Origin of the sequence: Amycolatopsis mediterranei, assembly GCF_026017845.1 — a bacterium.
Lineage (GTDB): Bacteria > Actinomycetota > Actinomycetes > Mycobacteriales > Pseudonocardiaceae > Amycolatopsis > Amycolatopsis mediterranei.
Genome location: NZ_CP100416.1, coordinates 3,313,635 through 3,368,408, shown reverse-complemented (window position 1 = coordinate 3,368,408; position 54,774 = coordinate 3,313,635). Strand labels below are relative to the sequence as shown.

Annotated in this window: 60 protein-coding genes and 1 pseudogene (2 of these 61 running past the window's edge); 38 read left to right on the top strand and 23 right to left on the bottom strand. The window is 72.0% G+C overall.

The annotated features are described in order from the left end of the window. A protein-coding gene (locus ISP_RS16110; protein WP_014466915.1) for an arabinan endo-1,5-alpha-L-arabinosidase crosses the window boundary here: on the bottom strand, window positions 1-2 show a 2-nt sliver of it. 172 nt of this gene lie to the left of the window's left edge; a 2-nt sliver of its 174-nt coding sequence is all that appears in the window; its start codon straddles the left edge of the window (only 2 of its three bases are visible, at window positions 1-2); its stop codon lies beyond the left edge, outside the window. A 364-nt stretch (window positions 3-366) separates the two neighbouring features. Next, window positions 367-1,923: an alpha-L-arabinofuranosidase B gene (locus ISP_RS16105; protein WP_013224931.1), complete on the bottom strand. Its 1,557-nt coding sequence runs from the start codon at window positions 1,921-1,923 to the stop codon at window positions 367-369. A 308-nt stretch (window positions 1,924-2,231) separates the two neighbouring features. Here ISP_RS16105 and ISP_RS16100 point away from each other — a divergent pair, with 308 nt between their 5' ends. Further along, window positions 2,232-2,834 carry a hypothetical protein gene (locus ISP_RS16100; RefSeq protein WP_013224930.1) on the top strand — a complete coding sequence of 201 codons (603 nt, stop codon included), beginning with the start codon at window positions 2,232-2,234 and terminating at the stop codon, window positions 2,832-2,834. Window positions 2,835-2,841: 7 nt separating this feature from the next. Here the strand turns inward: ISP_RS16100 and ISP_RS16095 are convergent, their stop codons facing one another. Further along, window positions 2,842-3,234 (bottom strand): winged helix-turn-helix transcriptional regulator, encoded by a 393-nt coding sequence (locus ISP_RS16095; RefSeq protein WP_013224929.1) that lies wholly within the window; start codon window positions 3,232-3,234, stop codon window positions 2,842-2,844. Between the two features lie 144 nt (window positions 3,235-3,378). Between ISP_RS16095 and ISP_RS16090 the strand changes: the two genes are divergently transcribed. Beyond that, a complete protein-coding gene (locus tag ISP_RS16090) occupies window positions 3,379-4,236 on the top strand; it encodes an SDR family oxidoreductase (RefSeq protein WP_013224928.1) in 858 nt (285 codons plus the stop codon). Window positions 4,237-4,281: 45 nt separating this feature from the next. Here ISP_RS16090 and ISP_RS16085 read toward each other — a convergent pair whose 3' ends face one another. Then, on the bottom strand, window positions 4,282-4,503 hold the full coding sequence (locus ISP_RS16085; protein ID WP_230468794.1) for a hypothetical protein: 222 nt from the start codon (window positions 4,501-4,503) through the stop codon (window positions 4,282-4,284). Window positions 4,504-4,720: 217 nt separating this feature from the next. On the opposite strand from ISP_RS16085, the gene ISP_RS16080 reads away from it, so the two are divergent. The 3 genes from ISP_RS16080 to ctaD all read left to right on the top strand — a co-directional run bounded on the left by ISP_RS16080 (window position 4,721) and on the right by ctaD (window position 9,838). Further along, on the top strand, window positions 4,721-5,587 hold the full coding sequence (locus ISP_RS16080) for a manganese catalase (RefSeq protein WP_013224926.1): 867 nt from the start codon (window positions 4,721-4,723) through the stop codon (window positions 5,585-5,587). 144 nt (window positions 5,588-5,731) lie between these two features. Next, the gene (gene glgX, locus ISP_RS16075; protein ID WP_013224925.1) at window positions 5,732-7,915 is read left to right on the top strand and encodes a glycogen debranching protein GlgX; all 2,184 of its coding nucleotides are present in this window, start codon (window positions 5,732-5,734) and stop codon (window positions 7,913-7,915) included. A 150-nt stretch (window positions 7,916-8,065) separates the two neighbouring features. Further along, a complete protein-coding gene (gene ctaD, locus ISP_RS16070; RefSeq protein ID WP_013224924.1) occupies window positions 8,066-9,838 on the top strand; it encodes an aa3-type cytochrome oxidase subunit I in 1,773 nt (590 codons plus the stop codon). A 108-nt stretch (window positions 9,839-9,946) separates the two neighbouring features. Here ctaD and ISP_RS16065 read toward each other — a convergent pair whose 3' ends face one another. Continuing rightward, window positions 9,947-10,789, bottom strand: coding sequence for an SDR family oxidoreductase (locus ISP_RS16065; protein WP_013224923.1), 843 nt, complete (start codon window positions 10,787-10,789; stop codon window positions 9,947-9,949). A 166-nt stretch (window positions 10,790-10,955) separates the two neighbouring features. Between ISP_RS16065 and ISP_RS16060 the strand changes: the two genes are divergently transcribed. Beyond that, the gene (locus tag ISP_RS16060) at window positions 10,956-11,393 is read left to right on the top strand and encodes an Hsp20/alpha crystallin family protein (protein ID WP_013224922.1); all 438 of its coding nucleotides are present in this window, start codon (window positions 10,956-10,958) and stop codon (window positions 11,391-11,393) included. A 10-nt stretch (window positions 11,394-11,403) separates the two neighbouring features. Next, on the top strand, window positions 11,404-11,694 hold the full coding sequence (locus ISP_RS16055; protein WP_013224921.1) for a hypothetical protein: 291 nt from the start codon (window positions 11,404-11,406) through the stop codon (window positions 11,692-11,694). Window positions 11,695-11,707: 13 nt separating this feature from the next. Here the strand turns inward: ISP_RS16055 and ISP_RS16050 are convergent, their stop codons facing one another. Further along, on the bottom strand, window positions 11,708-12,925 hold the full coding sequence (locus ISP_RS16050) for a PP2C family protein-serine/threonine phosphatase (RefSeq protein WP_013224920.1): 1,218 nt from the start codon (window positions 12,923-12,925) through the stop codon (window positions 11,708-11,710). A gap of 185 nt (window positions 12,926-13,110) precedes the next feature. Here ISP_RS16050 and ISP_RS16045 point away from each other — a divergent pair, with 185 nt between their 5' ends. The 8 genes from ISP_RS16045 (at window position 13,111) to ISP_RS16010 (ending at window position 19,305) form a co-directional block, all read left to right on the top strand. Next, window positions 13,111-13,536 (top strand): MarR family transcriptional regulator, encoded by a 426-nt coding sequence (locus ISP_RS16045; protein WP_013224919.1) that lies wholly within the window; start codon window positions 13,111-13,113, stop codon window positions 13,534-13,536. Between the two features lie 74 nt (window positions 13,537-13,610). After that, on the top strand, window positions 13,611-14,474 hold the full coding sequence (locus ISP_RS16040; protein ID WP_013224918.1) for an STAS domain-containing protein: 864 nt from the start codon (window positions 13,611-13,613) through the stop codon (window positions 14,472-14,474). Next, window positions 14,471-14,854: an STAS domain-containing protein gene (locus ISP_RS16035; RefSeq protein ID WP_013224917.1), complete on the top strand. Its 384-nt coding sequence runs from the start codon at window positions 14,471-14,473 to the stop codon at window positions 14,852-14,854. The genes ISP_RS16040 and ISP_RS16035 overlap by 4 nt, the downstream gene beginning before the upstream one ends. After that, entirely contained in the window at window positions 14,844-15,266 is a 423-nt protein-coding gene (locus tag ISP_RS16030; RefSeq protein WP_013224916.1) for an ATP-binding protein, read from the top strand. The genes ISP_RS16035 and ISP_RS16030 overlap by 11 nt, the downstream gene beginning before the upstream one ends. Then, complete coding sequence (locus ISP_RS16025) at window positions 15,263-16,318, top strand: SpoIIE family protein phosphatase (RefSeq protein ID WP_013224915.1); 1,056 nt, start codon at window positions 15,263-15,265, stop codon at window positions 16,316-16,318. The genes ISP_RS16030 and ISP_RS16025 overlap by 4 nt, the downstream gene beginning before the upstream one ends. After that, window positions 16,318-17,508: a PP2C family protein-serine/threonine phosphatase gene (locus ISP_RS16020; RefSeq protein ID WP_013224914.1), complete on the top strand. Its 1,191-nt coding sequence runs from the start codon at window positions 16,318-16,320 to the stop codon at window positions 17,506-17,508. Before ISP_RS16025 ends, ISP_RS16020 begins: the two co-directional genes overlap by 1 nt. 68 nt (window positions 17,509-17,576) lie before the next feature. Next, entirely contained in the window at window positions 17,577-18,716 is a 1,140-nt protein-coding gene (locus ISP_RS16015; RefSeq protein ID WP_230468934.1) for a zinc-dependent alcohol dehydrogenase, read from the top strand. Between the two features lie 13 nt (window positions 18,717-18,729). Next, the gene (locus ISP_RS16010) at window positions 18,730-19,305 is read left to right on the top strand and encodes a hypothetical protein (RefSeq protein WP_013224912.1); all 576 of its coding nucleotides are present in this window, start codon (window positions 18,730-18,732) and stop codon (window positions 19,303-19,305) included. Between the two features lie 60 nt (window positions 19,306-19,365). On the opposite strand, the gene ISP_RS16005 is transcribed toward ISP_RS16010, so the two are convergent. After that, the gene (locus ISP_RS16005) at window positions 19,366-20,142 is read right to left on the bottom strand and encodes a GntR family transcriptional regulator (protein ID WP_013224911.1); all 777 of its coding nucleotides are present in this window, start codon (window positions 20,140-20,142) and stop codon (window positions 19,366-19,368) included. A 137-nt stretch (window positions 20,143-20,279) separates the two neighbouring features. Between ISP_RS16005 and ISP_RS16000 the strand changes: the two genes are divergently transcribed. The 3 genes from ISP_RS16000 (at window position 20,280) to ISP_RS15990 (ending at window position 23,323) form a co-directional block, all read left to right on the top strand. Beyond that, window positions 20,280-21,149: a Cgl0159 family (beta/alpha)8-fold protein gene (locus tag ISP_RS16000; protein WP_013224910.1), complete on the top strand. Its 870-nt coding sequence runs from the start codon at window positions 20,280-20,282 to the stop codon at window positions 21,147-21,149. A 41-nt stretch (window positions 21,150-21,190) separates the two neighbouring features. Further along, complete coding sequence (locus ISP_RS15995; protein WP_013224909.1) at window positions 21,191-22,675, top strand: CoA-acylating methylmalonate-semialdehyde dehydrogenase; 1,485 nt, start codon at window positions 21,191-21,193, stop codon at window positions 22,673-22,675. A 288-nt stretch (window positions 22,676-22,963) separates the two neighbouring features. Beyond that, window positions 22,964-23,323 carry a hypothetical protein gene (locus ISP_RS15990; protein WP_013224908.1) on the top strand — a complete coding sequence of 120 codons (360 nt, stop codon included), beginning with the start codon at window positions 22,964-22,966 and terminating at the stop codon, window positions 23,321-23,323. Here the strand turns inward: ISP_RS15990 and ISP_RS15985 are convergent. After that, window positions 23,320-23,895: a TetR/AcrR family transcriptional regulator gene (locus tag ISP_RS15985; RefSeq protein WP_013224907.1), complete on the bottom strand. Its 576-nt coding sequence runs from the start codon at window positions 23,893-23,895 to the stop codon at window positions 23,320-23,322. The genes ISP_RS15990 and ISP_RS15985 overlap by 4 nt on opposite strands. A gap of 195 nt (window positions 23,896-24,090) precedes the next feature. Here ISP_RS15985 and ISP_RS15980 point away from each other — a divergent pair, with 195 nt between their 5' ends. The 5 genes from ISP_RS15980 (at window position 24,091) to ISP_RS15960 (ending at window position 30,700) form a co-directional block, all read left to right on the top strand. Then, window positions 24,091-24,543, top strand: a complete 453-nt coding sequence (locus tag ISP_RS15980) for a (2Fe-2S)-binding protein (protein WP_013224906.1) — start codon at window positions 24,091-24,093, stop codon at window positions 24,541-24,543. After that, window positions 24,530-25,492 carry an FAD binding domain-containing protein gene (locus ISP_RS15975; RefSeq protein WP_013224905.1) on the top strand — a complete coding sequence of 321 codons (963 nt, stop codon included), beginning with the start codon at window positions 24,530-24,532 and terminating at the stop codon, window positions 25,490-25,492. Before ISP_RS15980 ends, ISP_RS15975 begins: the two co-directional genes overlap by 14 nt. After that, window positions 25,489-27,663 carry a xanthine dehydrogenase family protein molybdopterin-binding subunit gene (locus tag ISP_RS15970; protein ID WP_013224904.1) on the top strand — a complete coding sequence of 725 codons (2,175 nt, stop codon included), beginning with the start codon at window positions 25,489-25,491 and terminating at the stop codon, window positions 27,661-27,663. The genes ISP_RS15975 and ISP_RS15970 overlap by 4 nt, the downstream gene beginning before the upstream one ends. A 199-nt stretch (window positions 27,664-27,862) precedes the next feature. After that, window positions 27,863-29,293 carry a carboxylesterase/lipase family protein gene (locus tag ISP_RS15965; protein WP_013224903.1) on the top strand — a complete coding sequence of 477 codons (1,431 nt, stop codon included), beginning with the start codon at window positions 27,863-27,865 and terminating at the stop codon, window positions 29,291-29,293. A 129-nt stretch (window positions 29,294-29,422) separates the two neighbouring features. Further along, window positions 29,423-30,700, top strand: a complete 1,278-nt coding sequence (locus tag ISP_RS15960; RefSeq protein ID WP_013224902.1) for a sensor histidine kinase — start codon at window positions 29,423-29,425, stop codon at window positions 30,698-30,700. 153 nt (window positions 30,701-30,853) lie between these two features. Here ISP_RS15960 and ISP_RS15955 read toward each other — a convergent pair whose 3' ends face one another. Further along, the gene (locus ISP_RS15955) at window positions 30,854-31,543 is read right to left on the bottom strand and encodes a GNAT family N-acetyltransferase (RefSeq protein ID WP_014466913.1); all 690 of its coding nucleotides are present in this window, start codon (window positions 31,541-31,543) and stop codon (window positions 30,854-30,856) included. Window positions 31,544-31,609: 66 nt separating this feature from the next. On the opposite strand from ISP_RS15955, the gene ISP_RS15950 reads away from it, so the two are divergent. After that, complete coding sequence (locus ISP_RS15950; RefSeq protein WP_161790930.1) at window positions 31,610-32,239, top strand: hypothetical protein; 630 nt, start codon at window positions 31,610-31,612, stop codon at window positions 32,237-32,239. Here the strand turns inward: ISP_RS15950 and ISP_RS15945 are convergent. The 4 genes from ISP_RS15945 to ISP_RS15930 all read right to left on the bottom strand — a co-directional run bounded on the left by ISP_RS15945 (window position 32,158) and on the right by ISP_RS15930 (window position 35,115). After that, window positions 32,158-32,787, bottom strand: coding sequence for a hypothetical protein (locus ISP_RS15945; protein ID WP_063606959.1), 630 nt, complete (start codon window positions 32,785-32,787; stop codon window positions 32,158-32,160). The two genes, ISP_RS15950 and ISP_RS15945, sit on opposite strands and share 82 nt — an antisense overlap. An 81-nt stretch (window positions 32,788-32,868) precedes the next feature. After that, on the bottom strand, window positions 32,869-33,276 hold the full coding sequence (locus tag ISP_RS15940) for a VOC family protein (RefSeq protein ID WP_013224900.1): 408 nt from the start codon (window positions 33,274-33,276) through the stop codon (window positions 32,869-32,871). Between the two features lie 74 nt (window positions 33,277-33,350). Then, window positions 33,351-33,905: a PspA-associated protein PspAB gene (gene pspAB / locus ISP_RS15935; RefSeq protein ID WP_013224899.1), complete on the bottom strand. Its 555-nt coding sequence runs from the start codon at window positions 33,903-33,905 to the stop codon at window positions 33,351-33,353. Window positions 33,906-34,125: 220 nt separating this feature from the next. After that, window positions 34,126-35,115 (bottom strand): zinc-dependent alcohol dehydrogenase family protein, encoded by a 990-nt coding sequence (locus ISP_RS15930; protein WP_013224898.1) that lies wholly within the window; start codon window positions 35,113-35,115, stop codon window positions 34,126-34,128. An 82-nt stretch (window positions 35,116-35,197) separates the two neighbouring features. Between ISP_RS15930 and ISP_RS15925 the strand changes: the two genes are divergently transcribed. The 5 genes and pseudogenes from ISP_RS15925 (at window position 35,198) to ISP_RS15900 (ending at window position 39,767) form a co-directional block, all read left to right on the top strand. Continuing rightward, window positions 35,198-35,521 carry an ArsR/SmtB family transcription factor gene (locus tag ISP_RS15925; RefSeq protein WP_013224897.1) on the top strand — a complete coding sequence of 108 codons (324 nt, stop codon included), beginning with the start codon at window positions 35,198-35,200 and terminating at the stop codon, window positions 35,519-35,521. Between the two features lie 71 nt (window positions 35,522-35,592). Next, window positions 35,593-36,033 (top strand): MarR family winged helix-turn-helix transcriptional regulator, encoded by a 441-nt coding sequence (locus tag ISP_RS15920; protein ID WP_013224896.1) that lies wholly within the window; start codon window positions 35,593-35,595, stop codon window positions 36,031-36,033. Further along, window positions 36,030-36,835 (top strand): annotated as a pseudogene (locus tag ISP_RS15910) (ABC transporter ATP-binding protein). The gene ISP_RS15920 and the pseudogene ISP_RS15910 overlap by 4 nt, the downstream one beginning before the upstream one ends. Then, window positions 36,795-37,616, top strand: coding sequence for an ABC transporter permease (locus tag ISP_RS15905; RefSeq protein ID WP_013224893.1), 822 nt, complete (start codon window positions 36,795-36,797; stop codon window positions 37,614-37,616). Before ISP_RS15910 ends, ISP_RS15905 begins: the two are co-directional and overlap by 41 nt. Before the next feature lie 36 nt (window positions 37,617-37,652). Beyond that, window positions 37,653-39,767: a transglycosylase domain-containing protein gene (locus ISP_RS15900; protein WP_049878122.1), complete on the top strand. Its 2,115-nt coding sequence runs from the start codon at window positions 37,653-37,655 to the stop codon at window positions 39,765-39,767. 1 nt (window position 39,768) lies between these two features. Here the strand turns inward: ISP_RS15900 and ISP_RS15895 are convergent, their stop codons facing one another. After that, a complete protein-coding gene (locus ISP_RS15895) occupies window positions 39,769-40,194 on the bottom strand; it encodes a nitroreductase/quinone reductase family protein (protein WP_013224891.1) in 426 nt (141 codons plus the stop codon). 167 nt (window positions 40,195-40,361) lie between these two features. Here ISP_RS15895 and ISP_RS15890 point away from each other — a divergent pair, with 167 nt between their 5' ends. Continuing rightward, complete coding sequence (locus ISP_RS15890; RefSeq protein ID WP_013224890.1) at window positions 40,362-40,754, top strand: zinc-ribbon domain-containing protein; 393 nt, start codon at window positions 40,362-40,364, stop codon at window positions 40,752-40,754. 317 nt (window positions 40,755-41,071) lie between these two features. On the opposite strand, the gene ISP_RS15885 is transcribed toward ISP_RS15890, so the two are convergent. Both ISP_RS15885 and ISP_RS15880 read right to left on the bottom strand, forming a co-directional pair. After that, on the bottom strand, window positions 41,072-41,362 hold the full coding sequence (locus ISP_RS15885; RefSeq protein WP_013224889.1) for a hypothetical protein: 291 nt from the start codon (window positions 41,360-41,362) through the stop codon (window positions 41,072-41,074). A 171-nt stretch (window positions 41,363-41,533) separates the two neighbouring features. Further along, window positions 41,534-41,968, bottom strand: a complete 435-nt coding sequence (locus ISP_RS15880; RefSeq protein WP_013224888.1) for a single-stranded DNA-binding protein — start codon at window positions 41,966-41,968, stop codon at window positions 41,534-41,536. Window positions 41,969-42,093: 125 nt separating this feature from the next. Between ISP_RS15880 and ISP_RS15875 the strand changes: the two genes are divergently transcribed. Together ISP_RS15875 and ISP_RS15870 are read left to right on the top strand one after the other, a co-directional pair. Next, entirely contained in the window at window positions 42,094-42,705 is a 612-nt protein-coding gene (locus ISP_RS15875) for a PhoU domain-containing protein (protein WP_014466909.1), read from the top strand. A gap of 350 nt (window positions 42,706-43,055) precedes the next feature. Further along, on the top strand, window positions 43,056-44,060 hold the full coding sequence (locus tag ISP_RS15870) for a pirin family protein (RefSeq protein ID WP_013224886.1): 1,005 nt from the start codon (window positions 43,056-43,058) through the stop codon (window positions 44,058-44,060). Here the strand turns inward: ISP_RS15870 and ISP_RS15865 are convergent. After that, window positions 44,034-44,879, bottom strand: coding sequence for an alpha/beta fold hydrolase (locus ISP_RS15865; protein ID WP_013224885.1), 846 nt, complete (start codon window positions 44,877-44,879; stop codon window positions 44,034-44,036). The two genes, ISP_RS15870 and ISP_RS15865, sit on opposite strands and share 27 nt — an antisense overlap. A gap of 39 nt (window positions 44,880-44,918) precedes the next feature. Beyond that, window positions 44,919-45,593, bottom strand: coding sequence for a GntR family transcriptional regulator (locus tag ISP_RS15860; RefSeq protein WP_013224884.1), 675 nt, complete (start codon window positions 45,591-45,593; stop codon window positions 44,919-44,921). A gap of 33 nt (window positions 45,594-45,626) precedes the next feature. Here ISP_RS15860 and ISP_RS15855 point away from each other — a divergent pair, with 33 nt between their 5' ends. Beyond that, window positions 45,627-47,252 carry a thiamine pyrophosphate-dependent enzyme gene (locus ISP_RS15855; protein WP_230468793.1) on the top strand — a complete coding sequence of 542 codons (1,626 nt, stop codon included), beginning with the start codon at window positions 45,627-45,629 and terminating at the stop codon, window positions 47,250-47,252. Window positions 47,253-47,299: 47 nt separating this feature from the next. Continuing rightward, entirely contained in the window at window positions 47,300-47,686 is a 387-nt protein-coding gene (locus tag ISP_RS15850; RefSeq protein WP_013224882.1) for a hypothetical protein, read from the top strand. Here ISP_RS15850 and ISP_RS15845 read toward each other — a convergent pair. Together ISP_RS15845 and ISP_RS15840 are read right to left on the bottom strand one after the other, a co-directional pair. Further along, window positions 47,673-49,061: a pyridoxal phosphate-dependent decarboxylase family protein gene (locus ISP_RS15845; RefSeq protein ID WP_013224881.1), complete on the bottom strand. Its 1,389-nt coding sequence runs from the start codon at window positions 49,059-49,061 to the stop codon at window positions 47,673-47,675. The genes ISP_RS15850 and ISP_RS15845 overlap by 14 nt on opposite strands. A 114-nt stretch (window positions 49,062-49,175) precedes the next feature. Further along, window positions 49,176-50,093, bottom strand: coding sequence for a phosphatase PAP2 family protein (locus tag ISP_RS15840; RefSeq protein WP_013224880.1), 918 nt, complete (start codon window positions 50,091-50,093; stop codon window positions 49,176-49,178). 116 nt (window positions 50,094-50,209) lie between these two features. Here ISP_RS15840 and ISP_RS15835 point away from each other — a divergent pair, with 116 nt between their 5' ends. From ISP_RS15835 to ISP_RS15825, 3 genes are read left to right on the top strand one after another with little or no spacing between them, the layout of a single operon-like run. Continuing rightward, window positions 50,210-50,899, top strand: coding sequence for a response regulator transcription factor (locus ISP_RS15835; protein WP_013224879.1), 690 nt, complete (start codon window positions 50,210-50,212; stop codon window positions 50,897-50,899). Beyond that, window positions 50,896-52,305: a sensor histidine kinase gene (locus tag ISP_RS15830; protein ID WP_013224878.1), complete on the top strand. Its 1,410-nt coding sequence runs from the start codon at window positions 50,896-50,898 to the stop codon at window positions 52,303-52,305. Before ISP_RS15835 ends, ISP_RS15830 begins: the two co-directional genes overlap by 4 nt. Further along, entirely contained in the window at window positions 52,302-52,787 is a 486-nt protein-coding gene (locus tag ISP_RS15825) for a hypothetical protein (RefSeq protein ID WP_230468792.1), read from the top strand. The genes ISP_RS15830 and ISP_RS15825 overlap by 4 nt, the downstream gene beginning before the upstream one ends. A gap of 28 nt (window positions 52,788-52,815) precedes the next feature. Here the strand turns inward: ISP_RS15825 and ISP_RS15820 are convergent, their stop codons facing one another. After that, window positions 52,816-53,406, bottom strand: coding sequence for an NADPH-dependent FMN reductase (locus tag ISP_RS15820; protein ID WP_013224876.1), 591 nt, complete (start codon window positions 53,404-53,406; stop codon window positions 52,816-52,818). Between the two features lie 98 nt (window positions 53,407-53,504). On the opposite strand from ISP_RS15820, the gene soxR reads away from it, so the two are divergent. Continuing rightward, entirely contained in the window at window positions 53,505-53,984 is a 480-nt protein-coding gene (gene soxR / locus ISP_RS15815) for a redox-sensitive transcriptional activator SoxR (RefSeq protein ID WP_165476095.1), read from the top strand. On the opposite strand, the gene ISP_RS15810 is transcribed toward soxR, so the two are convergent. Together ISP_RS15810 and ISP_RS15805 are read right to left on the bottom strand one after the other, a co-directional pair. Then, window positions 53,972-54,487 carry a mycothiol transferase gene (locus tag ISP_RS15810; RefSeq protein WP_013224874.1) on the bottom strand — a complete coding sequence of 172 codons (516 nt, stop codon included), beginning with the start codon at window positions 54,485-54,487 and terminating at the stop codon, window positions 53,972-53,974. The genes soxR and ISP_RS15810 overlap by 13 nt on opposite strands. 74 nt (window positions 54,488-54,561) lie before the next feature. Then, window positions 54,562-54,774: the 3' portion of a hypothetical protein gene (locus ISP_RS15805; protein WP_013224873.1), read on the bottom strand. 453 nt of this gene lie beyond the right edge of the window; 213 of the gene's 666 nt are visible here — the last part of the coding sequence; the start codon falls outside the window, past its right edge; the stop codon is at window positions 54,562-54,564.

Below are 54,774 nucleotides of genomic sequence, written 5' to 3'. Positions count from 1 at the left end.
ATAACCCGGTGTCCTGGCGCAGCCCGGTCGCCGGGTTCAGCCGGATCAGCTTGATCCCCGACCAGAACGACCCGAAGTCCAGCCACCACCGACCCTGGCGGCGATCGCCGCCGGTGTAGGCGGTGGTCCAGGGCGCGCCGCCGGGGAACGCCGAACCGGCGCCCGAGAAGGCGATGCGGTCGGTGGAGGTCTAAAAGACGCTCGAGCGGACGACATGCTGCCTCCAACCGGGTCATGCCCAGGACAACACTTTCCGCTGGAGCGCTCTCCACCGAGCGTAACGCAGCATTCCCGGTCCCGGCAAGACAATCGGGAAAGCGCTATCACGCGCCCGGCGGTCGGCCGGGCGCGTGATAGGGGTTCGGGTCAGGAAGCCCACGGTGAGCTGACGAGCCAGCTCACGTCGTCACTGTAGGCGTTGGCGTTGTCGAAGGTGTTCGGACCGCCGTCGGCGGCGATGTAGACGATGTTGTCGTAGTGGCGGACGTACCGGTCGGCGAAGTTGAGCGATCTGAGCGAGGCACCTTGGCCGTTGTGGCCGGCCTCCGGGCAGAAGGTCGCGTCCTGGGCGAACAGCGAGCTCCCGTCGTTGGCCTGCAGGTACAGCCGGTAGTTCTGGTGCCGCAGGTACTGCCCGGCCACGTTCTTCGACTCGAACGACACGCACGAGCCGCTGCCGAGCCCGGTCCGGACGGTCCAGGACGCGTTGCCCTTTTCGGTGGCCGAGCTGCCGCTGCCGATCACCGCGGTGTCCACAGTGGATCCCGTGTGGTGGATGTAGCGGTCGGTGCAGCAGGCGGTGGTGGCCCGCAGCGAGACGGACGTGCCCGGCGTCAGCCCGGTGCCTACGGAACTCGTGGCGTAGCCGGCCGCGGTGATGTTGGCCTGCACCGCGTTTTCGGTGGCTTCCGACGGGTAACCGGACGTCATCACGCCTTCGTAGAAGGTGCCGCGGGCGCCGACGCTGTTGTCGCCGCCGATGCCCAGGATGATGGCCCCTTCCTTCTTCATCGGGTTGTAGCCCGACACGTTCGGGCGCACGCCGTCGTAGAAGGTCGACACGCCGCCGGACTGGGCGTTGCCACCGCGGATGGCCCACCGGTTCTGGCCACCCTTGATGATCGCCGTCAGGAAGCGGTGGCTGATGCTCGGGTCGTTGGCGTTGTAGTGCTGGTTGACCCCGGAGAACAGGCCGTTCTCCAGATCGGCCATGATCCACGGGCCGTTGCCGGCGCCGTAGCCCCAGACCTTGATGTTGCCGAAGTAGATGGCCTCCATCGTGCCGTTGCCGTTGTCCCGGCTGTTGCGCTCGGCGTTGCCGTAGTCGAAGCAGCAACCGCCGTTGTAGTGCGTACCGTCGAAGATCGCGTACATGCCCTCCGGCTGATCACCGGTCGCGATACCGTTGGTGTTGTTGTTGCGGTAGCCGGTTCCCGGGGCCACGTAGACGCCGTAGGCCTTGTGGCCGCCCACGGTGATCGGTGCCGCGGTGGCGTTGGCGAGGTTGTCGTACCCGCCCGCGGCCGGACCCTGGAACCCACCCGGCGGCGCCTGCGTGAGGCGGTTGTTCCGGCCGGACTGGTCGTAGATGACGGTGATCAGGCAGGTGGTTCCGGCACAGAACGAATCCTGCGTCGCGGCGTTGGCGACGCCGCCCGCGGCCAAGGGGGCGATGTCGCGCGTGGCGCTGTCCGACGCGCGCCTGACCTGGTACAGCGGACCGGTGTAGGCGCCGTACAGTGCCCGGGTCGTGGAATGCGCGGCGACGCAGGGCGTGCCGCCTGCGGCGTAGATGTCGCACGGCCCCTGGGTGGCCGCCTGGGACGTACCGCCACCGGCGAGCAGGCCGGTGACGAGCGTGCCGGCGACGATCAGGGCCTGCGCGACGGGGTGCTTACGGACATATCTCGGCTGTCGTGCCATGAATGATCTCCCGCTGGAGTACGGAAATCGTCGAATCGACAGATGCGCGGGCCGGCGTCATTGCCAACCTCCTCCTCGATCACCGACACGCAGGAACGGCACAAGCGGAGCGATTGTGAGCGCTAACATAACGCTCGCGCCGATGGAGTGCAATGGCCGGTTTCTCGCCGCGGACGGAACCAGAGACCACCGGATCCGTTGGCGCTCTTGCCCTCCGCGCCGGTCGTCGCCGCAACTCGTGCCCGCCGGGCGGTGCGGTAAGAGTTCGGTAATCGCCGGGCGGACCGGATCACCGCTACCGTCAGCCGATGCTTCGCTCTCGATGGTCGCGCGCCGCGGGCTACGCCGCGCCCGGGCTCGTGCTGGCCGGATTCGGCTTGGCGCACCCGCTCGCACTGAGCCCGGCGAGTGCCCCGTGGTGGACCTCGCTGCACGTCGTCCTGCTGCCGGTGTTCCCCCTGCTCGCGGTGGCGCAGTGGCTGCTGCTCTCCTCCGCACCGGCGGCACTCCGCCGCCCGGGCCGGCTCGCGGCGTTCGGGTTCGCGGCCTTTTACGGCGGGCTCGACGCCGTGGCGGGCATCGCGGCCGGAACCGTGGTCCACGCCGAGCACGCGGTCACCCCGGTGACCGGAGCGGTGTTCGGCATCGGCGACAGTCTCGGCCACACCGGCGCACTGTGCTTTCTCGCGGCCAACGTCCTGATCGTCGCGGAGGTCGCGCGGGAAGCGGCGTGGCGGGCGGCACCGGGGGCCGCGCTGCTGCTGGCCGCAAGCGTTTCCTTCTACGACAGCCACATCTTCTGGCCGCGGGGCGTGCTGACGATGCTCGCGGTCGCGGCGGGGATGTTCCTGCTCGCCGCGGTCCGGGAACCGTTGCCCGCACGGACATCCGGCTTGCCGGACCGCTCTTAGGCCGGCGTCACGCGCCCGCCGCCTTGGCCGCGTCGTAGCGGGCCTGAGCCGCCATCACGTCGGGCACGCTCGCCTCGAGGACCTCGATCAGTCCCATCAGCCGCCGCGCGACCTCCTGCCCGGCGGGGGTCAGGCTGTACTCGACGTGCGGCGGGATCGTCGGACGCGCCTCCCGGTGCACGAAGCCGTCGCGCTCGAGGGCCTGCAGCGTCTGGGCGAGCATCTTCTCGCTGACCCCCTCCACCCGGCGGCGCAGGGCGTTGAACCGGAACACCCCGTCGTGGAGCGCGACGAGGGCCAGCGCGCCCCACCGGCCCGTGACGTGGTCCAGCACCGCCCGGGACGCACACGCGGCACTGAACACGTCGGCCACCAGCGCCTCGTGCTCGGCGTCGGTCACGCCGTCACCTTGTCGTCCATCCACACCTCGATACTACCCAAGAGTTAGCACGATGGATGTGACAGCACTAACAATGAGTTGGTACTTTCTAAAAGTTAGTACATGCTCCAGGAGACCAGGTACTTGAACCTTCAAGGAGTCCTCATGATCGTCGTCACCGGTGCCACCGGCCACCTCGGCCGCCTCGTCGTCGAAGGCCTGCTCGAGAAGGTGCCCGCCGACCAGGTCGTCGCCGCGGTCCGCACCCCGGAGAAGGCCGCCGACCTGGCCGAACGCGGCGTCGACGTCCGTCACGCGGACTACACCGACCCCGAAAGCCTGGTCACCGCGTTCAAGGACGCCGACAAGGTGCTGCTGGTCTCCAGCAGCGAGGTCGGCCAACGCGTCGCGCAGCACCAGGCGGTCATCGAAGCGGCGAAGCAGGCCGGTGTCCGCCACCTCGTCTACACCAGCGCATCCCGGGCGACGACGTCGAAGCTCGCGGTGGCCCCGGAGCACAAGGTGACCGAGGAACTCATCGAGGCCTCCGGCCTGACCGCCACGATCCTGCGCAACAACTGGTACAACGAGAACTACGCCGACACGATCAAGCAGGCTGCCCGGACCGGCAGCTTCGTGGGCAGTGCCGGTGACGGCCGCGTCGCCAGCGCCACCCGGGCCGACTACGCCGCCGCCGCGGTCGCGGTGCTGACCGGCGAGGGCCACGAGGGCAAGATCTACGAGCTCGCCGGCGACGTCACCTGGACGAACGCGGACCTCGCCGCCGAGATCGGCAAGGCCGCCGGCCGGGAGGTCACCTACACCGACCTGCCGGCCGACGAGCACGCCAAGGTCCTCACCCAGGCCGGCCTGCCGGAGCCGCTCGTCGGCTTCATCGTGGCGATCGACGGCGACATCAAGGACGGCTTGCTCGCCGAGACCACGACCGACCTGCGCACTCTGACCGGCCGCCCCAGCACGCCGATCGGCGTGACCGTGGCCGAGGTCGTCGGCACGCTCTGAACCACGCCGCGGTGGGGAGCCTCCTGGCGAGGCTCCCCACCGGCGTCACCCGGGCCGGCCGGGCTTCCGCTGCGAAACGCTGTTCTCCCGCAACGGCGGCTGCCACACCCGGGGTGCCGGGGACTCGCCGTCGTCGCCCGGCTGGTCGAGCGGGTCGGTCCCGTTCTGCCAGCGAGCCCAGTGAGCCGCGCACATCCTCCGCCAGAGGGCCGGCTCGTCGCACTGGTACCGCCGGCAGGCCGGCACCCGCTCCTGGTGATCGCTCACGTATCGCTCCACTCGCCATCGAACGTTCCGCGTTCAACTACCACAGCGGCGGTGGCGTTGTCGATCCTCACCGGGCCTCGGTGGCCGCGCCGGTGATCGCCGCGGCAAGCCCGATCAGGCGGTCCACGATCACCGCGGTTAACCCTCCGCTAACCGGGAAAGCCCCCGGGACCGCCGGCCCCTGCCGGTGCCACCCCGGACGACGGAGGGAATTCTCGTGTTCCGTCACACGAAGCTGCTGCAGTTCGAAGCCAAGCCCGAAAAGCCGGATGCCGTCTACGCCCACAAGCTCCAGGAGCTCATCGGCGGCGCGTTCGGTGAGATGACCGTGACGATGCAGTACCTGTTCCAGGGCTGGAACTGCCGCATCGAGGGCAAGTACAAAGACCTGATCATGGACACCGCCACCGAAGAAATCGGCCACGTCGAAATGCTCGCCACCATGGTCGCCCGGTTGCTGGAAGGCGCCCCCGCCACGGCCACCGCCGAAGCGGTCAAGGACCCGGTGATGGCCGCGATGATCGGCGGGATGGACGTCCAGCAGGCCATCGTCGCCGGTGGTGGGGCGTTGCCCGCCGACAGCAACGGCTACCCCTGGAACGGCCGGTACATCGTCGCCTCCGGCAACCTGCTCGCCGACTTCCGCGCCAACGCCGCCGCCGAAGCCCAGGGCCGGCTGCAGACCGCGCGGCTGTACAACATGACCGACGACCCCGGCGTCAAGGCCATGCTCAAGTTCAACCTCGCCCGCGACACCGTCCACCAGAAGCAGTGGCTGGCCGCCATCGAAGAACTCAAGGCCGACGGGCTGGAAGGCGACATCGTCCCGGACGCCCTGCTCGACGAAGAGGACCAGACCCACAACCACACCATCTGGCACCTCTCCGACGGTCCCGACGGCGCGAAGGGCGCCAGCTGGACGACCGACGCCGGCATCGAATACCTCATGGACCCCGAACCGCTCGGCGGCCCGGGCACCGCACCGAAGCCCGACCCGGCGCTCTTCGGCACGTACGCGCCCTTGCAGGACGCCAAGGGCACGGCCAAGGGCAAGGCCAAGTCAGTCAAGAACAAGCTGACCTGACCCCGGCGAACCGGCACGGGACCGCGGTGCGCACCGCGGTCCCGCGCCGGGTGGTGCGTCCGGGTGAGGAGGGCGACGTCACGGTGTCCGTGGCCGCCCGGCTGGGTATTCCTGCGGGAGATCACTCGCACCTGTGGAGGCCCAGTGCAGCCTTGGCCCGGTTCCCCCTACCCGCTCGGAGCCGATTACGACGGCGTCGGCACCAACTTCGCGCTCTTCTCCGAGGTCGCCGACCGCGTCGACCTGTGCCTGTTCGCCCCGGACGGAACCGAGACCCGGATCCGGCTGCCGGAGGTCGACGGCTTCGTCCACCACGGCTACCTGACCGGCGTCGGCCCGGGCCAGGAGTACGGCTTCCGGGTCCACGGGCCGCACGACCCCGGCCGCGGACTGCGGTGCAACCCCGCCAAGCTGCTGCTCGACCCGTACGCCAAGGCCGTCACCGGCCGGGTGGACTGGGACGAATCCGTGTTCGGCTACCGCTTCGGCCGGCCCGAAGAGCGCAACGACGACGACTCGGCGGCGCACACCGTCCGCGCGGTCGTCGTCAACCCGTACTTCGACTGGGCCAACGACCGGCCGCCGAACGTGCCGTACAACGAGAGCGTCATCTACGAGGCCCACGTCCGCGGGCTGACGAAGCTCCACCCGGACATCCCGGAGGAGCTGCGGGGGACGTACTCCGGGCTGGCGCACCCGGTGATGATCGAGTACCTCAAGACCCTCGGCGTCACGGCCGTCGAGCTGATGCCGGTCCACCAGTTCCTGCACGACCACGCCCTCACCGAGCGCGGCCTGGCCAACTACTGGGGCTACAACACGATCGCCTTCCTCGCGCCGCACAACGAGTACGCGGCCTCGATCATGCCCGCGACCCCGGGCAGCGAGGTCCACGAGTTCAAGGCGATGGTGCGGACGCTGCACGAGGCCGGCATCGAGGTCATCCTCGACGTCGTCTACAACCACACGGCCGAGGGCAACCACCTCGGGCCGACGCTGTCCATGCGCGGCATCGACAACCAGGCCTACTACCGGCTGGTCGAAAACGACCCGCAGTACTACATGGACTACACCGGCACCGGGAACTCGCTCAACGTGCGCCAGCCGCACACCCTGCAGCTGATCATGGACTCGCTGCGGTACTGGGTGACGGAAATGCACGTCGACGGCTTCCGGTTCGACCTCGCCGCCACCCTCGCCCGCGAGTTCTACGACGTCGACCGGCTCTCGACGTTCTTCGACCTCGTCCAGCAGGACCCGATCGTCAGCCAGGTGAAGCTGATCGCCGAGCCGTGGGACGTCGGCCCCGGTGGCTACCAGGTCGGCAACTTCCCGCCGCTGTGGACCGAGTGGAACGGCGCCTACCGGGACACCGTCCGCGACTTCTGGCGCGGCGAGCCGGCGACGCTGGGCGAGTTCGCCTCCCGGATCACCGGCTCGTCGGACCTCTACCAGAGCGACGGCCGCCGCCCGTTCGCGTCGATCAACTTCGTCACCGCACATGACGGCTTCACCCTGAACGACCTGGTGTCCTACAACGAAAAGCACAACGAGGCCAACGGCGAGGACGGCCGCGACGGCGCCGACGACAACCGGTCGTGGAACTGCGGCGCGGAAGGCCCGACCGAGGACGAGAAGATCCTCGACCTGCGCGCCCGCCAGCGCCGGAACCTGATCGCCACCCTGCTGCTGTCGCAGGGCGTGCCGATGATCCTGCACGGCGACGAACTCGGCCGCACCCAGCAGGGCAACAACAACGCCTACTGCCAGGACAACGAGCTGTCCTGGGTGGACTGGTCACAGCTGGAGCACAACCGGGAGCTGTTCGAGTTCACCTCTGCGGTGGTGGACCTGCGCCACCAGCACCCGGTGTTCCGCCGCCGCCGCTTCTTCGCCGGCCGCCCGATCCGCCGCGGCGACGAGCTGCGCGACATCGCCTGGTTCACCCCGGCGGGCGACGAGATGACCGACCAGGACTGGGAGGCGGGCTTCGGGCGCAGCATCATGGTCTTCCTCAACGGAACGGCGATCCCCGACCTCGACGCCCGCGGAGAGCGCGTGGTCGACGACTCGTTCCTGCTCTGCTTCAACGCCCACGACGACGACATCACGATGACGGTCCCGGACGGCGAGTACGGCGACGAGTGGGCGATCGTGCTCGACTCGGCCACCGGCGAGGTGTTCCACCGGTCCGTGGGCGGCGTCCTGGTCGGCGGCGTGGCGGGCGACCAGCTCGCGACCCCGCGCACCATCCCGGGCCACGGCGAGCTGGTCGTCGGCGGCCGCTCGCTGACCGTGCTGCTGCGCACCAAGGAACACTACGGGTAACCCTCGGCACGCAGAGTAGCCGGATCGCGGCAGGCGATCCGGCTACGGCCGTGTGCGTCGGAAAGAAGTCGCCCCGCCCACGTGTATCCCCGCCCGGACCGGGGTACGCGCGAGAACCAGCGATCTCCGGCGGCGGCAGGTGGGAGTCCGATGACCGACACGGTGACGCGCCCGGCTCCGATCCCCCACCGGCCGGTGTGGCGGGGCGCCAAGGGCGCGACGATCCTCAAGACGATCCGCACCACCGACCACAAGACGATCGGCGTGCTCTACCTGACGACGTCGTTCGGGTTCTTCCTGATCGGCGGCCTGACCGCGCTGCTCATGCGCGGCGAGCTGGCCCGGCCCGGCCTGCAGTTCCTCTCCCCCGAGCAGTACAACCAGCTCTTCACCATGCACGGCACGATCATGCTGCTGCTCTACGCCACGCCGAACCTGTTCGGGTTCGCCAACTTCGTCCTGCCGCTGCAGATCGGCTCGCCGGACGTGGCGTTCCCGCGGCTCAACGCGTTCTCCTACTGGCTGTACCTGTTCGGCGGCACGATCGTCCTCTCCGCCTACGCCACGCCCGGCGGCCCGCCCGACTTCGGCTGGACCGCCTACACACCGCTGTCCGACGCCATCCACTCCCCCGGCGTCGGCGGCGACCTGTGGATCACCGGGCTGATCGTCACCGGTCTCGGCACCATCCTCGGCGCGGTCAACATGATCACGACCGTGGTGTGCCTGCGCTGCCCCGGGATGCTCATGTGGCGCATGCCGATCTTCACCTGGAACATCCTGTTCACCTCGATCCTCATCCTGCTCGCCTTCCCGATCCTCACCGCGGCGCTGTTCGCGCTCCTGGCCGACCGGCACCTCGGCGCGCACGTCTTCGACCCGGAGAACGGCGGCGCGATCCTGTGGCAGCACCTGTTCTGGTTCTTCGGCCACCCCGAGGTCTACGTGGTCGCGTTGCCCTACTTCGGGATCGTCACCGAGATCATCCCGGTGTTCAGCCGGAAACCGCTGTTCGGCTACAAGCTCATGGTGTTCGCGACGATCGGGATCACCGGGCTGTCGGCGGTCGTGTGGGCGCACCACATGTTCGCCACCGGCGCCGTCCTGCTCCCGTTCTTCTCGATCATGACGTTCTTCATCGCGGTGCCGACCGGGATCAAGTTCTTCAACTGGATCGGCACGATGTGGAAGGGGCAGCTGACGTTCGAGTCGCCGATGCTGTGGTCGGCCGGTTTCCTCGTCACCTTCCTGCTCGGCGGCCTGACCGGGGTCATCCTCGCGTCGCCGCCGCTGGACTTCCACATCCACGACAGCTACTTCGTCGTCGCGCACTTCCACTACGTGCTCTTCGGCACCATCGTCTTCGCGACCTTCGCCGGCATCTACTTCTGGTTCCCCAAAATCACCGGCCGGATGCTCGACGAACGCCTCGCGAAATGGCACTTCTGGACGACGTTCATCGGCTTCCACACCACGTTCCTCATCCAGCACTGGCTCGGCGACGCGGGCATGCCGCGCCGCTACGCCGACTACCTCTCGAGCGACGGCTTCACCTGGATGCACATGGTGTCCACCATCGGGGCGTTCCTGCTGGGCCTGTCGGTGCTGCCGTTCATCTGGAACGTCTTCAAGAGCTACCGCTACGGGGAACCGATCGCGGTCGACGACCCGTGGGGCTACGGCAATTCGCTCGAATGGGCGACGACCAGCCCGCCGCCCCGGCACAACTTCCTCGAACTACCCCGCATCCGGTCCGAGCGCCCGGCGTTCGAGCTGCACTACCCGCACATGGTCGAGCGGATGCGCGCGGAAGGTCACGTGACCCGCGGCCACCCCGGCGAGAAGGCGTCGGCGGCGGAAGCGGTGGCCGCTGCCACCCAGCCCGGCGAGCAGGGCGAAAGCGACGACCCCCGCGGCCGCTGACCCTGGGCCGCCGGCCGGCCCTGAGCACCGGAAAGCCGCCGGGCCCGAGGGGATCCGGCGGCTTTCCGGCCCGTCCGTGCTGTAAGTGCTGTCCGGGCTGTCCGGGGCTCAGAGGATCGGCGCGCCACCCGTCACCGCGACGCGGGCTCCGGACACGTAGCTGCCGTCGTCGGAGGCCAGCAGCACGTACACCGGCGCCAGCTCGGCCGGCTGGCCGGCGCGGCCCAGCGGCACCTGCTCACCGAAGGATTTCACCTGCTCCTCCGGCATGGTGGACGGGATCAGCGGCGTCCAGATCGGTCCCGGCGCGACGCTGTTGGCCCGGATGCCCCGCGGCCCCAGCAGCTGCGCCAGCGCCGCGGTCATGTTCGCGATGCCCGCCTTCGTCACGTCGTAGGGCAGCAGCTGCGGGGTCGGGTTGTCGGAGTTGACCGAGGAACTGCCGATGATCGACGCCCCCGGCTTCATGTGCGGCACCGCCGCCTTGGCGAGGTGGAAGAACGCGCTCAGGTTGATGGCGAGGGTGCGGTCCCACTCCTCGTCCGGGATCTCTTCCAGGGTTTCGTGGCTCATCTGGAAGGCGGCGTTGTTCACCAGGACGTCGAGCCGGCCGAACTCCTCCACCGCGCGGGCGACGAGGGCGCGGCAGTGCGCCGGGTCGGCGACGTCGCCGGGCACGACGACGGCCTTGCGCCCGGCTTCTTCCACCCAGCGCCGGGTCTCTTCCGCGTCTTCGTGTTCGTCGAGGTAGGAGATCAGCACGTCGGCACCTTCGCGCGCGTACGCGATCGCGACCGCGCGGCCGATGCCGCTGTCCGCGCCGGTGATGAGCGCCGCCTTGCCGGTCAGCTTGCCGGAGCCGCGGTAGGTGTGTTCGCCGTGGTCGGGCCGCGGCGTCATCGCGGCGGTCGTCCCGGGCGGGGTCTGCTGCTGAGCGGGCTGCTCGGACACGGTGGCTCCTCGGATACGGGGATTGATCTCCCCTTCCGTGTTCCCGGCATCGGGCGAATCATTCTGTCATCTTGATGATGACTTCAGGCTTGTCATCGTTTGGATGACATGCTAGAACGGTAGTGCGTGTTGACACTCACCGTCGAAGCCCAGAAGGAGGACACCGATGTTGATGCGCACCGACCCGTTCCGTGAGCTGGACCGCCTCACCCAGCAGGTCCTCGGCACCGCCGGAACCTGGTCGAAGCCGGCCGCGATGCCGATGGACGCCTACCGCGCCGGCGACGAGTTCGTGGTCTGCTTCGACCTGCCCGGCGTCGCCCCGGACGCCATCGACCTCGACATCGAGCGCAACGTGCTGACGGTCAAGGCCGAGCGCCGCCCGCTCCCCGGCGGGGACGACGTCGAGATGCACGTCTCCGAACGGCCGCTGGGCGTCTTCTCGCGCCAGCTGTTCCTCGGCGAGAGCCTCGACACCGACCGCATCGCGGCCGACTACGAAGCGGGCGTGCTGACGCTGCGCATTCCGGTCGCCGAGAAGGCCAAGCCGCGGCGCATCGAAATCAGCGGCAACCGGTCCGACCGCCGGGAAATCCAGGCCTGACGGGCGCAAGATGAACGACAAGGCGCGCGCCGCGGCGGAGCGGATCTTCGCCGCGGCCGCGGAACTCGGCACCACCCGCCAGGAGGCGATCCTCGTGACCCGGGCGGTCCACGCGGTCAAGAAGGGCCGCCCGACCGAGGTCGCCCTCACCGACACCCCGCAGCACCGGCGGCGCAAGCTGGCCCACGTCGCCGGCTGCGAGCTGTGGGACCCGGCCCTCGACGCGGACGAAGTGCTCGCCGCCGTCACCAGCGCCGGCCGGGCAGTCCCCCGCGCGCGGCAGCCCTCGGCGGCCGCCTGATCCCGGTCCGGCGCTACCGGTCCGCGTCGGTGCGCCGCACGGTCACCGCCGGTCCGTTCCCGGTGCCGGACAACGGCGTCGAGCCGAACCAGTCGAGGCACACCACCATCGCGTCGTCCTCGGCCTGGCTGCCGTGGCGGCGGGTGGAGAGCTCCCGCAGCACCGCGCCCGGCACGTGCGCCGCCGGCAGCTCCGCCGTCGCCGCCACCGCCTCGGCGAGCTCCCGGTCCCCGTAGCGCTCACCGTGCGGGCCGAGGGCGTTGTAGACGCCGTCGCTGACGAAGACGAACCGGTCGCCGTCGGCGGCCTGGAAGCCTTCGAGCGTGTAGATCGTGCCGTCGAACGTGCCGAGCGGGAGCTGTTCGTCGAAGAGGATCCGCTCGGCCTTCCCGTCCCGCAGCCGCCAGAGCCGCGGCGAGCCGGCGTCGACCACGGTCACCGCACCGGTGGCGAGCTCGAACTCCAGCAGCAGCGCGGCCACGTGCTCGGCGCCGCGGTAGTGCGCGTAGAGCGCCTGGTCGGCGAGTTCGGCCTGGGCGTCGAGCGGGATCCCGGCGCGCCGGGCGTTGCGCAGCGCGTTCACCGCGAGGTTCGTCAGCAGCGCCGCTTCGCTGCCTTCCCCCATGCCGTTGATCAGCGTGACCGCGAGCTTCCGGGCGGACGCCGACCAGTCGAAGCAGTCCCCGTAGATGGCGTAGGCGGGCTCCAGCTGGCCGCCGAGCGCGAATTCGGGGCGGGTGCAGGCCCGCCCGGGCAGCAGCTGCCACTGCATTTCCGCGGCCAGCGTCAGCCGCGAAGACCGCCGCGCCTGGATGTAGAGGTCGGTGTCGCGGTCGGCGACGAACAGCTCGTGGGCCACCGCTTCGGCGAACCGCTGGAGCTCGGCCCACACCGGCGGTTCGGGTTCGCCCGGCAGGGTGACGGCCAGGACGCCGAGCCGGTCGCCGCGGACGCTGACCGGCAGGAAGCCGGTGACCTGGTCGCCGTCGCGGGTGAACGTCGCCGTCTGGGTGAGGAAGGCCGCCCCGGGGGTCGTCCCGTCGACCGGAATCGGCTCCGCCGTGTAGGGCTGCTCGCCCACCTGGCAGAGTTCGGTCAGTGCGTAGTCGGCCATCAGCAGCTCGACCGCCAGCGTGCCGAAGTGCTCGCCGAGTCCCGAGCGCAGGGCACCGGGCAGGTCGTGCGGCGGGACGTCACGCAGGAGACGCTCCACCGCCAGGGATCTGTCCAACGCCTGCCTCCTGCTCACGGGTCCGCCCGCGCCGGCGCCGGGTCGGTTCTGTCGAGTCTGCGCCGCTCCGGCGCGCCGGTCCACGGCGAGTCGCGTGAGCTGTGCTGCCGGTTCAGCATAGGGATGCCAGAGTGGACGCCGTGGATCGATCCCGCGAGCAGCCCGGCCCGGACGGGACAGCTGCCGTGTCGGACCTCGCCCGCCTCCTGGAGGCGGTGGTCGAGGGCGAGCGGGACGTGTCGCCGCGTCCGCTGTCGGTGTCGCAGCTGCGCGCGGTCGTCGCGCTGGATCGCCACGACGGGGTCAACCTGCGGCAGCTGGCCGAGCAGCTGGGCTCGACGCCGCCGCTGGTCAGCAGGCTCTGCGACCGGCTGGAGGCGGTCGGGTTCCTCGAACGCCTGCCCAGCGCGCGCAGCCGGCGGGAGCTGACGCTGCGGCTGTCCGACCGCGGGCGCGCCTACCTGCAGGACCTGCGGGCGCGGCGGCGGGACCGCGTTCAGGCGCTGCTGGCGAAGATGAGCCCGGCGGGCCGGAGCGCGCTCGCCGCCGGGCTGCAGGAGTACCGGGCCCTGGCCGACGCGGCCGGGGACCCCCCGGATTTGCATTCCTGATACAACTGTTGTTATATGGCAATAATCAGGTCGGCGTACAGCAGAGCGCGCCCCGAACACCGGAGGAGAAGTCGGTGCTGGGCACGGACGACAGCCAGGTCCGCACGGTCTTGGCGCGCATGCTGGAGGAAGACCGGGCCACGCTGGCCCGCGACTGGGCGGGGCAGGAGCCGCGCGAAGGCGACCGAAGCGGGCAGGAGCTGCGGCGCGAGGCCGTCGAACTGCTGGACGCCCTCCGGGCCGCGCTGGGCGGCACGCTCCCGGTGTCCCGGATCGTCGACCAGGATCACGCGGTGCGGGACGCGCTGACGTCGCTGTCTGAGCGCCGGGCCCGCGCGGGCGCCCAGCCGTCGGCCACCGCCATGGCGATCCTCGCGCTCAAGCGCACGATGCTGAGCTCGATCGAGCGGCACACCGACGATTCCGCCCTGCGTTACCGGGCCGCGCTGCTGGTCAACGAGCTGCTCGACAGCGCGGGCGTGCTGACCTTCGAGGTCTACTCCGCCGGTCGCGAGCGGATCATCCGCGAGCAGCACAGCCAGATGCTCGAGCTGTCCACGCCCGTCGTGCGGCTGTGGCGCCACGTCCTCGCGGTGCCGCTGATCGGCACCCTCGACAGCGCCCGGACCCAGGTCGTGATGAACAGCCTCCTGGAGTCGATCCAGGCCAACGAGGCGCGGGTGGCGATCATCGACATCACCGGCGTCCCGACCGTCGACACCGCGGTCGCGCAGCACCTGCTGCAGACCGTCAGCGCCGTCCGGCTGATGGGCGCGGAGTGCGTGATCAGCGGCATCCGGCCGTCGATCGCGCAGACCATCACCCAGCTGGGCATCGACCTCTCGCACATCGTGACCCGCGGCTCGCTGGCCGACGCGCTGGCGACCGCGATGCAGCTGCTCGGCGACAGCGGCCGCCCGGGGGCGGTGACCGGGTGAACACCGGCGTGCCGATCCTGCGGCTCGGCGACATCCTGCTCGGCGGCCTGCTGAGCGACCTGGACGACAAGACCGCGCTCGCGTTCACCGACGAGCTGACCACGCGGATCGCGAACGAAGGCATCCGCGGCGTCATCATCGACATCTCCCGGCTGGAGATCATCGACTCCTTCGTCGCCCGCGTGCTCATGCAGCTGGCCGGCATCGGGCGGCTGCTCGGCACGCGGATGATCGTGGCGGGGATGCGCCCGGCCGTCGCGCTGACCCTGACCGAGCTCGGGCTCCAGCTCACCGGCGTCCGGACCGCCCTCAACGCGGAACAGGCCATGGAACTGCTGGGCTGGCGCCGTCCCGCCGAAGAAGCGCCCCATGCGTTCTGACGAGCGGACCGTCCCTTCCGGCGAGCACCCCGTCCGCGTCGAAGAAGACCTCCTCGCGGCCCGCCACGCCGTGCGGGCGGCCGCGGTCGCCGCCGGGTTCACGATCGTCGACCAGACGAAGATCGTCACCGCGGCCAGCGAGCTGGTCCGCAACGCCTACATCCACGGCGGGGGCGGCACCATGACCGTCGAGGCCGCGCGGAACCCGGCCGGGCGGCTCGGGATCCGGCTCCGGGTGCGCGACGAAGGGCCCGGGATCGCCGACGTCGACCAGGCGATGACCGACGGCTTCAGCACCGGCGCGGGCCTCGGGCACGGCCTCGGCGGCACCCGGCGGCTCGTCGACGAGTTCGACCTCGACACCGCGCCCGGCCGCGGCACCACCGTCACCGTCGTCCGCTGGAAGACATGACCGCCACCGTCGCCGGCCTGACGCGCCAGATCCGCGTCGACCACCCCAGCGCCGGGTACGCCGCCGCCCGCGTCGCCCGCGAAACCGCGCACGAGGCCGGGTTCGCGGGCGTGCTCGCCGACCGCGCCGCGGTGGTGGCGGCCGAGCTCGCCGGCAACATCGACAAGCACACCGGCGGCGGCTCGGTGTTCGTGCAGCCCTCGCTTTTCGGGGGTCCGGGTGGCGAAGCCCCCGGCCCGGGGCAGTGCCCCGGTTGTCACAGCACGCTCACCGGGCGCGGCGTCGACGTGCTGGCCGCCGACGACGGGCCCGGCATGGCCGACCTCGACCACTGGCTGGTCGACGGCAACACGACCACCGCCACGATGGGCACCGGCCTCGGCGCGGTGAAGCGGATGGCGGCCGAGTTCCGGATCACGTCCTCGCCCGCGACCGGCACCCTCGCCGCCGCCCGCCTGCTCGACCCCGCCGTGCCACCGCCCCGCCGCGCGATCGGGCACTTCCGCCTGCCGCGCGACGGCGAGGAGTACTGCGGGGACGCCATCGCGCTGGCCGACGTCACCGGCAGCCGGACCGCGGTCGTCGCCGACGGGCTCGGCCACGGCCCCGAAGCCGCCGAAGCCGCGGAGGCCGCGCTGCGCGTGTTCACCGAGAACCCGGACCGCCCGCTGTCGCACCAGCTGACGAACATGCACCGGGCGCTGCGCACGACCCGCGGCGCGGCGGTCGCGCTCGTGCGGATCGCGCCGCGGCGGCTCGAGTTCTGCGGCGTCGGCAACGTCAGCGGCGCCAGCCTCGGCGCCGGGCCGTCCCGGCTGCTGCTCAGCACCCCCGGCATCGTCGGGTTCACCCTGCCCTCGGCGCCGGTCCGGCACCTGACGCTGGCCGATGACGACGTCGTGGTCCTGCACACCGACGGCGTCGGCACCGGCTGGCGCGTTCCCGGCCGGGCCCCGGACCTGCTCCTGCTCGCCGCGGACCTCGCCCACCGGCACCGCAACGCCCGCGACGACGCGGCGATGCTCGCCCTCAGCGCGGACCGGTCCGCCTGATGCGCCCCGACCTGGCCCGGATCCGGCGCCGCCTCCGCACGGCCTGCACCGAAGCCGGCGTGCCCGCCGAGGACCGCGGGCGGCTGGTCCTCGCCGTCACGCTGCTCGCCGAGCCCGCCCTCACCGCGGGCGAAACGGTGGACGTGGCGACGGCGGCGTCGGACCGGCGGCTCGCCGTCACCGTGCAGCTCGACCACGCCGTCGGCCAGGGCAGCCGCAACGCCCTGCCGCTGCTGCCCGAGCGCGGCGACGGCCGGACGCTGACCTGGCACCTCACCGGCGGCGAGCCGGCGGCCCCTGCCGACCCCGACGACGACCGGGCGACGCGCGAAGAGATGCTGGCGCTGGTGGCCCGCGCCGACACCCTCGCCCACGAACAGCGGGACCTCAAGCACGAACTCGCGGAGACCAACAGCGGCGTGCTGGCGATGTACGTCGAGCTAGAACAGCGCGACGAGCAGCTCCGCCGGGCGCACGCGGCCATCTTCCGCGAGCTGGAGGACGCGCTGCGCCCGCGGCCGCCGGTGGTGCCGGGCCTCGAGCTGGCCGTCCACTATTCGCCGACCGACCAGGATTCCCCCACCGGCGGCGACCTGTACGACTGGTTCGTCCTCCCCGACGGCCAGGTCCACGTGACCCTGGTCGACGCGGTCGGCCACGGCGTCACCTCGACCCGGCACGCCTTGACGGTGACGCACGCGATCCGCACGCTCGCCTTGGAGGGTCACCCGTTCCGCGACCTGATCGCGCACGCGTCCCACACCCTGGCCGCGATCGAGCCGGGCCTGATGGCCACGGTGCTGCTGGCCCGCGTGGACCCGGCCACCGGCCGCACCCGGTTCGCGAACGGCGGCCACCCGGAGCCGGTGCTGGTCACGGCGGCCGAGCCGGCGCGGCTGCTGCCGGCGCCGCTGCCGGGCCGCGGGGTCGGCTTCCCCGACCCGGGCAGCCGCGAACTGGTCGACGTGGTCCTGGCCGAGGGCGACACGGTGCTGCTCTACACCGACGGCCTGGTGGAGAGCCGCAAGGACGTCGACGAAGGCCAGTCCCGGCTGCTGAAGCTGGCGGAGGCCCACCGGATCCGGCCGGTGGCGGGCCTGCCGCGCGAGCTGGTGACCCGGATGCACGACGTGGTGCTGCACGCCGACGACACGGTCGTCCTCGCGCTGCGCCGGACCGCCGCGTCGTAGGCCGCGGTTAGCCCCACCGGACCCGGGTATGCGCCGACGACCCGTCGGAAGGAGGCGCTGTGCGTGCGATGGTGTACCGCGGGCCGTACAAGGTCCGCGTCGAAGAGAAGGACGTCCCGGCGATCGAGCATCCCGGTGACGCGATCGTCCGGGTGAAACTGGCCGCGATCTGCGGTTCGGACCTGCACCTGTACCACGGGATGATGCCGGACACGCGGGTCGGCATGACCTTCGGGCACGAGTTCATCGGCGTGGTCGAGGAAATCGGTTCCGGCGTGCAGAACCTGAAACGCGGTGACCGCGTCATGGTGCCGTTCAACGTCTTCTGCGGCACGTGCTGGTTCTGCGCGCGGGGGCTGTATTCGAACTGCCACAACGTCAACCCGAACGCCACCGCCGTCGGCGGCATCTACGGCTACTCCCACACCTGCGGCGGCTACGACGGCGGGCAGGCCGAGTTCGTCCGGGTGCCGTTCGCCGACGTGGGGCCCGCGGTGATCCCGGACTGGCTGGACGACGAAGACGCCGTCCTGCTCACCGACGCGCTCGCCACCGGCTACTTCGGCGCCCAGCTCGGCGAAATCGCCGAGGGCGACGTCGTCGTGGTGTTCGGGGCCGGGCCGGTGGGCCTGTTCGCGGCGAAGTCGGCGTGGCTGATGGGCGCGGGCCGGGTGATCGTCGTCGACCACCTGGAGAACCGGCTGGAGAAGGCGCGCAGCTTCGCCCACGCCGAGACGTACAACTTCACCGAGTACGACGACATCGTCGTGCACCTCAAGAAGCTCACCGACCACCTCGGCGCCGACGTCGCCATCGACGCGGTGGGCGCGGAAGCCGACGGCAACCTCACCCAGCACGTCACCTCGGCCAAGCTGAAGCTGCAGGGCGGCTCACCGGTGGCGCTCAACTGGTGCATCGACAGCGTCCGCAAGGGCGGCACGATCTCGGTGATGGGCGCCTACGGCCCGATGTTCAGCGCCGTCAAGTTCGGCGACGCGATGAACAAGGGCCTCACGCTGCGGATGAACCAGTGCCCGGTGAAGCGGCAGTGGCCACGGTTGTTCGAGCACATCCGCAACGGCTACCTGAAGCCGAGCGACATCGTCACCCACCGCATCCCGCTCGAGCACATCGCCGAGGGCTACCACATCTTCTCGGCCAAGCTGGACGGCTGCATCAAGCCGCTCATCGTCCCCAACGCCGGCTGAGGAAGGAACGACCATGACCTACACGTCGGAGCGGCCGCCGATCGCCGAGTCGAGCGACAGCCTGCGCGCGCGGATCCCGGGCTGGGGCGCGGACCTGGACCCGAAGGTCCGGCCGTCGGTGCCGAAGCTGCAGTGGCAGGAGGACAAGACCGGGGCGCACTGGGAGTTTCCCGAGCGGCAGCCGGAAAAGTGGCCGAGGGAACGCTCGATCGAGCACGAGTTCCTGACCCCGGTCTTCGGGACGTCCTGTCCCCCGAAGGGGCTTTCCGGTGCCCTGCGCCGGTTTTCCTACCGCAAGTACAGCGAAGGGCGGGCCGCGCACTGGCTCCTCCTGCTGGCCGCCGACCGGGTGGACGCCTGGGAGAGCCACCTGCGCTCGTTCGCCACGCTCCGCCCGGACAACCCGGTCACCGAGACCGGTGTGCTGAGCGAGTTCACCCGGCACGGCTTTTCTTCGCGGGCGGGGAAGAACCGCGCGGACGTCAAGCACCACCTGGCGGACCCGATCATCATCGCCGGCCCGTGGGTGCTGGCGGCCGGCCTGGCGTATTCGGCGGCCCGGAAGCTGTTGCGGTGGCGGCGCGGCTGATCGCCCGGCTCGCGGCGGCGGGCTCTTCGCGCCCGCCGTCGCGGCCGGTGGTCCGCTCCCCTACTGAGGCCCGTTGGTGAGCGAAAGGTTGAACGTGTAGCGGGACGCCCGGTACACGTGCCACCCGTACTCGACCACCCGGCCGGCGTCGTCGTAGGTCGTGCGCTGCATGGTGAGCAACGCCGCCCCCGGCTCCTCCTGCAGCAGTTCCGCGTCCTCTTCGGTCGCGAGCCGGGCGCCGATGTTCTGCTCGGCCGCGTGCAACCGCACCCCCGCCGACCGCAGGAGCTGGTAGAGCCCGCGCTCGCGCAGCTCGTCGTCGCCGGGGTCGAGGACGCCGTCGGGCAGGTAGTTGTTCATCAAGGCGAGCGGCTCACCCTCGGTCGAGCGGAGCCGCTTCAGCCGCCGCACGTGCGTCAGCCCGGGCGCTTCGAGCAGCTCGGCCACTTCGGCGCCGGCCTCCTCGACCCGGTTGACCAGCACCGCCGACTCCGGCTTGGCGCCCAGCCCGGCGAGGTCGTCGAAGAGACTGCTGAGCCGCAGCGGCCGGGCGACCTTCGTGCGGACGACCTGCGTGCCGACCCCGCGCCGCCGCACGAGCAGGCCCTGGTTGACCAGCGTCTGGATCGCCTGGCGGAGCGTCGGCCGCGACAGGCGCAGCCTCGCGGCGAGGTCGACCTCGTTGCCCAGCCGCGCTCCCGCCGGCAGCCTGCCGTCCTGGATCGCGGCGTGCAGCTGCCGGGACACCTGGAAGTACAGCGGCTCGGGGCTGCCCGGATCCAGGACGATCTCGCGCCCCGCGTCCCAGGCCGGGAAGGTGACGTCCGGCTTGCTCATCCGCGCAGCCTACCGCCTCCACGCCACCTGTTGGGATGACGTGTTGTCCATATGTCTTGACAAAGTCCTGGCCCGCTGGAATCGTCGCCGGCAGAGGCACGAAGGGCGTGTCCGGAGATCCAGCGGGGAGCGGGCCTGTGACCGACGTGCTGCGGCGCATCGTCGCCCAACGCGTGCACGACCCGGGCGCGATCGCCGAGGCGGCCGCGAACCGCATCCGCGCCGAGTCGCCGTTCAACGACAAGGGCCGGACGATGATCATCGCGGCGGACCACCCCGCCCGCGGGGCGAACGCGGTGGGCGGCAACCCGTCGGCGATGGCCGACCGCGGCGAGCTGCTGGAGCGGCTGTGCCTGGCCTTGGAACGCCCGGGGGTCACCGGCGTCCTGGCGACCGCGGACGTCATCGACGACCTGCTGCTGCTCGGCGTACTCGACGGCAAGACGGTGATCGGGTCGATGAACCGCACCGGGCTGGCCGGGTCGAGCTTCGAGATCGACGACCGCTTCGCCGGCTACGACGCGGAAGCGATCGAGCGGATGCGCTTCGACGGCGGCAAGACCCTGACCCGGATCTGCCTGGAAGACCCGGCCACGCCCGGCGTCCTGGAGAACACCGCGAAGGCGATCAACGAGCTGGCCGACCGCAAGCTGATCGCCATGGTCGAGCCGTTCCTGTCGACGTGGACCGAGGGGCGCGTCGAGAACGACCTCTCCCCCGGCGCCGTCATCAAGTCGATCACGATCGCCGCCGGCCTCGGCCGCTCCTCGGCCTACACGTGGCTCAAGCTCCCGGTGGTGGACGACATGGAGCGCGTGCTGGCGTCCTCGACGTTGCCGGCCGTCCTGCTCGGCGGCGAGGTGAAAGACCCGGATGCGGCCTTCGCCGCCTGGCAGCGGGCCCTGACCCAGCCGACGGTGCAGGGCCTGGTCGTCGGCCGCTCGCTGCTCTACCCCCACGACGGCGACGTCGCCAAGGCCGTCGACACCGCGGTGAGCCTGCTGTGAACCCGCCCCACCGCACCCGCGCCACTACCCGAAGGAACCCCGTGAACACCATCGAACACTGGATCGACGGCACCGCGACGCCGGCGGGCTCGACCCGCACGGCACCGGTCTACGACCCGGCCACCGGACAGCGGCAAGCGTCGGTCCTCCTCGCCGAAGCGTCCGATGTGGACACCGCGGTCGCGGCCGCCGGCAAGGCCTTCGAGTCCTGGGGTGACTCGTCGCTGTCCCAGCGCACCAAGGTCATGTTCGCCTTCCGCGAGCTGCTGGTGCGGCACGAAGACGAGCTCGCGAAGATCATCTCCGCCGAACACGGCAAGGTGATCGAGGACGCCCGCGGCGAGATCGTCCGCGGCCGCGAGGTCGTCGAATACGCCTGCGGCATCGCCGACGCGCTCAAGGGCAGCTTCTCCGACCAGGTCTCCCGCGACGTCGACGTGCACGACTTCCGCCAGCCCCTGGGCGTGGTCGCCGGGATCACGCCGTTCAACTTCCCGATCATGGTGCCGCTGTGGATGCACCCGATCGCCATCGCCACCGGAAACACCTTCGTCCTCAAGCCGAGCGAACGCGATCCGTCGGCCTCGAACTTCGTCGCGCGGCTCTACGCCGAAGCCGGGCTGCCCGATGGCGTCTTCAACGTCGTGCACGGCGACAAGACCGCGGTCGACGCGATCCTCGACCACCCCGGCATCGCGGCGGTGTCCTTCGTCGGCTCGACGCCCATCGCCAAGTACGTCCACGAACGCGGGACCGCGGCGGGCAAGCGCGTCCAAGCCCTCGGCGGCGCGAAGAACCACGCCGTCGTCCTGCCCGACGCCGACCTCGAGTACGCCGCCGGCCACCTCACGGCCGCCGCGTTCGGCTCGGCCGGCCAGCGGTGCATGGCAATCTCCGTCGGCGTGGCCGTGGGTTCGGCCGGCGACAAGCTGGTGGAGATCCTCGAACGCAAGGCCCGCGAGGTGCAGGTCGGCCCCGGCACCGACCCGGCCAGCGACATGGGACCGGTCGTCACCGAGGCCGCCCGCGAGCGCGTGGTGCATTCCGTCGCCCGCGGCGCGGAGCAAGGCGCCAAGGTCGTCGTCGACGGCCGCGACCTGAAGGTCGAAGGCCACGAGGAAGGCTTCTTCGTCGGCCCGTCCCTGCTGGACGGCGTCACCCCCGAAATGGACGCCTACCGCGAGGAGATCTTCGGCCCGGTGCTGGCGATCGTCCGCGCCGAGACGCTCGACGAAGCCATCGCCGTCATCAACGCCAACCCCTACGGCAACGGCACCGCCGTCTTCACCGCGAGCGGCGAAGCGGCACGCAAGTTCCAGCGCGAAGTGAAGGTCGGCATGATCGGTGTCAACGTCCCGATCCCGGTCCCGATGTCGTACTACTCCTTCGGCGGCTGGAAGGACTCCCTCATCGGCGACAGCCCCATCCACGGCCCGGCGGGCGTCCGCTTCTACACCCGCGCGAAGGTCGTCACCACCCGTTGGCCACACTCGGAGACCGCTTTCACCTTCCCCACCTCCAGCTGAACCCCACGCGGTCGAGCGCCGCGGGGGCCGAGCAACGGCAACGCCTCCATCCAGACCTTCGGCGCCTCCAGCAGCTCCTCGACGCACTCGCCGCGGTCGACCAGCGCGTTGCCGCACGTCACGCGCACCACGAAGTCGGCGTCCGTGTCGGGATGGCCGGCAACCGCTCGCACGGCAGGACCCGATCGCCTCCGCGTGGCCCCAGCAGCGGGCGCGCACCCCATCGCAACCGGAACATTCTTCTCCGGTTTCCGGTACCGTGGCGGCAGCCCGCCCAAGGAGGCCACCGTGGGGTACCGAGTCCCGTTCCCGAAGAACGCCGTCCACCGCTTCAACACCTGCGTGGGGGCGCTCCGGACGTCGCCGCGCCTGGGACCGGTGGTCCGGCGCCGCCTCACCGAGATCACCTACACGGGCCGGCGGTCGGGGCGCACCTTCAGCACTCCGGTCGGCTACCGGCGGGCGGGCGAGGTCGTCACCATCGGCGTGATGATGCCCGAGGCGAAGTCGTGGTGGCGCAACTTCACCGGCGACGGCGCCCCGCTCACCCTCGAACTCGACGACACCGGCCGCACCGGCCACGCGGTCGCGCGCCGCGACGCGAAGGGCCGGGTCACCGTGACCGTCCACCTCGACGGCGACGCCTAACCCGGCTGCGCGGCCATCCCGTGCCAGAGCAGATCGGCGAGCTCCGCCGCATCGCCCTGCCAGTCCCCCTCCGGGTCGAGCCACAGCAGGCCGCCCAGTCCCCGCATGACCAGCACCGGGGTCAGGCCCGGGCGGACCGTCCCGGCCGCCACGTTGGCTTCGAGCATCGCCGACACCGCGCCGAGCATGTCCTCGTAGGCGTCGCCCGGCAGCTCGCCCCGGAACGCCGTCGCGGTCCGCAGCGCGTCCGCCAGCCCCTTCTTCGTCATCATGTAGTGGGCGACGTGGTCGGTCACCCAGACGCGGAAGGCTTCGTCCGGGGCGTGCTTCTCCAGCAGCACCGGCACGATTTCCACGATGTGCCGGACCTCGCGCCGGTAGACCGCCAGGATCAGCGCCTCCGGCGTCGGGAAGTGCCGGTAGACCGTGCCGACGCCGACCTCGGCCTGCTTGGCGATCGCGTTGAACGAGACCTCGCCCGTGTCGGCCAGCGAAGCCGCCGCTGCGACGAGGATGCGCTCGTGGTTGCGCCGCGTGTCCGCGCGGCGGGAGCTGACCGATCCGGTCGTCATCGTTCCTCCCGGTGGTCGTGCCGTCCCGCTGAATCTAGCCGAGCGCTGGAGCAACTCCAGCTCCTGCAGTTCGTTGCCAAGCGGATTGTAATCCGCTAGCCTCGCGACCGAGTGAAGCGGATGAGTATCCGCTCCCGCCCTTCACCGCCCCACCACACCGTCGGGCAGTCCGCCCGGCTCCGCGGAAAGAGACCAGTGGACATCTCACTCCAAGTCAACGGCAAAACCGAACACCTGGACGTCGATCCCGGCGTCACGCTCCTGGACGCCCTGCGCGAGCGCCTCGCCGTCACCGGCCCGAAGAAGGGCTGTGACCGCGGGCAGTGCGGCGCCTGCACCGTGCACGTCGGCGGCAAGCCCGTGCTCTCGTGCCTCACCCTGGCCGCCACCGTCAAGCAGCCGGTGACCACCGTCGAAGGACTGTCCACTGAGGACGGTCTGCACCCGGTGCAGCAGGCGTTCGTCGACCAGGACGCCCTGCAGTGCGGGTTCTGCACCGCCGGGCAGATCATGTCGGCGGTCGCCGCCGTCGAGCAGGACGTCGACGACGTGCGGGAGTTCATGTCCGGCAACCTCTGCCGGTGCGCGGCCTACCCGAACATCGTCAAGGCGGTCCAGCAGGCGAGGCGGGTCGATGCGTCCCTTTGAGCTGACCGCACCCACCACCGTCGAAGCGGCGGTCGCCACGCCCGGCACGTACCTCGCCGGCGGGACGACCCTGGTCGACCTCATGAAGCTGGACGTCCTGACGCCCGAGCACGTCCTGGACATCAACGACGTGCCCTTGCGCGGCATCGACACCACCGACGGGCTCCGCTTCGGCGCGCTCGAGCGGATGGGCGCCATCGCCGCACACCCCGGCGTCTACCCGGCGATCTCGCGCGCCCTGCTGCTGAGCGCGTCCCAGCAGCTGCGGAACATGGCCAGCATCGGCGGGAACCTGCTGCAGCGCACGCGCTGCTCGTACTTCCGCGACATCACGATGCCGTGCAACAAGCGCGTGCCCGGCAGCGGCTGTTCCGCGATCACCGGCGCGAACCGGATGCACGCGATCCTCGGCACCAGCGAGTCGTGCGTGGCGACGCACGCCAGTGACGTCGCCGTCGCCCTGGTCGCGCTCGACGCCCGCCTGCGGCTGGCGGACGCGACCGGCACCCGCGAGGTCGCGCTCGGCGACTTCTACCAGCTGCCCGGCGACACCCCCGCCGTGGAGAACGACCTGCGCCCCGGCGAACTGATCACCGAGGTGATCGTGCCGCGGCTGGACTGGGCCGCGAACTCGACCTACGTCAAGGTGCGCGACCGGCAGTCCTACGAGTTCGCGCTGTGCTCCGCCGCCGTCGCGCTGGACGTCCGGGACGGGGTCGTCGCCGACGCCCGCGTCGCGGCCGGCGGCGTGGGGACGGTGCCGTGGCGGCTGACGGCCGTCGAAGCGGCCCTGCGGGGCGCCCCGGCGACCGAGGCCGCCTTCGAAGCGGCCGCGGCCGTGGCCGTCGAAGGCGCACAACCGTTGTCCGAGAACGGGTTCAAGGTGACGCTGCTGCCGCGCACCATCGTCCGGGCCCTGCTCGAACTGACCGAGGGGAGCTCTCGATGATCACCCGGCTGGACGCGCCGCTGAAGGTCACCGGCGGCGCCAAGTACGGCGCCGACCACACCTTCCCCGGCATGGTCCACGGCTACGTCCTGCTCAGCACGATCGCGCACGGCGAGATCGAGGCCATGGACGCCACCGCGGCGAAGAGCGCACCCGGCGTGCTCGAGGTGTACACGCCGTTCGACCCGCTGGCGCTGCTCACGCCGAGCCTGCCGATCTTCGGCGACACGTGGGTGCCGTTGCAGGACAAGGAAGTCACCTACTACGGCCAGCCGATCGGGTTCGTCGTCGCGGAGACGTTCGAGCAGGCCCGGGACGCCGCGTCCCTCGTCGAAGTCGCCTACCGCGAGCGGCCCGCCCGGACTTCGCTCGCCGAAGGCCTCGCCACCGCCGAACCGGCGTCGCCGGGCTTCGACGGCGCACCGCCGGAAATCGAGGTGCTCGAAGACGGCGTCGAGTCCATCGAAGCCGCCTTGGCCGCGAGCCCGGTGGTCGTCGAGGCCACCTACACGACCGCGACGCAGAACCACGCCGCGATGGAGCCGCACTCCGCGGTCGCGGTGTGGGACGACGGCGAGCTGACCGTCTACAGCGGGAACCAGGCGTCCCACATGCAGGCGACCGAACTGGCCATCGCGCTGGATCTGGCGCCGGAAGCCGTCCACGCGGTCAACCCGTTCGTCGGCGGCGCGTTCGGCGGCAAGGGACGGACGTCCACGCCGGCGTTCCTGGCCGCGGCCGCGGCCCGCTCCCTCGGCCGGCCGGTGAAGGCCGCGCTCACCCGCGAACAGGTCTTCACCGCCACCGCCGGCCGGGCCGCGACGGTCCAGAAGCTCGCGATCGGCGCCGAGCCGGACGGCACCCTGGTGGCCCTGCGCCACGACTCGTGGTGCCACACCGACACCGCCCGGTCGTTCGTCGAACCGACGTCGCACGGCACCTCGCGCGAGTGGTACGCCACGAAGAACCTGTCCATCACCCAGAAGGTCGTGCCGCTCAACCTCCCGCCGACGACGTTCATGCGGGCCCCCGGCGAGGCACCCGGTTCGTTCGCGCTGGAGAGCGCGCTCGACGAGCTGGCCGTGAAGCTGGGCATGGACCCGATCGAGCTGCGCGTCCGCAACAACTCGACCGCCCCGCCGGGCCACGACCTGCAGTGGTCGAGCAAGCACCTCGACGAGTGCTTCCGCATCGGCGCGGACCGCTTCGGCTGGGCGCACCGCCCGGCGGGCACGCGCACCGACGGCGACTGGCTCGTCGGCACGGGCGTCGCCACCGCGGTGTTCCCCGCCCTGCGGTTCCCGGCCACCGTCGGCATCACGCTGCGGGCGGACGACACCGCCGTCGTCGCGACCAGCGGTGCGGACCCCGGCACCGGCCTGCTGACCGTGCTCTCCCTGGTGGGCGCCGAATCGCTGGACATCCCGGCGGACCGGATCACCCCGCGCCTCGGCGACTCGGCCCTCCCGCCGGGCGGCATGTCCGGCGGCTCGACGGCGACCGCGAGCGCCGGCACGGCGATCATGCTCGCCGCCACCAAGGCGATCGACGAACTGACCGCGCTCGCCGCCGACCCCGGCGCGCCGTTCGCCGGGCGCCAGGTCACCTACGCCGACGGCCGCGTCTTCGCCGACGGCGAGTCGATGACCTTCGGCGAACTGCTGCGGGCCGTGGGACGCGAGACGCTCGAGGTGACCGGCACGTCGGCGCCCGGCGAGGAGATGACCAAGCACTCCTTCGCCTCGTGGGGCGCCCAGTTCGTCGAGGTCCGGGTGCACAAGTGGACGCGCGAGGCCCGCGTGTCGCGGATGCTCGGCGTCTTCGACGCGGGCCGGATCATCAACGACAAGGCGGCCCGCAGCCAGCTCATGGGCGGCATGATCTGGGGCGTCTCGGCCGCGCTGCACGAGGGCCTGGAGATCGAGGCGAACGGCCGGCTCGCCAACGGCGACTTCGCGAGCTACCTGCTGCCGGTCAACGCCGACATCCCGGAGGTCGAGGTCCAGTTCGTCGAGTACCCCGACACCCTGCACAACGCGGTCGGCGCGCGGGGCCTCGGCGAGATCGGCACGGTCGGCATGGCGGCGGCGGTCGCCAACGCCGTGTACAACGCCACCGGCATCCGGGTCCGGCACATCCCGATCACCATCGAGGACCTCCTCGAAGGCTGACCCCGTGGGCAGGGGGGCTCCGGGCCGCCCTGCCCACGGCAACAGAAATTCACGGTGTCTTCGCCCGCTCGGCGAATCCGGGCCGGGCGCCGTTATCCATCCGCGACAACGCGAGAGACGGTCCGCCCATGACGGCGGCCCGTCCGCGGTCCTAGGCTGACGGGCGCTTCCCCCGACAGTCCACGAAGGGACCCCCCGCATGACCGACCCCGTCGTCCCCACCACGTCCGGCGCGGTCCGCGGTCAGGTCACCCCCGCCGGCGTGGTGCTCTTCCGCGGCATCCCCTACGCCGCCGCGCCCGACGGCGAGCTGCGCTTCGCCGAACCCGTTCCCGCGCCACCGTGGGAGGGCGTCCGCGAGACGCAGAGACCGGGGCCGACGGCGCCGCAGCGCCGTCACGACGTGCCCGGCCTCGACCTGACCCCGCTCACCGGCACCGGCTGGCGCCCGGGGCCGGAGTACCTGACGGTCGACGTCTGGACGCCGCAGCCGGGCGCCGCCTCGCTGCCTGTGCTGGTGTTCGTGCACGGCGGCGCGTTCCTCGGCGGCGCCGGGTCCGCCGCGGTCCACGACGGCACGGCGTTCGCCCGCGCCGGCGCGGTGCTGGTGACGGTGCAGTACCGCCTCGGCATCGACGGGTTCCTCCCCCTCGACGGCGGGGCGACCAACCTCGGCCTGCGCGACCAGCTCGCGGCCCTGCACTGGGTGCAGGAGAACATCGCCGCGTTCGGCGGCGACCCCGCCAACGTCACCCTCTTCGGCGCCGCGTCGGGCGCCGTCAGCGTCGCCTGCCTGCTCGGCTCGCCGCTGTCGGCCGGGCTCTTCCACCGCGCGATCGTCCAAAGCGGACACCCGGACATGGTCCGTGACACCGTCCAGGCCCGGCGGCTGGCCAAGGTGGTCGCCGACGAGCTGAAGGCCGAACCGACGGCGGAGGCGTTCCGCAAGGTGTCGACCGAGCAGCTGCTCGACGCCCAGGACGCGGTCCTGCGCCCAGGCGGCGCACCCGACCTGCGCGACGCGCTGGGCTACGACCGCGGCTACGGCCTGAGCCCCTTCCTCCCGATGATCGGCGACGACGTCCTGCCCCACCACCCGGCCAAGGCGATCAAGGCGGGCGCGGGCCGCGACGTCGACCTGATCGCCGGCAGCTGCAGCGAAGAGATGCGCCTCTACCTGGTGCCGACGGGCGCCCTCGAAGCGGTCACCGACGACCAGGCGGTGGCCTCCCTGGCGGTCTCGCACCCGGATCCGGCGGGCGTGCTCTACGCGTACGGCCTCGGTTCGGGCCGCACGGCGGGCGAGGTGCTGGTCGAGGCCTTGACGGACCTGGTCTTCCGCGACGGCGTGCGCGATCTCGCCGACAACCACACCGGCCGGACGTTCCGGTACGAGTTCGAGTGGGGCTCGCCGCTGCTCGACGGCAGGCTGGGTGCGTGCCACGGGCTGGAACTGCCGTTCGTGTTCGGAGCGCTGGACACGCTCTCGGGGCCGCGCGGCCTGCTCGGCGAGAACCCACCGCACGAGCTGGCGGCCGAGCTGAACGGCGCCTGGCACCGCTTCGCCACGACGGGTTCGCCGGGCTGGGCGGAGTACACGGGCGAGGACACGATGTTCCACGCCTACTGAGCTCCGGAGATCACGAACCGGTCGAGGGCCTTGCTCCAGCGGGCTGGCTCCGGGCCCGGACGGTTGACTATCCCCCTGCTCCGCTGCCACGCTCAGGCGCCCGGACGGCCGGATGAATGGGGACCACCGATGTCCGAGGCGGGCTCTGCCGCACCGCCACGCGCCTTCGTCCGCACGCTGCTGCGCAGCGGCACCCCTGCGGACCCCGCCGAGCCCGTTTCCGACAGCAGCGACCTCACCGCCGTCGGGGACGCGACGCTCGCCCGCGCCTCGCGCTACTGGGTAGCGGTGCCGCTGGCCTACCGGGCCGCCGCGTTCGTCAAGGTGTTCATCGGGTTCACCGCCGCGAACGGCGTGGTCGGGCTCGCACCGGTGCTCGGCGCCACCGCCTTCGCCGTCGTGGCCGACACCGCCGCCGTCGTCTGGGTGCTGCGTTCGGGCGGCCTGCGGGCCCGCTTCACCGGGCGAGCCCTCGGGCTGGACCTTTCCCTCGGTGTGGCCCTCAACCTCGTGGTCGCCATGACGGCCCCGGCCGCGGTGCAGCCGTTCGCCGTCGACGTGTCCTGGACCTGGCTGGTCGGCTCGGTCGCCATGTGGGCCGGCACGTCCGGGCTGCCCGCGGCGCTGTGGGTGTTCGCCGCGGCCGTCCCGTTCCGGGCCGTGCTGACGCTCGCCGGCGGCCTGCCCTTGAGCAACCAGCTCGCCCTCACCCGGTCGATCGGCTGCATGGTGGCGCTGGCGGTGGCGATCGTGCTCGCCGCGGCGATCCTCATCCTGCTCGGCGTCGGCACCCGGTTCGCAGTGGACATCGGGCTGCGGCGCGGGCGCGAAGCCGAGCGCCGCCGGACGCGGCGCATCATGCACGACAGCGTGCTGCAGACCCTCGAAGCGCTGGCCATTTCGGCGCCGGGCGACGACGCCCAGGCCGTCACGCGGCTGTCAGAGCTGCGTTCGGTCGCCAAGGCGGAGGCGGCCGAGCTGCGCCGCCGGATCACCGAACCCGTGCCGACCGGGTCGACGCGCGGGTTCGCGGTCGAACTCGCCGACGTCGCCACCGAGCTGGCCCGCGACGGCCTGCGCACGCAGCTCGTCGCCGCGGACTTCGCCGACGACCACAAGGTGTCGCAGGACCGGCGCACCGCGTTGTGCGAAGCGGTCCGGGAAGCGTTGCGCAACACGGTGAAGCACTCCGGGACGAAGCAGGTCGTGCTCCGCGTGGAGAAGCGCGACGGCGGGATCGCGGTGGTGGCCCGCGACCAGGGCCAGGGCTTCGACGTCGGCGACCGGCCACCGGGCTTCGGCATCAGCCAGTCGATCATGGCCCGGCTGGCCGAGGTCGGCGGGCACGGCACGGTGGACTCGCAGCCGGGCCGCGGCACCCGCGTCACGATGTGGGTGCCGGGCTGAGCCACCTGCTCAGGCCACGCGGCGAGCCGCGGTCAGCCGGGTGGTGGCGCTGACGCCGTGATCGCAGCGCGGGCAGGACATCGCCACGCCTTTCCTTGCACCCGGGCGCCGAACCGCCGGGCCTCGATTCGACACCCGGGTCGTCGACCGTGCCTAGACCGCGACCGCGAGGGGCACGCGCACCACCACGAAGTCCGGCCGCTGCCGCAGCGCGAATCCCAGGGATCGGTAGAGGCGGATCGCCGAGGTGTTCGCCGCGGCCGCGTGCATCATCGGGATCTCGCCGCGCTCGCGGATGCCCGCGGCCACCGCGAGCACCAGCCGCGTCCCGAATCCTTGGCCACGGTAGGCCGGGTCCGTGCAGACCGCGCTGATCTCCGTGTAGCCCGGCGGGTGCAGCCGCTCGCCGGCCATCGCGACGAGCGCGCCGCCGCGCCGGATGCCGAGGTAGGTGCCGAGCTCGACGGTCCGCTTCCGGAACGGCCCCGGCCGCGTCCGCTCGACGAGGTCCAGCATCTCCGGCACGTCCGCGGGGCCGAGCCGCACGGCTTCCGGCTCGGGCGCGGCCGCGACGCCCTCGTCGACCAGCTGCACGCCGGGGATCTCCTCGAGCACCGCCCAGCCGGACGGCGGCCGCTCGAAGGTCGCGGCGAGCACGACGGTCGCTCCCGGCCCGGCCAGCTCGGCGACGTCCCGCCAATCCTGCTCGCCCGGGTCGCCGGGCAGGGCCAGGAACGGCGCGACGTCCTCCGGATAGCGCAGGACGCGCCCCCGCCGTTCCGCGAAGCGGGCGTGCGGACCGGTCAGCGACGCCCAGGTCGGGTTGTCGAGCGGAGAAGCCATGGCTCCAGCATGCGGACGGTTGCCCGGTGACCGCTGCCACTCCCACATCCTGGGTAGGGTGCGCACGTGGGTTCCCAAGTGCCGGTGTGGATTCCGATCGTCGTCGCCCTGCTCGGCCTCGCCGGGGTGATCCTGACCCAGATCCTCTCCGGACGGCGGGAGATCCGGCGCATGGCCGAAGAGGCCGCTCGCGAAGAGCGCCGCTGGCAGCGCGAACGCGAGGCCCGCACCCACGAGACCCGCGCCGACGCCTACGCCCAGCTGATGGGCGTCCTCGAAGCGTTCGACGGCGTGCTGTTCCAGGCCCGCGCCGTCCGGGAATCGGGCGGCGAACTCGACGAACACCAGCTCGAAGAGCTGCGCGAGGTGCGCAGCGAGGCCCAGCACGCGCTCGGGCCCGTCGTGCTGCACGCGCCGGAGGCGGTCCGGCGGCTGGTCAGCGACGCCACGCTGCCGCGGATGCGGCTGGCCGCGATGCTGCTGGACCCGGACGACGACCGCACCAGGCTGCGGCCCGCCTGGGACGCCGGCCAGCGCGGCTACCGCGTCATGCGCGCTCGGATGCGGGCCGACCTCGGGTTCGACGCGGAACCGGTGGACGAGCTGTACGGCACTCAGCCGACCGTGGTCAGTTCTTCGTCGGAGAGCACTTCGGAGCCGGCCGAGACGACCAGCCTGCCGCCGTCGACCTGGTAGCGGTAGTCGCCGTTCACCGCGACGAAGCCACCGCCCTCGGCCTGGGCCGGCAGCATGATGTGGGTGTCGTCGGAGGCGGCCTGCCCGCGGGCCTGGCCGTCGTAGAAGATCCGGCCGTCGGGGGTCCGGCAGATCGTGACGAGGGACTTCGCGGTCTGCGCCACGAGCAGCGCCGTTCCGGTGCCGCCGGGCAGGTAGCGCGCCGCGTCCCCCGGACACGGCTTGTCCGCCGACGTCGACGTGGTCGTCGACGGTGTGACGGGTGGGGTGACGCCGTTCGCGGTCGTGATCACGGTCTCGGTGGTCGGCAGCGCGGGCGTCGTGTACTCCGGGAAGGGCCCCGACGCGGACGACGGGGGCTGCGAGTCGCCGGTGAACAGCAGGACCCCGCCCACCGCGACACCGGCCACCACCATCAGCGTCAGCAGCACCCACAGCGCCCGCGCGCGAGCCCGGCCCGGCGCCAGGCCCTTACAGGTGCCGCAGCGCCGGGCGACGGGGTCGTTGACCGCGCCGCACTGCGCACACGTCCAGGGAAAACCCGCCATCGGGCCTCCTTCGGCCCGGCGCCACGCCACGCCGGCCCCTCCATCGTCACCGACGAGGGCACCGGCTGCAACGGCTCGTGGCTAGCCGTGCACGACGTTGACCATCCACGGGATGCCGAACTTGTCGACGCAGGCGCCGAATTCGTCGCCCCACATCTGCTTTTCGAAGGGAACCGTCACGGTGCCGCCGTCGCTCAGCTTGTCCCAGTAGCCGCGCAGGTCGTCGGCGTCGTCCCCGCTGAGGCTCACCGAGATGTTGGTACCCGGGTTGTGCTCCATCCCGGCCGGGGTGTCCGACGCCATCAGCGTGAAGCCGTTTTCGGCCTCCAGCTGCGCGTGCATGACCTTGTCCGCGTCCGCCCCTTCGGGTGAGCCGAATTCCCCGAACGTGTTCAGGGTGAGCGTGCCGCCGAAGACACCCTTGTAGAACTCCATGGCCTGCCGCGCGTCGTCGCGGAAGCTCAGGTACGGGTTGAGACGAGAAGCCACGGCCATCTCCTTCGATCGGACGAGAGCAGCATCCTCGCAGAACGCGGGGACCGTGCCAATCGGAGGATTTTCAGTCAGAGCACGAACCGCCGCTGCGCGACGGGCTCCATCGGCAGGGCGCCGTGCAACGCGGCCCGGGCGCGCAGCTCCAGCGCCCGGTCCAGCGGCCGGGCCCCCGGCGCCGCGGTGTGGAACGTGCCGCGGTCGAACAGGTACACCAGGGCGAGCTTCCCTTCGCGGCGCCCGGCCGGCTCGGCGAACTCGACGGTCGCGAACCGCAGCGCCCCGCCGTAACCCGCCCGGGCCAGCCGGTCCGCGACGTCGACCAGGTCGCCGGTCAGCACGCGCAGGTCGCGGTTGCGGCGCCAGCACCGGACCGTCGAACGGCCGTGCAGGTCCTGCGTCACCAGCGGGTGCACCGGCAGCCGCGCCGACGTCGCGGCGATCAGCTCCGCCTCGGTCCGGGCCAGCGCGTCCCCGTCCACCTGGAAGTCGACCGTGCCGCCACCGGTGGGCGCGAGGCCGAGCGCGGCGCGCATCCGCGGGGCGGCCGCGGCGAGGGTGTAGAGGGACTGCAGGTGCGGGCGGGAGGTCCAGCACCGGACGAGCTTGCTGTCCAGCAGGGTCACGTCGAACGTTCCTATCCTCATTTCGGAGGCCGCCGGACCGGGCGCACTGGCAATGTCCACTGTGGACGTCAGACGCGGGGACGCGGGACCGGAAAGGACAGCATGCGCCCGCGCGGCCCATTCCGGCCCGGAACTCCGCCGCGACACGGCGAGCGGTACCGGCCCGCCGCCGAACGGTCACTCCGGGTAGGTTCCGCCGATCAGCGGTATTCCTCTCGCCTCACGCGGTGGCGATCACCACCTTGCCGAAGTTCTCCCGGCTCTCGAAACGGCGAAAGGCCGCTTCGGCCTCCTCGAACGAGTGAACGCTGTCGACGACCGGCTCGAGGGGCCACACGTCGAGCCACCGGAGCAGGTCTTCGGTGTCCTCGCGGCTGCCGACCCAGATCTTCCGCACGGTCGCCCCGCTGCGGAAGAGATCCATGAAGTCGACCGGAGGCCCGCTGCGGCCGACGAACCCGACGAGCGCGATCTCGGCGTGGTGCGTCCCGGCCGCGACCAGCGACTGCGCGAACGTGCCGGGCCCGCCCACCTCGACGATCCGGTCCGCGCCGCGCCCGCCGGTGGCGTCGAGCACCGCCTTGCCCCATTCCGGCGTGGCGACGTAGTCGATCACCGTGTCCGCGCCGAGTCCGGTCAGCTTGGCCGCCTTGGCCGCGCTCGACGTCGTCGCGACGACCCGCGCCCCGCGCGCCTTCGCCAGCTGCACGGCGAACAGGGAGACGCCGCCGGTGCCGAGGGTCAGCACCACGTCGCCCGGGCGCACGCCCTCGAGCGACGTCCACGCCGTGACCGCGGCGCACGGCAACGTCGCACCTTGCTCGAAGGTCAGCGAATCCGGCAGCGCGACGAGCGCGTGTTCCGGGACGGCGCGGTATTCGGCGAGCCAGCCGTCCCGGCCGTTGCCGTATCCCACCATCGTCTCCGGCATCCGCCCGGCGATCCAGTCCGGGTGGAAGGCGTTGAGCACCCGCTCTCCCCCGGCGAAGCGCGTGACCCCCTCGCCGGCCGCCACGACCTCGCCGGCGGCGTCCGACACCGGGATCAGGTCCGTGGCGCCGGTGGCGATGTGGTCGCCGTTCAGGATCAGCAGATCGCGGTAGTTCAGCGACACGGCCCGCACCCGGACGAGCACCTCGCCGCGCCGCGGTTCGGGCATCGGCTCCTCGCGCTGGACCAGGCGGCCGGACCGGGGACGGTAAACGCGCACCGCGCCTCCTTATGTTAATCAAATGACTAACATCGACCATGGCACAGCGCCGCGCCTCCCGGCAACCGGGGATACTCGGAGCATGGCCAGCCGCACCGCGACTCCCCTGGACCACCCGGCCCTCGAGGACGTCTCCTTCAGCGCAGCCCTGGAAGCCCTGCGCGACCCGCACCGGCTGACCATGGTCGCCGCCCTCGCCCGGGAACCGGGCCAGTCGTGCGGCGCGATCATGCCGCCGGTCAGCAAGCCCGCCGCGTCCCGGCACTTCAAGATCCTCCGCGCGGCCGGGCTGCTCCGGCAGTGGGACAGCGGCACGCAGCGGCTGAACGCGTTGCGCCGCGAGGAGTTCGACGTCCGCTTCCCCGGCTTGCTCGACCTGGCCCTCGCCGAAGCCGCGCGCGGCTGATTCTCCCCGTTCCTCGCCAACCAGACATTTAGCGTTGCTAATAGATCTGGGTCAGAGCTACCGTCGGAGGCATGACCGAACTCGCCGACCGGCTGCTGGGCGCCGTCCAGGGGATCCGCCGGGTGGTGCGCCGCCGGGTGCGCGCGGACGTGCCGGGCATGCCGCTGCCGGGCGCCCAGGTCGAGCTCCTGCGCGTGGTGGCCGACCACCCCGGCATCGGCGTCGCCGCGGCGGCCCGCGAACTGCACTTGGCGAACAACTCGGTCAGCACGCTGGTCAACCAGCTCGCCGACGCCGGCCTGCTCCGCCGCGAGGCCGATCCCGCCGACCGGCGCGCGGCCCGGCTGGAGGTCACCGCCGCGGCCGCCGACCGGATGGCGGCCTGGCGCCGCGCCCGCACCGGGCTCGTCGCCGACGCCCTCGCGGAACTGTCCGAAGAGGACATCGCGGCGATCGAACAGGCGTTGCCGGCACTGGAAAAGCTCACGGGCATCCTGAAGGAGCAGCCATGACCGAACCCGCGGCGGTGCGCTGCACCGGCCTGAGCCACTCGTTCGGCGCGACCCGCGCGGTCGACGGCGTCGACCTCGAAATCCACCCGGGCGAGGTGTTCGGCCTGCTCGGCCCGAACGGCGCCGGCAAGACGACCACCCTCCGGATGATCACCACGCTGCTGCCGGCCACCCCGGACCGCATCTCGGTCTTCGGCATCGACGTCGCCCGCGCCGGATGGCCGTGCGGCGGCTGATCGGGTACGTCCCGCAGCAGCTCTCCGCCGACAGCGCGCTGACCGGCCGCGAGAACGTCGCCCTGTTCGCGCGGCTCTTCGACGTGCCCCGCCGCGGGCGCGCCGAGCAGGTGCGGCTCGCCTTGGAACTGGTCGGGCTGGCCGACGACGCCGACCGCACGGCCAAGACGTACTCCGGCGGCATGATCCGCCGGCTCGAGCTCGCCCAGGCTCTGGTCAGCTCGCCGCGGCTGCTCATCCTCGACGAGCCGACGATCGGGCTCGACCCGGTCGCGCGCTCGTCGGTGTGGGACCGCATCTCCGCCATCCGCGAGGCGACCGGCATGACGGTGCTCGTCACCACGCATTACATGGACGAGGCCGAGCAGTACTGCGACCGCGTCGCCCTGATGCACGCCGGCCGGATCCGCGCGCTGGGCACGCCCGCCGAGCTGGAGGCCGGCCTCGGCCCGGAGGCCACTTTGGACGACGTGTTCCGGACGGTGACCGGGAACCGCCTCGACCACGAAGAAGGAGGGATCCGCGGTGTCCGTGCCACTCGCCGTACCGCCCGCCGCCTCGGCTGACCCCGGCCCGCTGCGCCGGCTGCGCGTGCTCGGCGCCCGCGTCGGCGCGATGTGCCTGGTGGAGCTGCAGAAACTGCGTCGCGATCAAACCGAGCTGCTGACCAGGGCGATCCAGCCCGCGCTGTGGCTGCTGATCTTCGGGGAGACGTTCACCCGGCTGCGGGCGATCCCGACCGGCTCGACGCCGTACCTCGACTTCCTGGCGCCGGGCATCCTGGCCCAGTCGGCGCTGTTCATCGCGATCTTCTACGGCATCCAGATCATCTGGGAGCGCGACGCGGGCGTGCTCGCCAAGCTCCTGGTGACCCCGACCCCGCGCGCGGCACTCGTCGCGGGCAAGGCCTTCGCCGCCGGGGTCCGCGCGCTCGTCCAGGCGCTGATGGTGCTGATCCTGGCCGCGGTCCTCGGCGTCGGGCTGACCGCGAACCCGCTGAAGCTGCTCGCGATGGCCGTCGTCCTCGTGCTCGGTTCGGCGTTCTTCTGCTGCCTGTCCATCGTGATCGCCGGGATCGTGCGGTCGCGGGAACGGCTGATGGGCATCGGGCAGGCGATCACGATGCCGCTGTTCTTCGGCTCGAACGCGCTGTACCCGGTGGACCTGATGCCGCCGTGGCTGAAGGCGCTCAGCCACGTCAACCCGCTGAGCTACCAGGTCGACGCGCTGCGCGGCCTGCTCATCGGGACACCCGCCCACCTCGGGACCGACTTCGCCGTGCTGGCGGTGGCGACGGCGGTGGCCGTTGCGGTCGCCTCGGCCCTGCTCGGCCGGTTGGCCCGGTGAGGCACTCGTCTCACCGAACGGAGGCTTTATCGGCCGATGCCTAATGTCGAATTCGTGAAACGTCGCGGGGGCGTGGTCCCTTTTGCCGGATTGTGTGTGCTCGCCGGGATTCTGGTGGCCGGGACGGTGGCGCCCGCCGCCATCGGGGCGGGCCTGCTGTCCAATCAGGTCAGCGATTCGGTGGACGCCATTTCCGCCCGGCTCGCCGCGGCCGATCTGCCGCTGACCACGACGGTGACCGACCGCGACGGCACCCCCATCGCGACGCTCTACGCGCAGTACCGCCTCCCGGTCACCGCGGCTGGGATCGCGACCACGATGAAGGCGGCGATCATCGCCATCGAGGACCGCCGGTTCTACACCGAAGGCGGCGTCGACCTGCAAGGCATGCTCCGCGCGGCGGTCAACGACAGCGCCGGGGGCTCGCTTCAGGGCGCGTCGACGATCACGCAGCAGGAGGTCAAGAACTACCTCATCAACGTCGTCGACCGGAACGACCCCGCGGCCCAGCAGGCCGACCGCGAGGACTCGCTCGCCCGCAAGCTGCGGGAGGCGAAAATGGCCGTTCAGCTCAACGACACGATGAGCAAGGACGACATCCTGGCGAATTACCTCAACGTGGTCGAATTCAGCGGAACCGTGTACGGGGTCGGTGCCGCGGCCCAGGCGTATTTCGGGACGACCGCGGACAAACTGACCGTGGCGCAGGCGGCACTGCTCGCCGGAATGGTGAACAACCCCAGCGTCTACAACCCGTACACCCACCCGGACAAGGCGCTGCAGCGCCGCAACCTCGTCATCGACGACATGGTCACCAACGGCTCCATCCCCGCCTCGTACGCGGCGACGGCGAAGGCGGCCCCGCTCGGGCTGCTGCCGAACGGCCCGGTCACGCCGTCGGGCACGTGCCTCGGCGCCGCGCCGGACGCCGGATTCTTCTGCGCCTACGCGGAAAGCTACCTGGTGCACGCCGGGTTCACCGCCGACCGGCTGGCCACCGGCGGGTACACGATCAAGACCACCCTCGACCCGCGCGTCTCCCAGGTGAGCAAGGACGCCGTCGACGCGAACGTGCCGACCACCCAGGACGGTGTGGCCAACACCTTCGCCGTCGTCCAGCCGGGCCAGGGCGGGCACCAGGTGCTCGCCATGGTCGCGAACCGCAACTACGGCACCGATCCGGCGCGGGGCGAGACGTCGACCGACATCGTCGCCGACGCGAGCAACGAGTTCGGCGCGGGCTCGTCGTTCAAGATCTTCACCTCGGCCGCGGCGCTCGTCACCGGCCAGGCGGGCCTCGACACCCCGCTGCCCAACCCCGACAGCCAGTGCTTCCCGGTGCCGGACGCGCATTCGTCGTGCTACACCGTCCACAACGACGGCCACTACGCCGACCCGATCACCCTCGCCGACGGGCTGGCGACATCGCCGAACGTCGCGTTCGTCGGGCTCGAGAGCCAGGTCGGGATGCCCGCCGTGCTCGACATGGCCGCCAAGCTCGGGCTGCGCAACACCCTCGCGACCAACGACGCCGGCCGCACGCCGGACCCGAAGTCCGGCAATCCGCAGTACAGCGAGCCGCAGTCGCAGTACTTCCGGAACCTGCTGTCGTTCACCCTCGGCAACAGCCCGGTGAGCCCGCTGGAGATGGCCAACGTCTCGGCGACGCTGATGAGCGGCGGCGTGTGGTGCCCGCCGAACCCGATCCTGTCGGTGACCGACCGGAACGGCAACGCCGTGCCGGTCGCGCAGCAGGCGTGCGAGCGGGTCATCCCCGAGGGCGTGGCGGACACCCTGGAAGCGGGGCTGAGCAAGGACACCACGAGCGGCACGTCCGCCGAAGCGGCCCGCGCGGCCGGCTGGACCCGGCCCGACATCGGCAAGACGGGCACGACGCAGCAGAGCGAATCGGTCGCGTTCGTCGGCGGTGTCGACGGCTACGCGGTTTCGTCGATGGTGTTCGCCGACGGGCCGCACCCGCGGGAGATCTGCCCGGGCACGCCGGTGCACCTGGGCGACTGCGGCCACGGCGCGTTCGGCGGCACGGTCGCCGCACCGCCGTACTTCCACGCCATGAGCCGGCTGCTGGCCGGGGTCCCCGACCAGCCGATCCCCGCCGCCGACCCGGCCTACCTGGCGGCGCGGTCGTGACCTACCGCGGTTCGAGGAAGACGAGCGGGATCTCGCGCTCGGTCTTCGTCTGGTACTGCGCGTAGTTCTTGAAGTCGGCGGTGATCTTCGGCCACAGCCGGGCGCGCTCTTCGGCGTCGGCCACGCGGGCGCGCATCGGCTTCTTCGGGCCGCCCTTCAGCGAGACCTCGACGTCGGGGTGGTCGCGCAGGTTGAGGAACCACGCGGGGTGGGTGTCGTCGCCGCCCCGCGACGCCACGACGACCACCGCGTCACCCTCCTGGTGGGGCGAGGTGAGCAGCACCGACCGCGGCTGCCCGCTCTTGCGGCCGACGGTGGTGAGTTCCAGCACGGGCATGGCGACCTGCCAGCCCACCCGCCCACCGGTGAGCTTGATCAGGCCGCGGTGCACGGCATTCATGGTCTTCAGGGCGAAGTCGCTCGGCATGATCCCAATCTAGCCCTGCGGCTTCCGGCGTCGCGGTACGGCCCGAATGTCCGGTTCGCCGGATGCGGGTCCCGACGGGATCGGCCGGGATCGGCAAAACCGCCCCGGCAACCGGCAACGGTGTGCGAGGCTGCGCGGCGAGGGAAGAACCGGAAGAGAGAAGACCGATGCTGATCTGGGGCTGGCGCACGCGCATCTACGTGCTGGCGATGACGACGTTCTTGTGCGGCCGGTGCGGTAACCCGGCTGCGCACGCGGTGCGCAAGGCGGTCACGAAGTTCACGCTGTTCTTCATCCCGCTGTTCCCGATCAGCGTCAAGTACACGGCACAGTGCACGTTCTGCGGGATCGAGAACCGCATCCCGAAGGAGGACGCGCTGCGGCTGCAGGCCCAGGAGGAACAGGGCCAGGCCCGGCAGCAGGCGGCGCCGGGATACCCTCCGCACCCTTCGCAGGGCGCGGCTCCGCAGGCCGGGTTCCCTCAGCAGGGGTATCCGCAGCATCCTTCCCAGCCGCAGGGGTTCCCGCAGCCGGGCCAGTTTCCGCAGCAGGGCCAGTAGGCACAGACCGGCGGCGGCGGTCCGGTGAGTGTCCGGACCGCCGCCGGGCTTGTCTCCCATTCGGGATTCCCGCCGTGGCAAGGGATCGAGCAGGCCGCCCGGCCACGCATCCAACCCGGCCCGGGATTCCACGACAGCCCGTACTCGGGCGGATCGCCCGGCCGCCGCATCCATCCCGGCCCGGAAGTTCCGCGGCAGCCGAGGCTGAGCCCTCCGGCCGCTCGGTGGCCGATCCGCGCGGCCGGGAGCCCGGCCCGGCCGTCTCCGTGGCAGTGAGGTTTCTCTGTCCAGTTGTCAAACAACCGCCGGTCGCCGGGTCAGGCGACCGATCTCTGCTCGGGGTTGACGAGGGCTTGGCCAGCGGGTGTCAGGACCGCCGGAACCAGCTCGCCCGGGCGGCCGGGGCGGGCCGCGCGGACCAGGCCCTGGTGGGCCAGTGCGTGGGCCGCGAACTGGTCGCCGCACGAGAGGCCGTCGATGAACAGGTCCGGTTCGCTGCTGCAGGACACCCGGCCGCGGCCGGCGCCGACTGCTCGGAGCATCGCCCGCATCCGGTGGTTGACCACGGGGTGCGCTGCCGGTGAGCCGGTCTTCTCGTTCCCGTTCATAGCGGTCCTTCCCGCTCGTGGTTCGGCCTCTACCCCTGCGTCGAATCGGTGGGCGTGATTTCGACAGCGGGTCCGGGCCGGAGCGTCCCCCTCATCGTCACCGCAGGCGATCCAGCACGGGTCGAAGCCTCATCGACAGGCGTTCGGAGGCCGGCCGCGAACGGATGGGAATCAGAAGGGCGGCTTCACCGCGCCCACCGGTTCCGGCGTCCAGGCACTGCTCCCTTCGCCACCCGTCGCGCGGCTGACCTTCGTCACCTTGGCGGTGGCGTACCGCAGCGATGGCCCGATCTCCTCGACCTCCAGCTCCACGACTGTGCGCTTCTCGCCCTCCTTCGTGTCGTACGACCGCTGTCTCAGCCGGCCGTGGACGACCACGCGAGCGCCGCGGACGAGCGACTCGGCGACGTTTTCCGCGTACTCCCGCCACAAACTGCAGCGCAGGAACAGCGCGTCGCCGTCGCGCCAGGCGCCGGACTCGCGGTCGAACACCCGCGGGGTGCTCGCGACCGTGAAGTTCGCGACCGCCGAGCCGGCCGGGGTGAAGCGCAGGTCGGGGTCGCTCGTCAGGTTGCCGACCACGGTGACCGTCGTTTCGCCTGCCATCGATCTCTCCTCGTCTTCCGGGTGCGGGGTGCACCGCTCTTGCCGATGAGGAGAGCACGGGGGTCCGACAATTCCGGACCGGGCGACGAGATGCCGACACCCGGCCGGGGTGGTTACCTGCGGCCATGCCGACGGCGTTTCAGCAGGAGCTCGTCACGCTCGCCCACCGGCTGGCGGACCTGTGCGACCTCGTCGCGAGCACGCTCGAGGAGGCCACTCGCTCGGTGCTGGAAAGTGACCACACGCTGGGCGGACGGGCGCGGGAGCAAGCGGCGGCGGTGACCTCGCTCGGGGCCGCGTGCGAAGACCAGGCGTGTGCGTTGCTGGCCTTGCACGCGCCGCGGGAGGCGGAGGTGAAGGCGGTCGTCGCGGCCGTGCACACCGCCGCGGATCTCACTCGGATGGGTGGTCTTGCGCGGGAGGTCGCCGAGGCGCGGGAATCCGTGCCGCCGGAGGTGCGTCCCGCGCTGGGCCGGCTGGGCGACCACGCGGCCGCCACCGCGCGGGCCCTGCGCGAGGTGCTGGTCGGCGGGGACGGGACGGGGCTCGGTGACGCGGCGGCGCTCGTGGGGGCGGCCGAGCGGGAAGTGCGGGAGTGGGCGGACGGCCGGGAGGGGTTGCGCGGGGCCGGTTTCGCGGTCGAGCTCGCGTTGCTTGCCGCGGTCTACGGCCGGTTTGCCGCGACGGCGGTCCGGATCGGGCGCCGGGCCGCGGGGTTCGCGCCGGTGGGGGCTTAGCGGCTCGGTGGTGGGCGCGTTGGCTGCGCGCGGGATGCGGCCGCGGGTGGACCGTTGCCTGGATCCCGCCGATCGACGCTCAGCGGGACGGATCGGCTGCGCCGAGATGCGACTGCGGGCGGCCCGATCACCAAGCTGCCCGGACCCGCCGATCGACGCCCGACGGGACGGGGATCGGCTGCGCTGAGATACACCTGCGGGCGCCCAGCCACCAGGCTGCCGAGATCCCGCCTGGCGACGCCCGGCGGGACGGGGATCGGCGCCCCGCGCGCCGATGGCGCTCGACAGCCTGGGCTGCCGGGACACCGCCCAGCCGCGCCCCAGCGGGCATCGCGACTACCGTGGCGGGCATGAGCAACACCGAGGCCGCCCCGGCCGAACTCGCCTGTGGCGATCGGCCCGCGGCCGCCGATCCTGATCGGCCCCTTGTCGAGGTGCTCGCTCCGCGCGCCGTGCCGCTCGGCGGGCCGCGCGCCATGCGGGTCCGGCGGACCCTGCCGCAGCGGTCGCGGTCGCTGATCGGCGCCTGGTGCTTCGCCGACCACTACGGCCCCGATGCGGTCAGCGGGCCCGGCGCGATGGACGTCGCGCCGCATCCGCACACCGGGCTGCAGACCGTCAGCTGGCTGTTCTCCGGCGAGATCGAACACCGCGACAGCCTGGGCACGCACGCGCTGGTCCGCCCCGGCGAACTCAACCTGATGACCGGCGGGCACGGCATCTGCCACTCCGAAGTCTCGACCGCCGCCACGAAGACGCTGCACGGCGTCCAGCTCTGGGTGGCCCTGCCCGAGCGGCACCGGCACACGGCACGGGCGTTCGACCACTACGTCCCTTCGGTGAACCGGATCGAAGGCGCGGAGATCCGCGTGTTCCTCGGCTCGCTGGCCGGCCGGACGTCGCCGATCCCGACGTTCACCCCGCTGCTGGGCGCGGAAGTCGTGCTGGGACCGGACGCCCACATGTCGCTCGGCGTGGACCCCGGCTTCGAGCACGGCGTCCTGGCCGACACCGGCGACGTCGTCGTGGCCGGGACCCGTGTCCGGGCCACGGAGCTGGGCTACGTCGGCACCGGGGTGCGGTCGCTGACCTTGAGCAACCGCGGCACCGAACCGGCCCGGTTCCTGCTGCTGGGCGGCACCCCGTTCGACGAAGAAATCCTGATGTGGTGGAACTTCGTCGGCCGCACCCACGAAGAGATCGCCGCGTTCCGCGAAGCGTGGGAAGCCGGGTCGGACCAGTTCGGCAGCGTCACGGGCTATGCGGGCGAGCGCCTGCCCGCTCCCGCGCTGCCCGCGGTCCGCATCAAACCCCGCCGCAACCCTGGCTCAGGCCAGGAAACCGCCCACGGCTGACCGGAAAGCCGGCGCGTCGTCCAGCCACGGGTAGTGCACGGCGCCGGGCAGGACGACGGCGCGGCCGTCCGGGAACAGCGCGGCGAAGCGGTCCGCAACCGCCGGGCCGGCGATCCAGTCCAGTTCGCCGGCCAGCACCAGCACCGGAGCGGTGACGGCGCCGAGCGCGGCCCGGGTCGTCTCGGGCTCGAAGGCGCCGGCGGAGTTGTAGATCCGGGCGGCCACCCCGTTGCGCTGGCCTGGTTCGCCGGCCTGGTGCTGCCGGGCCGCGGCATCCCAGCGGCCGTAGTACAGCGGCGCGAAGGCGGCCCAGTCCGCACTGGTCGCCTTCTTCGCGGCGATCGATTCGTAGGCGGCGGCCGCGGCGGCGAACCAGGGAGCGCCGGACCGCCGGGCCATGATCCGCCGCCTTTCCCCCGGCGAAACGTCGAAGCCGACGGCACGCGGGCTCGGCGCGATCAACGCGAGCCGGCTCAGGCGCCGCGGGTACCGGGCCGCGTACCGGACGGCCAGGCTCGCCCCGGCCGAGTGTCCGAGCAGGTCGAAGCGTTCGAGGCCGAGGTGCTTGCGCAGCGCCTCGACGTCCTCGACCTGGCGGTCGCACCGGTAGGTGGCGGGGTCGGCGGGCTCTTCCGAGTCGCCGGTGCCCCGGAGGTCCAGCACGGCGAGGCGGCGCCGGGTGGACAGGCCGCCGAGATCCCCGAGGTAGCCGCCGGCCCGCATCGGGCCGCCGGGCAGGCAGACCACCGGTGGCCCGGCGCCCGACCCCCAGAGGTGGACGGCGAGCGCGGTTCCGTCCGGCGCGGAGAAGATCGGCACTCCCCGACCCTGGCATCCCCGGGCCAGGGGGAACAAGATTCAGCGCTCCCGGGCGAGGTAGGCCTCCAGCGTCGCCATCCGGTGCCCGCGCGCGAACCGCTCCACCTCCTCCGGTTCTCCCCCGCCCTCGATCAGCGCCAGCAGCCGCTCGTGCTCGACGACCGACTCCGGCGCCCGGCCCGGCACCGACGTGAACGTGCTGTCGCGGACCGCCGCCAGCCGGGTCCAGCAGCGCTGGACCAGGTCGACCAGGTTCGGGTTGGGGCAGGCGCCGAACAGCACTTCGTGGAACTCGGCGTTCAGCGCGGTGAACGCCACCGGGTCGAACTCGGCGAGGCTGCGGCGCATCCGGTCGTTCAGCTCGCGGGCGCGTCCCAGCGTCTCGGCCGTCAGCAGCGGCGCCGCGAGGCCGGTGGCCGCGCCCTCGACGATCGCCACCGTCTGCATCGCGTGCTGGTAGGCGACCGGATCGGTGGCCACCACCCGGGCGCCGACGTTCCGCTCGAACTCGATCAGCTCCTCGGCCTCCAGCCGGCGCAGCGCCTCGCGGACCGGCACCGCGCTGACGTCGAGCTCGCGGCCGATCTGGTCGAGCACCAGCCGGTAGCCGGGCCCGTAACGCCCGGCAAGGATCCGGGCTTTGATCGTCTCGTAGGCCAGCTGCGACTTGGTGACCGGTCTTTCCGCGGACGCACCAATCATGTAGGAAACCATATATGGTCCGTCGATTCCCAGGAGGCGATGCCGATGTCCCCGGTGATCCCGACCGCGGCCGACCTGATCGTCGGCGGGCTGCGCGCCCACGGCGTCGACACCGTCTTCGGCCTGCCCGGCGTGCAGACCTACGACCTGTTCGACAGCCTCGCTCGCACCGGCGGCGACATCCGAGTGATCGGCGCCCGGCACGAGCAGACCGTCGCCTACATGGCGTTCGGGTACGCCCAGGCGACCGGCCGCACCGGCGTCTGCACCGTCGTCCCCGGCCCCGGTGTGCTCAACGCGTCGGCCGCGCTGCTCTCGGCGTACGGCGCGAGCGCACCGGTGGTGTGCTTGACCAGCGAGATCCCGCGCGCATTTCTCGGCCGCGGGCTCGGGCACCTGCACGAAATGCCCGACCAGCTGGCGACCCTGCGCTCGATCACCAAGTGGTCGGCGCTGGTCGAGCACCCGGTGCAGGTGCCGGACGCACTGGCGACGGCGTTCCGGGAAGCGGCAGGCGGTCGGCCCCGGCCGGTCTCGCTGGCGGTGCCGTGGGACGTGCTCGGGCTGCGCGCCCCGGCCGCCGTCACCGGCCCGCTGCCGCTGCCCCGCCCCGCCGTCGACCCGGTTGCCACGGAGAAGGCCACGGAGTTGCTGCAATCGGCGAAGCACCCGATGATCATGGTGGGCGGCGGCGCCCGGCACGCCGCCGCCGAGGTCCGGGCGCTGGCGGAGCGGCTGCAGGCGCCGGTGGTGCCGTTCCGCGGCGGGCGCGGCATCGTGGGCGACGACCACCCGCTCGGCTTCACCTGCGTCTCGGGCTTCGAACGGTGGCCCGAAACCGACGTCGTGATCGGCATCGGGTCACGGCTGGAGCTCTCCTGGTTCCGCTGGCCGGGCAAGCCCGCCGGCCTGAAGACGATTCTTCTCGACATCGACCCGCGGCAGGCGACCCGGCTCGAAGCGGACGTCGCGATCGTCGCCGACGCCGCCGACTCGACAGCCGCGCTCACCGCCGCCGTCGGTCCACAACGGACGGACCGGACGGCGGAGTTCACCGCGCTGAAAGCCGCCGTGGCCGAGCGCGTCACCGACGTCGGGCCGGAACTGGAGTACCTCCGGGCGATCCGGGACGTGCTCCCGCGCGACGGCTTCTTCGTCGAGGAGATCTGCCAGGTCGGCTTCGCGTCCTACTTCGGGTTCGAGGTCTACGCCCCGCGCACGTTCGTCACCTGCGGTCACCAGGGCACGCTCGGCTTCGGCTACCCGACGGCACTGGGCGTGCAGGCGGCCTTCCCCGGCCGTCCGGTGGTTTCGGTGGCCGGGGACGGCGGCTTCATGTTCGCCGCGCAGGAACTCGCCACGGCCGTCCAATATGGACTGAGCGTCGTCGCCGTGGTGTTCGACAACGGCTACTACGGCAACGTGCACCTCGATCAGGAGCGGCTGTTCGAGGGCCGCGCGCTGGGCGGCCGGCTGGGCAACCCGGACTTCGCCCGGCTCGCCGAGACGTTCGGTGCGCTCGGCCTGACCGCACGCACCCCGGACGACCTGCGCGACGCGCTGGACAAGGCGTTCGCCGCGGGCCGTCCGGCGCTGGTGCACGTGCCGTGCGAACTGGGCGTGGGCACGTCGCCGTGGAAGTACCTGATGCCGGAGTCGGACCGCAGCTAGCCGAGCCGCTTCCGGGGCCGCCCCGGCCGGACGGGCACGGGTGCGGGGTGGAAGTCCTGGCGCCGCAATGGGTGCTGACGGCCAGTCACTGTGCGGGCCGGAACCCGACCGGAGCGCGGGCAGGTGTTCCGAAGGGCCGGCAGCAGGACGCCGCGATCCGCTACGCGAGCGGCCCGGGCTGCGCACCGTGGCACGGCACGTCCGGCGCCGCCCTCCTGGGCCCCGACGGCACCACCGTCGCCGGGATCCACAACACCCACAACGACTCCGGCGAGCAGTGCTCTGCGGACAACCCGTGCGAGGTCGACTCGGCCGGGGCGGTGACCTCGGTGCCGGGGCGTGGTTACGGCCAGCAGGTGGCCGGGATCGCGGCCTGCCTGAAGGGGTCGGAGGTGGACCTGACCCGACCCGGCTGCCCGCTCACGGGAGCCTGACCAGGCGTTCCAGCACGGCGAAGATCCGGTCGACGTCGGCCCCGGTCGTCCGCCAGTTGCTGAAGGCGGCGCGCAACGCCGGGCGGCCGTCGTACACCGTCGGCGTGAGGAACGTCGTCCCGTCCTCGGCGATGTCGCGCACCAGCGTGTCGATCCGGTCCTGCGTGACCTCCCCGGCCGGGGTGAAGCAGACGACGTTGAGCCGGACCGGCGCCAGGAGGTGCCAGTGCGGCGAGCCGTCGATGCGCGCGCCCAGGTCGCGGGCCAGCGCGACACAGCGCTCGACGATCTCGCGGTGCCCGGCGCGGCCGTACGCCACCAGCGAGAACCAAGCCGGGAGCGCGCGCAGCCGCCGGGAATTCTCCGGCGTCAGGTGCAGGAAGTCCGGCGTCTCGCCGATCTCGCCGAGGTAGGCGGCGTTGTTGCTGAAGACGCGCAGCTGCAGGTCGCGGCGGCGGGTGAACTGGACGGCCGAGTCGTAGGGCACGTTGAGCCACTTGTGCAGGTCGACGACCACCGAATCGGCCTGGTCGAGACCGGCGGTGAGCGCCGCGTGCTCCGGGACCAGCGCGGCGAACCCGCCGAACGCGGCGTCGACGTGCAGCCAGAAGCCGTACCGCTGCTTGAGGGCGGCGATCGCCCGCAGGTCGTCGAAGTCGACGGTGTTGACCGTCCCCGCGTTCGCGACGACGACAGCGGGGCCGTCGAGCGTCTCGAGCGCTTCGGCGAGCTTCGCGACGTCGACGGCTTCGCGGCCCGGGAGCACCGGCACCTTCCGCAGGGCGGACCGGCCCATCCCGAGGAACGACAACGCCTTCAGGACGCTCGAATGCGGCGAACCGGACAGCACGGTGACGGGACCGAGCGCGGCGGCTCCCGCTTCGGACACGGCCACCCCGGCCCGTTCGCCGAGCCACTCGCGGGCGATGGCCAGACCGGTGACCGTGGACATCGTGGCGCCGGTGACGAACGCGCCGGAGAACTCCGGATCCAGCCCGAACAGCTCGGCCAGCCAGCCGACGGTCTCGCGTTCCAGGTCCTGCGCCGAGGAGTCCATGCCGCTGGCGGGATTCTGGTCGTAGGCGGCGGTGAGCCAGTCCCCGGCCAGGGACGCCGGGGTGGCACCGCCGGTCACGAAGCCGAGGTACCGCGGCCCGGCGCTGGCGGCGAAGCCGGGTTCCCAGCGCCGCGCGAACTCGTCCAGCGCACCCCGCGCACCCGCGCCGTCGGCCGGCAGGGGCAGCGGCTCCAGGGCGACGGGCGGGACGGCGGCCGCCCGGCGGTCCAGCCCGGCGAGCGCCTCGGCCGCGAGTTTGCTTGCGGCGTCGAGGAGATCGGGCAGGGCGTGCAGGTCATCGGCGAGCCTCGGGTCCATTTCGCCGACGCTAGGCTCGGCGGCACCCCGCTGTCGCGGGCCAATCCCCCGAAACTGGTCCGCTCACGCCGGGCGCGCGTGATTGGGCGGGCATCTCGCGTGATTGGGCGGGCATCACGGGTGAGTGCGGGGGACGGGGTGCCGGCGGAGGCGGCGGACCCGGGACTCGGCCGGGTCGAACGCCACCCGGCGCAACGGTCCCGCCAGCAACAGCACCACCGCCATCGACGACAGCGCCGCCAGCACCAGCGCCGCCACGAACTGGGCGGCGCCCGACGTCGCCGTCGCCAGGACCGCGTAGCCGGCCGGCACCAGGGCCGGCGGGGCCAGGAAGCCGGTCAGCACCGGCACCAGCGGCACCCGGTCACCGTCGGGGCGGCGGGCGGAGACCACCGCCGCCCCGGCGCAGGTGACCGCCGCGACCAGCAAGCCGCCGCCGACGGTGTCGCTCAACCGGTGCCAGCCCAGCGCCACCGCGGCCGCCGAGACCCAGGCGACGCCGAATCCCCCCGTCACCAGGGCCGCCCGCCGGAAGCGGCGGGGCAGGACGATCGCGAGCGCCACCAGCACGGCCATCGCCGCGCTGGCGTGCCCGCTCGGGAAGCTGTTGTGGCCCGCCACGCCGAGGCGGTCGCCGGTGCCCGGGCGGTCCAGGACGTACAGCTTGAGCAGCTGCGCCACCACCAGCGGCGCGGCCAGCAGCACCAGCGTCATCACCCCGAGGGCCAGGCGCCGCCGCACCACGGAGATCGCCACGATCAGGACCGCCACCCCGCCGAGCACCACCACCAGGTCGGCCTCCCGCAGCGGGGCCGCCCAGTCCACTGTGGTCCCGGCGGACTGGGCACTGCGGACGACGCCGTTCTCGACGCCACGGCCGGCCTCCGTGCGGACGAAGAGCAGGTAGGCCGCGACGAAAGCCAGGGCGAACCCGGCCGCGCTCGCCGCCAGGACCGCCGTGCGGGACGCGGCCCGGGGCACCGGCGCGGGCCGGGCCGGGCGGGTCGCGGAGGGTGCGTCGGTGAGGATCACTGCCATGTCCCCGAGTCTGGAACGCGCTTTTCGGGATCCCGTCAGCGCGATGTCATGGTTTCGCTACAAGATCCGCCCGGGTCGCCATGACGTGCACTTTTCCGAATAATGGCGCCGTGGCCGAGGTACTGGTGGTAGAGGACGACGCGGCGGTGCGGGAGGGACTGCAGCTGGCCCTGCGCAGGCAGGGGCACGTGGTGCACACCGCGGAATCGGGCGAGCTCGGCATCGAGGTGCTCGTGCGCCACCGGCCCGACCTGGTCGTGCTCGACCTGATGCTGCCCGGCATGGACGGCTTCGAGACCTGCCGCCGGATGCGGGCGGCCGGCCCGGTCCCGATCATCATGCTCACCGCGCGCACCGACGACTTCGACATCGTGGCCGGGCTGGAAGCGGGCGCGGACGACTACGTTGCCAAGCCGGTCGAACCACGGGTGCTGGACGCCCGGATCCGGGCCGTCCTGCGCCGGGCGGCCGTCGAACGACCGGACGGGCCGGCGGCGGCCGAGGAGCGGCACGGCGACCTGGTGATCGACCGGGCCGCGCTCGAGGTGACCAAGCGCGGCGAGCCGGTGTCGCTGACCCCGACCGAGCTGAAGCTGCTGCTGGAGCTCTCGCGCACGCCCGGGCAGGTGTACAGCCGCCAGCAGATCCTCTCCGCCGTGTGGGACCACGACTACCTCGGGGACTCCCGGCTCGTCGACGCCTGCGTGCAGCGGCTGCGGGCGAAGATCGAGGACGTGCCGGCGAAACCGGAGCACGTGCAGACGGTCCGCGGGTTCGGCTACCGGTTCGGCCGGTCGTGACGGCACCGCGGGTCCGGTCGTGGCTCGCCGGGCTGCGGCCCCGGCTGGTGGCCGCCTTCGCGGTGATCATGATCCTCGGCGTCACCACCGCGGTGGGCGTGAGTTACGTCTTCGCGCGCCGGGCCATCCTGGAAGGCGTCCAGGACCAGACGATGCTGAAGCTGCGCGACCAGATCGTCGCGTACCTGCCCACCGTGTCGCTGCCGCCGTCGCAGGCCACGCTCGACGCCTTCGCGGCCACGCTCAAGTCCAGCAACGCACTCGTCGTCTACGGGAACCTGCACGCGACTTCGGGCCTGTCGATCGACGACGTGCCGGGCGACCTGCGCCACGCCGTGGCCACCACCACCAACATCCAGTTCCAGCGCGTCGACGTCCAGGGCTTCCCGCTGTTCTTCGTCGGCGTGCCGGTGCAGACCGGCGGCGGCAAGCCGAGCGGCCTCGAGGTCTACGCGATGACGCGGCTGATCGATCAGCAGGAAGCGATCGACGAGCTGGCCCGCAACGCCTGGCTGTACTCCGCGCTCGCGCTGCCGCTCGCGGTCGGGGTCGCGCTGCTGGCGGCGCGGCAGGTGCTGCGGCCGGTGCGCGCGCTGAACACCGCGGCGAGCCAGCTCGGCCGCGGCCGGCTGGACGTGCGGCTGCCCGCCAAGGGGTCCGACGAGCTCGCGCAGCTGGTCACGACGTTCAACCACACCGCCGCGGAGCTGGAGCGCACGGTGGGCACCCTGCGCGCGATGGAGGCGGACGCGCGGCGGTTCGTCGCCGACGTCTCCCACGAGCTGCGGACCCCGCTGGCGGCGATGAACGCGGTCACCGACGTCCTCGACGAGGACGCCGAGCAGCTGCCGCCGGACACCGCGGTCGCGGCGCGGCTGGTGTCGGCCGAGACGCGGCGGCTGACCCGGCTGGTGCAGGACCTGATCGAGATCTCCCGGTTCGACGCCGGGCGGGCGGAGCTGCGCCGGGAGGAGCTGGACGTCGCCGCGGCGGTCACCGACAGCCTCGCCGCGCGGGGCTGGGAAGCCGGGGCCGACCTGGTCACCGACCTGCCGGCCGGGATCACCGCCCGGCTCGACCGGCGACGGCTCGACATCGTCGTGGCGAACCTGGTCGGCAACGCGCTGCGGCACGGCGCGCCGCGGGTCGAGGTGGTGCTGCGCAAAGAGCTCGGCGACGTCGTGCTGACCGTCACCGACCACGGGCCGGGGATCCCCGCCGAAGCGCTGCCGAAGGTGTTCGACCGCTTCACCAAGGCCGACTCCGCCCGCGCCCGGTCCGGGGGCAGCGGCCTCGGGCTGTCCATCGCGCGGGAGAACGCGCGGCTGCACGGCGGCGACATCGTCGCGGCCAACACGGGCACCGGCGCCCGGTTCGAGCTCCGCCTGCCCGGGGAGGCGTGGTGAAGAAGCTCGTCGTCCTCGCGGTGCTGCTGCTGGTGAGCGCGTGCGGGGTGAAGCCGACGCCGGTGGTCGCGGCCGGCCCGGCGCCGACCCTGCGGGTCCCGGCGACCGACGGCCGCGGCACCGACCTGATCCTCTACTTCGTCCTCGACGACCGGGTGGCGCCGGTGGCGCGGTCGTCCGACGGGGTGGCAGGCGTCGAAGCCGCGCTGTCGATGCTGCTGGCCGGGCCGAGCACCGACGAGCGGGCCGACGGGTACACGACGGCCCTGCCCCGCCCGTCCGGCGCGATCACCGTCACCCCCGGCTCGCCGGCGACGATCGGCGTCCCGTTCCCGCTGCGGCCGCTCACCGGTGCCGGGATCAACCAGCTGGTCTGCACCGCGTTCGCGGCGCTGGCCGCCCAAGGCGGGTACGCCACCGGCGGCACCGTCGCCCTCGCCGGTCCGGACGTCCTGCTGCCGTACCAGACGTGCCAGGCGTGAGGGCCGGTGTCGACTTGCCGCCAAAGCCTCAGCCGGGATAGGGCCGCGCCGCCCGGGCCTCGGTCAGCGACCGGGCCCACCAGCCCAGCTGGTCGAGCATCGCCTTCGCGGCGACGCCCGCCGCGGCGTCGTTCGGCACGCCGTCGTCCCCGAAGCACCCCTGGGCACCGTGGAAGCTGACCGTTTCGCGGATCGTCACCGCGTGCAGCTCCGCGAAGACCGCCCGCAGGTGCTCGACCGCGCGCAGCCCGCCCGAAATCCCGCCGTAGGAGACGAAAGCGACCGGCTTGGCCCGCCATTCGGGCCGGTGCCAGTCGATGGCGTTCTTGAGCGAAGCCGGATAGCTGTGGTTGTACTCCGGGGTGACCACGACGAAGGCGTCGGCGGCTTCGAGCCGCGGAGCCACCTTCGCGACCTCGGCGACCACCGTCGCCGAAGGCGTGGCGCCGAAGGCCGGCATGACGAGCGGGAGGTCGGGCTCGGCGAGGTCGACGACGTCGACCGCGAAGCCGCCGTGCGTCCGGGCGACGCCGGCCAGCCAGTCCGCGACCACCGGCCCGAACCGTCCTTCCCGGACACTTCCGACGATCACCGCGACCCGGATCGGCGCTTCCGACACACTTCCTCCTTGACACGTAGGCATTGCTGCTGTCCGCACCAGGGTGGGACTTCAAGTTCGCTTGAAGTCAAGGGCGCCGCTGTGGTTGGGTGGGCACCATGGTGAACGCCACGGCCCGGCCGCTGCCCGACCTGACGGTCGGCGAGCTCTCCCGGCGCAGCGGAGTCCCCGCCTCGGCTTTGCGCTTCTACGAGGACGAAGGTCTCATCCACAGCCGTCGCACCGCGGGAAACCAGCGGCGCTACCGCCGGGACACGCTGCGGCGGGTGACGTTCATCCGGATGTCCCAGCGGGTCGGCATGCCGCTGTCGAAGATCCGGGAAGTGCTCGGCCTGCTGTCCGACGACCGCACGCCCACCCGCACCGACTGGGCGCGGATCTCCCGCTGCTGGCAGGACGACCTGAACGCGCGGATCCGCCAGATGGAACAGCTGCGCGACCAGCTGGACGACTGCATCGGCTGCGGCTGCATGTCGCTGGCCAAGTGCCGGCTCGCCAACCCCGGTGACCGGCTCGGCACCGACGGCCCGGGGCCGCGGCGCCTCGCCGACCACCGCGGGGAGGGCTACGAAGACTGACGTTCGAGGAGGCCGCGGACGTACATCGCCTGCCCGGCGTGCTGGATGTCGTCGTCGAGGACGCTGATCAGGCGCACGCCCAGCGACACCGGCGGGTCCCACGCCTCGTCGACGATCCGGTCGAGGTCCTTCTCGCCGAGGCCGGCGACGAACCGGACGGTCTGCTCGTGCACGGCGTCGTAGTAGCCGGTGAGCAGGTCCGGTTCGTCGACGCGGACCGCTTCGACGTCGGCCGGGCGGTGGCCGTAGCCGGTGTCACCGGCCGGGAACGGGAGGCCGAACCGGGAAAGCCAGTCCTGGCCGGTCCACACCTGCTCCGTCCCGGCCACGTCGGCGACGTGGTCGTCCTGGACCCGGCTCAGGTGCCACACCAGCCAGGCGATCGAGTTGGCCTCGTCGTCCGGCCGGGTCCCGAGCTGCCCGGCGGTGAGCCCGTCCACCGCCGCGTGCACCGTGCCCTGGACCCGGCTGAACCCTTCGACGAGCAGATCGGCCACGTTCATTCCGGCTGCCTCCCGTTGCTTACACCGTTTCCCGGCAGTGCTACCCGATCATGCCCGCCGGCAAACGGCGTCCGCTACCGGGGCAGCAGCTGGTCGAAGAACGAGCGGTAGCGGCGCAGCGCGATCCGCAGCTCCTCGGTGGCCGGTTCGCCCTGCTGCCACTGGGATTCCAGCTCGCTCTTGTGCTCGGCGAAGGTGGTGGCCAGCGCGCTGATCACGGCGGCGACGAGCTCGTCGGCCTGCCGGACCGCCTGCTTCGGGTCGTCGACGAAGCCGGTCTGGACGTT

What these genes read in the sequence shown, in the direction of transcription:
- ISP_RS15985 (WP_013224907.1), bottom strand. Translation starts at nt 23,895, where the DNA reads ATGACGACCGGATCGGTCAGCTCCCGCCGCGCGGACACGCGGCGCAAC.
- ISP_RS15810 (WP_013224874.1), bottom strand. Translation starts at nt 54,487, where the DNA reads ATGAACGTGGCCGATCTGCTCGTCGAAGGGTTCAGCCGGGTCCAGGGC.
- ISP_RS16100 (WP_013224930.1), top strand. Translation starts at nt 2,232, where the DNA reads ATGCTTCGCTCTCGATGGTCGCGCGCCGCGGGCTACGCCGCGCCCGGG.
- ISP_RS15855 (WP_230468793.1), top strand. Translation starts at nt 45,627, where the DNA reads ATGTCCCCGGTGATCCCGACCGCGGCCGACCTGATCGTCGGCGGGCTG.
- ISP_RS15870 (WP_013224886.1), top strand. Translation starts at nt 43,056, where the DNA reads ATGAGCAACACCGAGGCCGCCCCGGCCGAACTCGCCTGTGGCGATCGG.
- ISP_RS15900 (WP_049878122.1), top strand. Translation starts at nt 37,653, where the DNA reads ATGCCTAATGTCGAATTCGTGAAACGTCGCGGGGGCGTGGTCCCTTTT.
- ISP_RS16015 (WP_230468934.1), top strand. Translation starts at nt 17,577, where the DNA reads ATGGTGTACCGCGGGCCGTACAAGGTCCGCGTCGAAGAGAAGGACGTC.
- ISP_RS15895 (WP_013224891.1), bottom strand. Translation starts at nt 40,194, where the DNA reads ATGCCGAGCGACTTCGCCCTGAAGACCATGAATGCCGTGCACCGCGGC.
- ISP_RS15975 (WP_013224905.1), top strand. Translation starts at nt 24,530, where the DNA reads ATGCGTCCCTTTGAGCTGACCGCACCCACCACCGTCGAAGCGGCGGTC.
- ISP_RS15890 (WP_013224890.1), top strand. Translation starts at nt 40,362, where the DNA reads ATGCTGATCTGGGGCTGGCGCACGCGCATCTACGTGCTGGCGATGACG.
- ISP_RS16060 (WP_013224922.1), top strand. Translation starts at nt 10,956, where the DNA reads ATGTTGATGCGCACCGACCCGTTCCGTGAGCTGGACCGCCTCACCCAG.
- ISP_RS15945 (WP_063606959.1), bottom strand. Translation starts at nt 32,787, where the DNA reads ATGGCGGGTTTTCCCTGGACGTGTGCGCAGTGCGGCGCGGTCAACGAC.
- ISP_RS15965 (WP_013224903.1), top strand. Translation starts at nt 27,863, where the DNA reads ATGACCGACCCCGTCGTCCCCACCACGTCCGGCGCGGTCCGCGGTCAG.
- ISP_RS16020 (WP_013224914.1), top strand. Translation starts at nt 16,318, where the DNA reads ATGCGCCCCGACCTGGCCCGGATCCGGCGCCGCCTCCGCACGGCCTGC.
- ISP_RS15860 (WP_013224884.1), bottom strand. Translation starts at nt 45,593, where the DNA reads ATGGTTTCCTACATGATTGGTGCGTCCGCGGAAAGACCGGTCACCAAG.
- soxR (WP_165476095.1), top strand. Translation starts at nt 53,505, where the DNA reads ATGGTGAACGCCACGGCCCGGCCGCTGCCCGACCTGACGGTCGGCGAG.
- ISP_RS16090 (WP_013224928.1), top strand. Translation starts at nt 3,379, where the DNA reads ATGATCGTCGTCACCGGTGCCACCGGCCACCTCGGCCGCCTCGTCGTC.
- ISP_RS16030 (WP_013224916.1), top strand. Translation starts at nt 14,844, where the DNA reads ATGCGTTCTGACGAGCGGACCGTCCCTTCCGGCGAGCACCCCGTCCGC.
- ctaD (WP_013224924.1), top strand. Translation starts at nt 8,066, where the DNA reads ATGACCGACACGGTGACGCGCCCGGCTCCGATCCCCCACCGGCCGGTG.
- ISP_RS15955 (WP_014466913.1), bottom strand. Translation starts at nt 31,543, where the DNA reads ATGGCTTCTCCGCTCGACAACCCGACCTGGGCGTCGCTGACCGGTCCG.
- ISP_RS16010 (WP_013224912.1), top strand. Translation starts at nt 18,730, where the DNA reads ATGACCTACACGTCGGAGCGGCCGCCGATCGCCGAGTCGAGCGACAGC.
- ISP_RS16105 (WP_013224931.1), bottom strand. Translation starts at nt 1,923, where the DNA reads ATGGCACGACAGCCGAGATATGTCCGTAAGCACCCCGTCGCGCAGGCC.
- ISP_RS15880 (WP_013224888.1), bottom strand. Translation starts at nt 41,968, where the DNA reads ATGGCAGGCGAAACGACGGTCACCGTGGTCGGCAACCTGACGAGCGAC.
- ISP_RS15920 (WP_013224896.1), top strand. Translation starts at nt 35,593, where the DNA reads ATGACCGAACTCGCCGACCGGCTGCTGGGCGCCGTCCAGGGGATCCGC.
- ISP_RS16005 (WP_013224911.1), bottom strand. Translation starts at nt 20,142, where the DNA reads ATGAGCAAGCCGGACGTCACCTTCCCGGCCTGGGACGCGGGGCGCGAG.
- ISP_RS15960 (WP_013224902.1), top strand. Translation starts at nt 29,423, where the DNA reads ATGTCCGAGGCGGGCTCTGCCGCACCGCCACGCGCCTTCGTCCGCACG.
- ISP_RS16055 (WP_013224921.1), top strand. Translation starts at nt 11,404, where the DNA reads ATGAACGACAAGGCGCGCGCCGCGGCGGAGCGGATCTTCGCCGCGGCC.
- ISP_RS15970 (WP_013224904.1), top strand. Translation starts at nt 25,489, where the DNA reads ATGATCACCCGGCTGGACGCGCCGCTGAAGGTCACCGGCGGCGCCAAG.
- ISP_RS15875 (WP_014466909.1), top strand. Translation starts at nt 42,094, where the DNA reads ATGCCGACGGCGTTTCAGCAGGAGCTCGTCACGCTCGCCCACCGGCTG.
- ISP_RS15845 (WP_013224881.1), bottom strand. Translation starts at nt 49,061, where the DNA reads ATGGACCCGAGGCTCGCCGATGACCTGCACGCCCTGCCCGATCTCCTC.
- ISP_RS16025 (WP_013224915.1), top strand. Translation starts at nt 15,263, where the DNA reads ATGACCGCCACCGTCGCCGGCCTGACGCGCCAGATCCGCGTCGACCAC.
- ISP_RS15885 (WP_013224889.1), bottom strand. Translation starts at nt 41,362, where the DNA reads ATGAACGGGAACGAGAAGACCGGCTCACCGGCAGCGCACCCCGTGGTC.
- ISP_RS15925 (WP_013224897.1), top strand. Translation starts at nt 35,198, where the DNA reads ATGGCCAGCCGCACCGCGACTCCCCTGGACCACCCGGCCCTCGAGGAC.